42 protein-coding genes and 1 pseudogene (2 of these 43 cut by a window edge) are annotated in these 57,671 nt (G+C 55.5%); 35 read left to right on the plus strand and 8 right to left on the minus strand.

What is annotated here, in order from left to right; genetic code table 11:
* A protein-coding gene (locus J4650_RS08745; RefSeq protein ID WP_023993586.1) for a DUF1007 family protein crosses the window boundary here: on the plus strand, positions 1 to 373 show its 3' portion. Its footprint begins 266 nt before the window's first position; 373 of the gene's 639 nt are visible here — the last part of the coding sequence; the start codon falls outside the window, past its left edge; the stop codon is at positions 371 to 373.
* Entirely contained in the window at positions 364 to 1,350 is a 987-nt protein-coding gene (locus J4650_RS08750) for a nickel/cobalt transporter (protein ID WP_023993587.1), read from the plus strand. Before J4650_RS08745 ends, J4650_RS08750 begins: the two co-directional genes overlap by 10 nt.
* On the opposite strand, the gene asrC is transcribed toward J4650_RS08750, so the two are convergent.
* From asrC to suhB, 5 genes are all read right to left on the minus strand, one after another.
* Positions 1,351 to 2,364: a sulfite reductase subunit C gene (gene asrC, locus J4650_RS08755; protein WP_023993588.1), complete on the minus strand. Its 1,014-nt coding sequence runs from the start codon at positions 2,362 to 2,364 to the stop codon at positions 1,351 to 1,353.
* A 10-nt stretch (positions 2,365 to 2,374) separates the two neighbouring features.
* Positions 2,375 to 3,193 (minus strand): anaerobic sulfite reductase subunit AsrB, encoded by an 819-nt coding sequence (gene asrB / locus J4650_RS08760; protein ID WP_000017587.1) that lies wholly within the window; start codon positions 3,191 to 3,193, stop codon positions 2,375 to 2,377.
* A 3-nt stretch (positions 3,194 to 3,196) separates the two neighbouring features.
* Entirely contained in the window at positions 3,197 to 4,240 is a 1,044-nt protein-coding gene (gene asrA, locus J4650_RS08765; protein ID WP_000985204.1) for an anaerobic sulfite reductase subunit AsrA, read from the minus strand.
* A gap of 181 nt (positions 4,241 to 4,421) precedes the next feature.
* Positions 4,422 to 5,300, minus strand: a complete 879-nt coding sequence (locus tag J4650_RS08770; protein ID WP_023993589.1) for an alpha/beta hydrolase — start codon at positions 5,298 to 5,300, stop codon at positions 4,422 to 4,424.
* Positions 5,301 to 5,444: 144 nt separating this feature from the next.
* The gene (suhB, locus tag J4650_RS08775) at positions 5,445 to 6,248 is read right to left on the minus strand and encodes an inositol-1-monophosphatase (RefSeq protein ID WP_000553473.1); all 804 of its coding nucleotides are present in this window, start codon (positions 6,246 to 6,248) and stop codon (positions 5,445 to 5,447) included.
* A gap of 118 nt (positions 6,249 to 6,366) precedes the next feature.
* On the opposite strand from suhB, the gene trmJ reads away from it, so the two are divergent.
* The 11 genes from trmJ (at position 6,367) to sseB (ending at position 15,259) form a co-directional block, all read left to right on the plus strand.
* Complete coding sequence (trmJ, locus tag J4650_RS08780; RefSeq protein ID WP_000940032.1) at positions 6,367 to 7,098, plus strand: tRNA (cytosine(32)/uridine(32)-2'-O)-methyltransferase TrmJ; 732 nt, start codon at positions 6,367 to 6,369, stop codon at positions 7,096 to 7,098.
* A 159-nt stretch (positions 7,099 to 7,257) separates the two neighbouring features.
* Positions 7,258 to 7,752 (plus strand): Fe-S cluster assembly transcriptional regulator IscR, encoded by a 495-nt coding sequence (iscR, locus tag J4650_RS08785; protein ID WP_001241346.1) that lies wholly within the window; start codon positions 7,258 to 7,260, stop codon positions 7,750 to 7,752.
* Positions 7,753 to 7,932: 180 nt separating this feature from the next.
* Entirely contained in the window at positions 7,933 to 9,147 is a 1,215-nt protein-coding gene (iscS, locus tag J4650_RS08790) for a cysteine desulfurase (protein WP_000775263.1), read from the plus strand.
* 27 nt (positions 9,148 to 9,174) lie between these two features.
* Positions 9,175 to 9,561, plus strand: coding sequence for a Fe-S cluster assembly scaffold IscU (gene iscU / locus J4650_RS08795; protein ID WP_000331704.1), 387 nt, complete (start codon positions 9,175 to 9,177; stop codon positions 9,559 to 9,561).
* Between the two features lie 28 nt (positions 9,562 to 9,589).
* Entirely contained in the window at positions 9,590 to 9,913 is a 324-nt protein-coding gene (gene iscA / locus J4650_RS08800) for an iron-sulfur cluster assembly protein IscA (RefSeq protein WP_000028952.1), read from the plus strand.
* Positions 9,914 to 10,108: 195 nt separating this feature from the next.
* A complete protein-coding gene (hscB, locus tag J4650_RS08805; RefSeq protein WP_000384398.1) occupies positions 10,109 to 10,624 on the plus strand; it encodes a co-chaperone HscB in 516 nt (171 codons plus the stop codon).
* Between the two features lie 12 nt (positions 10,625 to 10,636).
* Positions 10,637 to 12,487, plus strand: coding sequence for a Fe-S protein assembly chaperone HscA (gene hscA, locus J4650_RS08810; protein ID WP_001196653.1), 1,851 nt, complete (start codon positions 10,637 to 10,639; stop codon positions 12,485 to 12,487).
* A 1-nt stretch (position 12,488) separates the two neighbouring features.
* A complete protein-coding gene (gene fdx / locus J4650_RS08815; RefSeq protein ID WP_001124466.1) occupies positions 12,489 to 12,824 on the plus strand; it encodes an ISC system 2Fe-2S type ferredoxin in 336 nt (111 codons plus the stop codon).
* Positions 12,825 to 12,835: 11 nt separating this feature from the next.
* Positions 12,836 to 13,036 (plus strand): Fe-S cluster assembly protein IscX, encoded by a 201-nt coding sequence (gene iscX, locus J4650_RS08820; protein WP_000523621.1) that lies wholly within the window; start codon positions 12,836 to 12,838, stop codon positions 13,034 to 13,036.
* A 53-nt stretch (positions 13,037 to 13,089) separates the two neighbouring features.
* The gene (gene pepB / locus J4650_RS08825) at positions 13,090 to 14,373 is read left to right on the plus strand and encodes an aminopeptidase PepB (protein WP_023993590.1); all 1,284 of its coding nucleotides are present in this window, start codon (positions 13,090 to 13,092) and stop codon (positions 14,371 to 14,373) included.
* 109 nt (positions 14,374 to 14,482) lie between these two features.
* The gene (gene sseB / locus J4650_RS08830) at positions 14,483 to 15,259 is read left to right on the plus strand and encodes an enhanced serine sensitivity protein SseB (protein WP_023993591.1); all 777 of its coding nucleotides are present in this window, start codon (positions 14,483 to 14,485) and stop codon (positions 15,257 to 15,259) included.
* Positions 15,260 to 15,295: 36 nt separating this feature from the next.
* On the opposite strand, the gene timP is transcribed toward sseB, so the two are convergent.
* Entirely contained in the window at positions 15,296 to 15,412 is a 117-nt protein-coding gene (timP, locus tag J4650_RS22800) for a small toxic inner membrane protein TimP (protein WP_242617172.1), read from the minus strand.
* A gap of 415 nt (positions 15,413 to 15,827) precedes the next feature.
* Positions 15,828 to 16,496, minus strand: coding sequence for a DUF5066 family protein (locus J4650_RS08835; RefSeq protein WP_023993592.1), 669 nt, complete (start codon positions 16,494 to 16,496; stop codon positions 15,828 to 15,830).
* Between the two features lie 41 nt (positions 16,497 to 16,537).
* Between J4650_RS08835 and J4650_RS08840 the strand changes: the two genes are divergently transcribed.
* Positions 16,538 to 16,762, plus strand: a complete 225-nt coding sequence (locus J4650_RS08840; RefSeq protein WP_001535525.1) for a hypothetical protein — start codon at positions 16,538 to 16,540, stop codon at positions 16,760 to 16,762.
* Here J4650_RS08840 and sseA read toward each other — a convergent pair.
* Complete coding sequence (gene sseA, locus J4650_RS08845) at positions 16,742 to 17,584, minus strand: 3-mercaptopyruvate sulfurtransferase (RefSeq protein ID WP_000205241.1); 843 nt, start codon at positions 17,582 to 17,584, stop codon at positions 16,742 to 16,744. The two genes, J4650_RS08840 and sseA, sit on opposite strands and share 21 nt — an antisense overlap.
* Positions 17,585 to 17,792: 208 nt before the next feature.
* On the opposite strand from sseA, the gene J4650_RS08850 reads away from it, so the two are divergent.
* The 21 genes and pseudogenes from J4650_RS08850 to shdA all read left to right on the plus strand — a co-directional run.
* The gene (locus tag J4650_RS08850) at positions 17,793 to 22,733 is read left to right on the plus strand and encodes an alpha-2-macroglobulin (RefSeq protein WP_023993593.1); all 4,941 of its coding nucleotides are present in this window, start codon (positions 17,793 to 17,795) and stop codon (positions 22,731 to 22,733) included.
* Positions 22,734 to 25,049 carry a peptidoglycan glycosyltransferase PbpC gene (gene pbpC / locus J4650_RS08855; RefSeq protein ID WP_023993594.1) on the plus strand — a complete coding sequence of 772 codons (2,316 nt, stop codon included), beginning with the start codon at positions 22,734 to 22,736 and terminating at the stop codon, positions 25,047 to 25,049.
* A gap of 155 nt (positions 25,050 to 25,204) precedes the next feature.
* The gene (locus J4650_RS08860) at positions 25,205 to 27,583 is read left to right on the plus strand and encodes a DMSO/selenate family reductase complex A subunit (RefSeq protein ID WP_023993595.1); all 2,379 of its coding nucleotides are present in this window, start codon (positions 25,205 to 25,207) and stop codon (positions 27,581 to 27,583) included.
* On the plus strand, positions 27,580 to 28,209 hold the full coding sequence (locus J4650_RS08865; RefSeq protein ID WP_000077436.1) for a DMSO/selenate family reductase complex B subunit: 630 nt from the start codon (positions 27,580 to 27,582) through the stop codon (positions 28,207 to 28,209). The genes J4650_RS08860 and J4650_RS08865 overlap by 4 nt, the downstream gene beginning before the upstream one ends.
* Positions 28,202 to 29,011 (plus strand): dimethyl sulfoxide reductase anchor subunit family protein, encoded by an 810-nt coding sequence (locus tag J4650_RS08870; protein WP_000544875.1) that lies wholly within the window; start codon positions 28,202 to 28,204, stop codon positions 29,009 to 29,011. The genes J4650_RS08865 and J4650_RS08870 overlap by 8 nt, the downstream gene beginning before the upstream one ends.
* Positions 29,011 to 29,874, plus strand: coding sequence for a 4Fe-4S dicluster domain-containing protein (locus tag J4650_RS08875; protein ID WP_023994422.1), 864 nt, complete (start codon positions 29,011 to 29,013; stop codon positions 29,872 to 29,874). The genes J4650_RS08870 and J4650_RS08875 overlap by 1 nt, the downstream gene beginning before the upstream one ends.
* Positions 29,875 to 29,994: 120 nt before the next feature.
* Positions 29,995 to 30,426: a nucleoside-diphosphate kinase gene (ndk, locus tag J4650_RS08880; protein ID WP_000963846.1), complete on the plus strand. Its 432-nt coding sequence runs from the start codon at positions 29,995 to 29,997 to the stop codon at positions 30,424 to 30,426.
* Between the two features lie 206 nt (positions 30,427 to 30,632).
* The gene (locus J4650_RS08885) at positions 30,633 to 31,799 is read left to right on the plus strand and encodes a bifunctional tRNA (adenosine(37)-C2)-methyltransferase TrmG/ribosomal RNA large subunit methyltransferase RlmN (protein ID WP_000003206.1); all 1,167 of its coding nucleotides are present in this window, start codon (positions 30,633 to 30,635) and stop codon (positions 31,797 to 31,799) included.
* 291 nt (positions 31,800 to 32,090) lie between these two features.
* Positions 32,091 to 33,095, plus strand: a complete 1,005-nt coding sequence (gene rodZ, locus J4650_RS08890) for a cytoskeleton protein RodZ (protein ID WP_023993597.1) — start codon at positions 32,091 to 32,093, stop codon at positions 33,093 to 33,095.
* Positions 33,096 to 33,121: 26 nt separating this feature from the next.
* Entirely contained in the window at positions 33,122 to 34,240 is a 1,119-nt protein-coding gene (ispG, locus tag J4650_RS08895) for a flavodoxin-dependent (E)-4-hydroxy-3-methylbut-2-enyl-diphosphate synthase (RefSeq protein ID WP_000551804.1), read from the plus strand.
* A gap of 110 nt (positions 34,241 to 34,350) precedes the next feature.
* On the plus strand, positions 34,351 to 35,625 hold the full coding sequence (hisS, locus tag J4650_RS08900; RefSeq protein WP_001107139.1) for a histidine--tRNA ligase: 1,275 nt from the start codon (positions 34,351 to 34,353) through the stop codon (positions 35,623 to 35,625).
* 13 nt (positions 35,626 to 35,638) lie between these two features.
* Entirely contained in the window at positions 35,639 to 36,259 is a 621-nt protein-coding gene (locus tag J4650_RS08905) for a YfgM family protein (RefSeq protein WP_000409190.1), read from the plus strand.
* 10 nt (positions 36,260 to 36,269) lie between these two features.
* Entirely contained in the window at positions 36,270 to 37,448 is a 1,179-nt protein-coding gene (gene bamB / locus J4650_RS08910; protein ID WP_001177074.1) for an outer membrane protein assembly factor BamB, read from the plus strand.
* 118 nt (positions 37,449 to 37,566) lie between these two features.
* Positions 37,567 to 39,039 (plus strand): ribosome biogenesis GTPase Der, encoded by a 1,473-nt coding sequence (gene der, locus J4650_RS08915; RefSeq protein ID WP_000249411.1) that lies wholly within the window; start codon positions 37,567 to 37,569, stop codon positions 39,037 to 39,039.
* Between the two features lie 88 nt (positions 39,040 to 39,127).
* A complete protein-coding gene (locus J4650_RS08920; protein ID WP_000406466.1) occupies positions 39,128 to 39,349 on the plus strand; it encodes a zinc ribbon domain-containing protein in 222 nt (73 codons plus the stop codon).
* 345 nt (positions 39,350 to 39,694) lie between these two features.
* Positions 39,695 to 41,887 carry an intimin-like inverse autotransporter SinH gene (sinH, locus tag J4650_RS08925; RefSeq protein ID WP_023993598.1) on the plus strand — a complete coding sequence of 731 codons (2,193 nt, stop codon included), beginning with the start codon at positions 39,695 to 39,697 and terminating at the stop codon, positions 41,885 to 41,887.
* Positions 41,888 to 41,944: 57 nt separating this feature from the next.
* Entirely contained in the window at positions 41,945 to 42,901 is a 957-nt protein-coding gene (locus tag J4650_RS08930; protein ID WP_023993599.1) for a SinI family autotransporter-associated protein, read from the plus strand.
* Positions 42,902 to 43,020: 119 nt separating this feature from the next.
* Positions 43,021 to 48,624 carry a DUF823/DUF824 repeat adhesin RatA gene (gene ratA / locus J4650_RS08935; RefSeq protein WP_071827197.1) on the plus strand — a complete coding sequence of 1,868 codons (5,604 nt, stop codon included), beginning with the start codon at positions 43,021 to 43,023 and terminating at the stop codon, positions 48,622 to 48,624.
* A 165-nt stretch (positions 48,625 to 48,789) separates the two neighbouring features.
* On the plus strand, positions 48,790 to 56,097 hold the full coding sequence (gene ratB, locus J4650_RS08940) for a DUF823/DUF824 repeat adhesin RatB (protein WP_023993601.1): 7,308 nt from the start codon (positions 48,790 to 48,792) through the stop codon (positions 56,095 to 56,097).
* Positions 56,098 to 56,111: 14 nt separating this feature from the next.
* Positions 56,112 to 56,198 (plus strand): annotated as a pseudogene (locus J4650_RS08945) (IS1 family transposase); the annotation flags it as partial.
* Positions 56,199 to 56,755: 557 nt separating this feature from the next.
* Positions 56,756 to 57,671 carry the beginning of a fibronectin-binding autotransporter adhesin ShdA gene (gene shdA / locus J4650_RS08950; protein WP_071827196.1) on the plus strand. Its footprint extends 5,237 nt past the window's final position, so only the first 916 of its 6,153 coding nucleotides appear in the window; its start codon is at positions 56,756 to 56,758; its stop codon lies beyond the right edge, outside the window.

A 57,671-nucleotide genomic window follows, 5' to 3' on the forward strand; every position in this document is an offset into this window, starting at 1 on the left:
TACAGAAGTGTGGCGCAATGGCGCGAAAGTGAAGTTTAAAAACAGGCCGACAGAATACGGTATGACGCGTGACGCGCATCAGGCGGTATTGACCTTTACGCTACCGCTGGCTGAACCGCAGCCGTTAAGCGGACAGACTTATACCTTTTCAACGTTTGATCCCTCTTATTATGTCGATATGCATTATGACCAGGACAGCGATATCACGATGCCGGAACCGCTGCGCGAAAAGTGTCGGATTCAGGTTTATACTCCTGCGCCCGGCGAAGAGACGCTACGTTTCGCCCAGTCGCTGGATAAAGAGGACGCGCCGCCGGAGGATATGGATTTAGGTAAACAGTTTGCCCAAACGGTGACCTTGCAATGTCAGTAATTTTTTCTCAACGCACTCCGGGGCGACGCTGGCTCTCGCTGTGGCCATTGGCGTTATTCCTGCTGCTGATGCTGGTTGGCGGTCTGTGGATATGGCAGGCCTGGCCGCAGGTGATGTTGAAAAGCGCTCTTTGGCAGCGGGACGTAAATCAGCAGTTGAGCGCGCTGCTTAATGCGGTGGCGACGCATCCTGAGCGGGCGGGCGGATCGTTGCTTCTGCTGAGTTTTATGTATGGCGTGCTTCATGCGCTGGGGCCGGGACACGGCAAAGTGGTGATCGCGACATGGCTGGCGACGCATCCTTCGAAGCTGAAATCAAGTATCGTGTTAACCCTCGCCGCCGCGTTATTACAGGGGTTCGTGGCTATCGGGTTGGTGGTGGGCGTGCTGACCGTATTGCAACTTCCGGCCAGGCAGCTCCATCTGAGCGGTTTCTGGCTGGAAAAGGGGAGCTATGCGTTAGTTGGCGGGCTGGGCATCTTGCTGTGCTGGCGGGCCATAAAAAGGTTACGCGCGCTGCTACGTAAACCTGTCTTTATCGCTTTTACGCCGCGCCATGTTCACCATGAAAAATGCGGCTGCGGACATCAGCATCTACCGACGCAGGAACAATTGCATAGCGGCGATGACTGGCGCGCGCGACTCATGATCGTACTGTCTATGGGGATGCGGCCCTGTTCCGGCGCGATAATGGTGCTGTTATTCAGTAAAGTGATTGGCGTTTTTAGCTGGGGAATGGCGTCGGTACTGGCGATGGCGGCGGGAACCTCGCTAACGATTACCTCGCTGGCGTTGCTGGTACACACTTTTCGTGCTCTGGCGGTGAAGCTCAGTGGAAACAAAGCGCCAGCGTTATGGCGGCAGGTAGGCTGGTCAACGCTGGCGCTGGCCGGAGGGGTCATGCTGCTTGTCGCGGCGCTGGTCATGTGGTTTAGCGTGCCGCAGCCTGTGGGCGGGCTGCGGCCATGGCGTGGTTGATTAGTGTCCGGCGGGTTTGAGATGCATCCGCGCGACGGATTCGTCTTCGGCCCAGTAAATGCGTTCGGCGACCATCGCTTCCGGATTGAGCTGAACGCCGCGCAGTACCCGTTCTTTAAAACGCAGATAGCCGCCTTTGTCGATCAGATGGCCCATATGTAGATAGATTGGTTTTCCGCCGAGCATCTCTTTTTCAAATTCATACAGGTTAACGATCACCTGCTTTATCACATCTTCAGTCACCCAGTTGAGGAAGAGCTTGCCGACGCGCGGCGTCTTTTTACTGGTGCGTCCGCCCAGACGGACTTGCCAGAGCTGATCCGGCTTACGTTGCCAGGCCAGCGTCGGACAGGCCAGCACGCACTCGCCGCAGCCGATACAGGCGGACTCTTCTTTGACCGCTTTGCCGTTCTTCAGCGCCAGGCAGCCTACCGCGTGGTGACTACAGGCCTTCACGCAGGCGCCGCAACCGATACAGCGATCGGCAGTGAAGCGCATTTTCGCCACGCCAATAATTCCCAGATCGGCCATTGACGCCTTCGCGCAATCATTCGGGCAGCCAACAATGACCGTTTTGAGATGATAAGGGCTGGGATAGACCAGTTTTTCAAGACGACGGGACAGACCGGTCGTGTCAGTGTTGGCTTTCTGGCAAATGCGGTTCCCCTGACAGGCGACAATATTTCGCCCGCCAATAGCGAGATAGCCCGCTTTGGTATCCTCAACCTGGACGTCGCACAGTTCTATTTCAATCTCGCGAAGAAACGGCTCCAGCGCAGTGTTCACGTTGTCGATATCTTCGTAACGGATACCCGGCATCGCCAGCTTCTGGCGGGTAGTGAGGTGAATTTGTCCGTTGCCCCAGGTTTCGGCGATGTCACGTGCCACCGTTAGCAAATGCGCGGGCAAAATACCGCCGGGAATGCGGACGCTGATCATGGCTTCGCCGCGCACTTTTGACAGGCGATATTCGTTTTTCGCACGGGCTTTAATGATATCAATATCAATGCTCATGATGTTCTCCTTAATCGGCAAAACGTTGCGCGACGGCGTAGTTAAATATCGGGCCGTCGGTGCAGACATACACTTCGCCCATACGGCAGTGGCCGCACTTCCCGACGGAGCAGGCCATCCGGCGTTCGTAGTCCACCCAGATTTGCTCCGGCTTGAGCCCTTTTTGCAGCAGCATTTTTACGGTAAAGGTAATCATTATTGGCGGCCCAACGACGATGGCCTGCATAGTGTCGATATCGCTAAGCGTCATGTCGGCAAGCCGATCGGTCACCCGGCCAATCTGGTAACGGTCATCAGCCTCGCCTTCATCCAGCGTGAGCACCAGATTATGTTTGCCGCGCCACGTCGCCATTTCTTCTTTGTACAGCACGCAATCGCGATTTTTATAGCCGAGAATCATATCCAGTTGACCAATTTCCTGGGGATTCTCAACGAAATAGCGCATTAAGCCTTTCACCGGCGCGACGCCCGTGCCGCCTGCGACAACCAGTAAGGGTTTATGGCGCAGCGTATCGACCGGATAGCCATTGCCATAGCAGCCGCGTAGCCACACGTTGTCGCCTTCTTTCAGCGTAAAGAGGGCGCTGGTCACTTTTCCGACATTACGGATCAGCAGATCTATCCAGCCGTCGCCGTAGTCGGAAACGGAGATGGGCGCTTCGCCGACGCGCGGCAGCGACACCTCAACAAATTGCCCCCAGTGCGCGGGAAAATCGACGGCCACGCGGAAATTCCACTCCAGCGGCGTGTGGCGAGTAATACTGAGGATGCGGTACGCCGCAGGCAGCAAACTGTGCTGCGGTTTATCATGACAGGAACAATGTGACATGCGTTATGCCTCCTCTGCCAGTGCCTGCCGAACGGCAGCGGTCATTTTATTGATAATCAAAGAAAATTTGATGTATTGCGGGCAGCGATCGTCGCAGCGGCCGCAGCCGACGCACATATGTTCAATGCCGTTGCGCGCTTTGTAGTCATTGACCTTATGCAGGGCGCGGTAGCGCAGACGCTCGCCGGGTTTTTCGCGAAAACCATGACCGCCGGCCATGTCGCTAAAGCCCGGCACCATGCAGCTTGCCCACTGGCGACGGCGTTCGCCGCGCTGCGGATTTTCATCATAGGCGACGTCAAAGACGCTATAGCAGGTACAGGTTGGGCACCCGGTAGTGCAGCGGCCACAACTGATGCAGCGGCTGTCGTAGGCGTCCCATAGCGGATGGTGGGTGAGAATGTCGCGAATTTTTTGCGGATCGTGGCAAACGCTGTCCGGCGTGACGACGGTTTCCCGGTTTTCGCTGACGAAAGAGGGGGTATAGTCAGCCTCCTGCCCCAGCCCTTGTATCGCCGCCTCGATAAAGGGATCGCGGATGCTGACAAGCGCGCCCTCATCGCTAAAACGCATGGCGGCGCTATAACAGTCAGTTTTATTGGTACCCATTGAGACGCAGAAACAATTTTCGAAGCTTTCTTCACACTCAATAAGGACGAAACGAATATGCTCCCGTAGCAGTTGATAACTGTAATCGGAATTATTCCCATTTGATAAATACATATAATCCAGCCGCGACATGGCGTTAATGTCGCAGGCGCGGGCAAAGATGATTATCGGGGAGGTGTCTGTCTCGGCAATTTGAATGGTGTCTTTATCGAAATAAAAGAGCGTTTCGGTGATAGGGGCGATAATGGTATTCGGCGACATGTGCGATTTCTCGTGCCAGATGAGATCGCGCCAGCCGCTAATCCGTTGATAAATAATGTTGTCAGTGTCGGAAAAACGCCCGCCGCGAAACTCTGCGGACGGGGCAAACACGCGCCATTTTTTGTTTAATCGCTGGATAAGCAAACTAAACTCGTCAGGCGTAATTTTGATAGCCATCACATACTCCACAGTAATATTCAGGAAAAACAAATGAAAATAAATTGTTATAAAAATCAGTTGAATATTACTGTTACGCTAGCGCTAATCCACCGCCTTCGCTAACGGGAAAAAATGGTTTTTACTATCGGTATAATAAATATATTCTTAATCATAAAATATGCATATATACAGCGTCGCGCTATTTAGCGGATAGCGCGGTCTGAATAAATTTAATCATTGCATCACGGTAAAGGTTTGCATAACGTCCGGAAAAAGCATCAATGTGATCGCCGTCAGGAATGAAGATTTTTTGTTTGGGCTCCCGGGCGAGGGCATACAATTTCTCACTGTCCTGCCAGGGAATAACATGGTCTGCCGTGCCATGAAGAATCAATACCGGAATGGGGCTGACGCTGGCAATATTGCGATCCGCGCTATAGCGGTCATCAAGCAAATAGCCGCAGCCCGGGATCATCTGGTTGGCGATGGAGGAATAGGATAAAAACGTTGAGTCGAGGATAATCGCACGTATGCCCGCCTGGTCGGCGTAGCGCATATTTGCGCAGCCTACGCAGTGGCCTACGGCGGCCAGTACATTATTGCCGCCCAGGCTCTGTCCCAGCAGTACCAGGCGCTCGGGGTTAACGTCGGCGCGATGCCGCACATAATCTATCGCGCTTTTCGTATCGTCCAGTAGCCCCTCTTGTGATGGGGTACCCTCAGATTCGCCAAAACCACGGTAATCAAACATAAACAGGTTTACGTTGCGTTCTGGCAGCCAACTGACTAACGGCCAGTGCGCCGACATATTTCCGGCGTTGCCATGGACATGAATCACCGTCGCGACGGCGTTTTCCGGCCTGCCGAAAGCAGTGGGAATAAACCAGCCGTGCAGATGCGTGCCATCTTTGGCGGTAAAGGTAATGGATTCAGCTTCGGCAGGGGTTGGCCCATAGACTTTATTGTCCGGGTAATAAAAGGCATTGATCGCTACGCGGGGTAGCAGATAAATACAGACCACAATGATAAACAGAATAAAAAGGGATTTGACGATGCGTCGGGTATGTTGAAGGGTCATGTTCGCTTCCTTGCCGCTTTATGCCAATAGCGGAGCAGGGAGCGATCGTACAAAAACATGCAGGCAAGTAAAGCGATGAGGCTGTGTTTAGGAAAAACGCCTGAAAAGGCACGGCGGATGAGTGGCCCCATCCGCCGAAGAGACTTAGCGCTTCAGCGCATCGCTCAGTTCGTCGCGCATATTCGCCAGCATGGCTTTAACGACGCGCGGATTCCCCGCCACGATATTACCGGTCATCATGTAGTTATGGCCGCCGGTGAAATCGCTGACGATACCGCCCGCTTCACGAACCAGCAGTTCGCCTGCGGCGAAATCCCACGGACGAAGGCCAATTTCAAAGAAACCATCGACACGACCTGCAGCCACATAAGCCAGATCCAGCGCGGCGGAACCGGTGCGGCGGAAATCGGCGCATTCGGTGAACAGCTTGCCGATAATATTAATGTAGGTGGTCGCGTATTGTTTGGCTTTGAACGGGAAGCCGGTAGCGAGAATAGTGCCGTCCAGATCGCGAGCGGTACTGCCGCGCAGACGATAGCCGTTGAGCTGTGCGCCCTGACCGCGGGTGGCGGTGAACAGTTCGTTACGCATCGGATCGTAAACGACAGCCACTTCAGTACGGCCTTTAATGCGTACGGCAATGGAAACGGAGAAGTGTGGCAGACGTTTGATGAAGTTGGTGGTGCCATCCAGCGGATCGATAACCCATTGAACATCCTGATCTGTGCCAACGTGCTCACCGCTTTCTTCGGTGATAATAGTGTGTTGCGGGTAAGATTTGCGAATGGTGTCGATAATTACCGCTTCAGCGGCCTTATCTACATTGGTCACAAAATCGTTACTGCCTTTTTGGCTCGCTTCTACAGCGTCCGGAGTTTCATAGTTTTTGGCAATTACATTACCCGCCTTGCGCGCTGCGCGCACGGCGATGGTCAGCATCGGATGCATCGGTCTCTCTCACTGGATGTTAAAGAACGGGAAAACGGCGCAGAGTATAGCAGCGAGATCGGAATCTGTCTTGGTTTTATGGTAAGATGTCAGAATAATCTTTAGCTGAAGAAAGACAATGCTGCAAAACATTCGAATTGTGCTGGTGGAAACCTCCCACACCGGCAATATGGGCTCTGTGGCTCGCGCTATGAAAACCATGGGCTTAACTAACCTGTGGCTGGTAAACCCGTTGGTGAAACCGGACTCCCAGGCCATCGCCCTGGCGGCAGGCGCCAGCGATGTGATCGGTAATGCGCAGATCGTCGATACGCTGGACGAAGCGTTGGCTGGCTGTAGCCTGGTGGTCGGCACCAGCGCCCGCTCCCGCACTCTGCCGTGGCCGATGCTTGATCCGCGCGAGTGCGGCTTAAAAAGCGTGGCGGAAGCGGCAAATACGCCGGTTGCGCTGGTTTTTGGTCGTGAGCGTGTCGGGCTGACTAACGATGAGTTGCAAAAATGCCATTATCACGTCGCGATTGCCGCTAACCCGGAGTACAGCTCGTTGAATCTGGCGATGGCGGTACAGGTCATCGCGTATGAAGTCCGCATGGCCTGGCTGGCGACGCAGGAAAACGGCGACGCGGCAGATCATGAAGAGACGCCGTATCCGCTGGTGGACGATCTTGAACGTTTCTACGGCCATCTGGAGCAGACGTTGCTCTCCACTGGCTTTATTCGCGAAAACCATCCGGGGCAGGTGATGAATAAATTGCGCCGTCTGTTTACCCGCGCCCGCCCGGAAAGCCAGGAGTTGAATATTCTGCGTGGGATTCTGGCGTCTATTGAGCAGCAGAATAAAGGCAAGTAACCGCGTTAATGCCGCACGGAACGCTAAATACCTGACTAATTTACTCAAGTAAATAGTTGACCAAATTACTCGGGAATGTCAGACTTGTCCCTGCTATGCAATACCCCCATTTTACAATAAAAAACCCCGGGCAGGGGCGAGTTTGAGGTTAAGTAAGACATGAGACTGACATCTAAAGGGCGTTATGCCGTGACCGCAATGTTAGACGTTGCGCTCAACTCCGAAGCGGGCCCGGTACCGTTGGCTGATATTTCTGAACGTCAGGGGATTTCCCTTTCTTATCTGGAACAGCTATTTTCCCGTTTACGTAAAAACGGTCTGGTTTCCAGCGTACGCGGGCCGGGCGGCGGTTATCTGCTGGGTAAAGATGCTGGCAGTATCGCGGTCGGCGAAGTGATCAGCGCGGTTGATGAATCCGTTGACGCGACCCGTTGCCAGGGCAAAGGCGGCTGCCAGGGCGGCGATAAATGCCTGACCCATGCGCTGTGGCGTGATTTAAGCGATCGCCTGACCGGTTTTCTCAACAATATTACCTTAGGCGAGCTGGTGAATAACCAGGAAGTTCTGGATGTGTCTGGTCGCCAGCACACGCATGACGCGCCGCGCGCCAGCGGTCGTGCGCAGGACGCTATCGACGTTAAATTACGCGCTTAATTAAAATATTACGCCATCTCTTCTGGCGGCCTCATGCGGTGAATGCCGCGGTCGTCTGAAGGATGAAGCGTAAAAAAGAATTCAGAATCAGGCCGGGACGCGGACGTCCCGTCAACACGGTCGTACATCCAGCCGGTTGCCTGATTCCTTGCATTGAGTGATGTACGGAGTTTAAGAGCAATGAAATTACCGATTTATCTCGACTACTCCGCAACCACGCCGGTGGACCCGCGTGTTGCCGAGAAAATGATGCAGTTTCTGACCCTGGACGGAACCTTTGGGAACCCGGCGTCTCGTTCACACCGTTTCGGCTGGCAGGCTGAAGAAGCCGTCGATATCGCCCGCAACCAGATTGCTGAACTGGTCGGCGCCGACCCGCGTGAAATCGTCTTTACCTCAGGGGCGACGGAGTCCGATAACCTGGCGATTAAAGGCGCTGCCAACTTTTATCAGAAAAAAGGCAAGCACATCATCACCAGCAAGACCGAGCACAAAGCGGTGCTGGACACCTGCCGTCAGCTTGAGCGCGAAGGGTTTGAAGTGACCTACCTGGCGCCGCAGCGCAACGGCATCATCGATCTCAACGAGCTCGAAGCAGCGATGCGTGACGACACCATTCTGGTTTCCATCATGCACGTGAACAACGAAATCGGCGTGGTGCAGGATATCGCGACCATCGGCGAAATGTGCCGCGCGCGCGGTATCATCTACCACGTTGACGCCACCCAGAGCGTGGGCAAACTGCCTATCGACCTGAGCCAACTGAAAGTGGATCTGATGTCCTTCTCCGGTCATAAAATTTATGGCCCGAAAGGCATTGGCGCGCTGTATGTGCGTCGTAAGCCGCGTATTCGCATTGAAGCGCAGATGCATGGCGGCGGGCACGAACGCGGTATGCGCTCTGGTACTCTGCCTGTCCACCAGATCGTCGGCATGGGCGAAGCTTACCGTATCGCGAAAGAAGAGATGGAGACCGAAATGGCCCGTCTGCGCGGTCTGCGTAACCGTCTGTGGAACGGCATCAAAGATATTGAAGAAGTTTACCTGAACGGCGACCTTGAGCAGGGCGCGCCAAACATTCTCAACGTGAGCTTTAACTACGTTGAAGGCGAGTCGCTGATCATGGCGCTGAAAGACCTGGCGGTCTCTTCCGGTTCCGCCTGCACCTCCGCCAGTCTGGAACCGTCCTACGTGCTGCGCGCGTTGGGCATGAATGACGAGCTGGCGCATAGCTCTATCCGTTTCTCTTTAGGTCGTTTTACCACTGAAGAAGAGATCGACTACACCATTGATCTGGTTCGTAAATCCATTGGCCGTCTGCGTGACCTTTCTCCACTGTGGGAAATGTACAAGCAGGGTGTGGATCTGAACAGCATCGAATGGGCACATCATTAATCGGTATCGGAATCAGGAGAATTTATAATGGCTTACAGCGAAAAAGTAATCGATCACTATGAGAACCCGCGTAATGTAGGGTCGTTTGACAACAACGACGATAACGTGGGAAGCGGCATGGTTGGCGCTCCGGCCTGCGGCGACGTCATGAAGTTGCAGATTAAAGTTAACGATGAAGGTATCATTGAAGACGCGCGCTTCAAGACTTACGGCTGCGGTTCCGCTATCGCCTCCAGTTCTCTGGTAACGGAGTGGGTGAAAGGAAAATCCCTGGACGAAGCGCAGGCGATTAAAAACACCGACATTGCAGACGAACTGGAGCTGCCGCCGGTGAAAATTCACTGCTCTATTCTGGCGGAAGACGCGATTAAAGCCGCTATTGCGGATTACAAAAGCAAACGCGAAGCGAAATAAAATAGAACGTTAACATTGAGGTTTTGTTATGTCGATTACACTTAGCGACAGTGCAGCAGCGCGAGTTAATACCTTCCTGGCCAACCGTGGTAAAGGGTTTGGTCTGCGTCTGGGCGTGAGAACCTCCGGCTGCTCAGGTATGGCTTATGTACTGGAATTTGTTGACGAGCCAACGGCGGAAGACACCGTGTTTGAAGACAAAGGCGTTAAGGTAGTGGTTGACGGCAAGAGCCTGCAATTTCTGGACGGTACACAGCTGGACTTCGTAAAAGAAGGTCTGAACGAAGGGTTTAAATTCTCCAACCCGAATGTGAAAGATGAGTGTGGTTGCGGCGAAAGCTTCCACGTGTAACCGTGTTCCGCTGTTATACCGAGCATTCGTGCTGTAGAAAAGCGGCAAGCGAGTGAATCCCCAGGCGCTTACTTGAGTAAATGACTGGGGGAACCCGCGCAGACAACGCATCTGCGGCGCGAAGTAAGAAGGTATAACCCCACCGTGGTCGCCTGCGTGTGGGGTTTGTTCTGACAGGCTATCCCTGAGAATGTTATGGATTACTTCACCCTCTTTGGCTTACCAGCCCGTTATCAGATTGACACCCAGGCGCTGAGCCTTCGTTTTCAGGATCTGCAACGCCAGTATCACCCTGACAAATTTGCCAACGGCACTCAGGCGCAGCAGCTTGCCGCCGTTCAGCAATCCGCCACGATCAACCAGGCCTGGCAAACGCTGCGTCACCCTTTGACGCGCGCGGAGTATCTGCTTTCCTTACACGGGTTCGATCTGGCCAGCGAGCAACATACGGTACGCGACACCGCGTTTCTGATGGAACAACTCACGCTTCGCGAAGAGCTGGACGATATCGAACAATCAAAAGACGACGTGCGGCTGGAAAGCTTCATCAAACGCGTACAAAAGATGTTTGATGCTCGTCTTCAGCAAATGGTGGAACAGTTGGACAACGCCGCGTGGGACGCGGCGGCGGATACGGTGCGCAAACTGCGGTTTCTCGATAAACTGCGAAGCAGCGCAGAACAACTCGAAGAAAAGCTGCTCGATTTTTAACTGGAATCTAACATGGCCTTATTACAAATTAGTGAGCCTGGTCTGAGCGCCGCGCCGCATCAGCGTCGTCTGGCGGCGGGCATCGACTTAGGCACTACCAACTCTCTGGTTGCGACGGTTCGCAGCGGCCAGGCGGAAACTCTGCCTGACCACGAAGGGCGCCACCTGTTGCCTTCAGTGGTTCACTATCAGCAGCAGGGCCATACGGTCGGTTACGCTGCGCGTGACAATGCCGCGCAGGATACGGCCAACACTATCAGCTCTGTGAAACGCATGATGGGACGCTCGCTGGCGGATATCCAGGCGCGCTATCCGCATCTGCCTTACCGGTTTAAGGCAAGCGTTAATGGGCTGCCGATGATTGACACGGCGGCTGGATTGCTCAATCCGGTACGCGTATCGGCTGATATTCTCAAAGCGCTGGCCGCGCGGGCTAGCGAATCGCTCTCCGGCGAGCTGGATGGCGTGGTGATTACCGTTCCCGCCTATTTCGATGATGCCCAACGTCAGGGGACGAAAGACGCCGCGCGGCTGGCAGGCCTGCATGTACTGCGCCTGCTCAACGAACCGACGGCGGCGGCGATTGCCTACGGTCTGGACTCAGGCAAAGAAGGCGTTATTGCTGTTTACGATCTCGGCGGCGGTACCTTCGATATCTCTATTTTACGCCTGAGCCGCGGGGTGTTTGAAGTGCTGGCGACGGGCGGTGATTCTGCGCTCGGGGGCGACGACTTTGACCATCTGCTGGCGGACTATATTCGCGAGCAGGCGGGAATTGCCGATCGTAGCGACAATCGCGTTCAGCGCGAACTGCTGGATGCCGCGATTGCGGCGAAAATCGCCTTAAGCGATGCCGATACCGTTCGCGTTAATGTTGCGGGCTGGCAGGGGGAGATCACTCGCGAGCAGTTTAACGATCTCATTTCCGCGCTGGTTAAGCGCACGCTATTGGCCTGCCGTCGCGCATTGAAAGATGCCGGCGTTGAGCCCCAGGATGTTCTGGAAGTGGTCATGGTCGGCGGTTCGACCCGTGTACCGCTGGTGCGTGAGCGGGTGGGCGAATTTTTTGGCCGCACGCCGTTAACCGCTATCGACCCGGATAAAGTGGTCGCTATTGGCGCAGCGATTCAGGCCGATATTCTGGTCGGCAACAAGCCGGACAGCGAAATGCTGCTGTTGGACGTGATTCCACTCTCTCTTGGGCTGGAAACGATGGGCGGCCTGGTGGAAAAAGTCATTCCGCGCAACACCACTATCCCGGTGGCGCGCGCGCAGGATTTCACCACCTTCAAAGACGGCCAGACCGCGATGTCTATCCATGTGATGCAGGGCGAACGCGAACTGGTGCAGGACTGCCGCTCGCTGGCGCGCTTTGCGCTGCGCGGGATTCCGCCGCTGCCGGCGGGCGGGGCGCATATTCGCGTGACCTTCCAGGTAGACGCTGATGGCCTGTTGAGCGTCACCGCAATGGAAAAATCCACCGGCGTCGAGGCCTCCATTCAGGTCAAACCTTCCTATGGCCTGACCGATGGCGAAATCGCCTCGATGATCAAGGATTCCATGAGTTTTGCCGAGCAGGACGTGAAAGCGCGTATGCTGGCGGAGCAAAAAGTCGAAGCCGCGCGCGTGCTGGAAAGTTTGACCGGCGCGCTAACTGCCGACGCCGCGCTGTTAAGCGCCGCAGAACGTCAATGCATTGATGATGCCGCCGCACATTTAAGCGCGGTCGCACAAGGCGATGATGTTGACGCCATAGAACAAGCCATTAAAAACGTAGATAAACAAACCCAGGAATTTGCCGCTCGCCGCATGGACCAGTCGGTTCGTCGCGCGTTGAAAGGCCATTCCGTAGACGAGGTTTAACATGCCGAAGATTGTTATTCTGCCTCATCAGGATCTTTGTCCGGATGGCGCAGTTCTGGAAGCTGAGACCGGTGAAACCATTCTTGACGTTGCGCTGCGCAACGGCATCGAGATTGAACACGCCTGTGAGAAATCGTGCGCCTGCACCACCTGTCACTGTATTGTACGTGAAGGCTTCGACTCCTTGCCGGAAAGTTCGGAAGAAGAAGACGATATGCTGGATAAAGCGTGGGGGCTGGAGCCGGAAAGTCGACTGAGCTGCCAGGCCCGCGTTACCGACGACGATCTGGTTATCGAAATTCCACGTTACACAATCAACCATGCGCGTGAGCATTAACAGAGGGTAGTATGGGACTCAAGTGGACCGATAGCCGTGAGATCGGCGAAGCGTTATACGACGCATATCCTGATGTCGATCCTAAAACCGTTCGTTTCACCGATCTGCATCAGTGGATCTGCGAACTGGACGATTTTGACGACGACCCTAACGCATCCAATGAAAAAATTCTGGAGGCGATTCTGCTAGTCTGGTTGGATGAAGCAGAGTAAGTCAAATAACGGGCTGCCCTACGGCGGCCCGTTTGCTAATAAGGAAAATAACAATGACAGAAGCCATGAAAATTACGCTTTCCACGCAGCCTGCCGATGCGCGCTGGGGCGATAAAGCCACTTACAGTATTAATAACGACGGTATTACCTTGCATCTTAACGGTAAAGACGATCTGGGATTGATCCAGCGTGCGGCGCGTAAAATCGACGGCCTGGGAATAAAACAGGTCGCGCTGACAGGCGAAGGATGGGATATCGAGCGTTGTTGGGCATTCTGGGCGGGTTACAAAGGACCAAAAGGCGTCCGTACCGTAATGTGGCCGGATTTAGACGATGCCCAACGTCAGGAACTGGATAACCGCCTGACCATTATTGACTGGGTGCGTGACACCATTAATGCTCCGGCGGAAGAGCTTGGGCCGGAGCAACTGGCGCAGCGCGCAGTGGATCTGCTGTGCAGCGTCGCGTGCGATAGCGTCACTTACCGTATCACCAAAGGCGAAGATCTGCGCGAGCAGAACTATATGGGGTTGCATACCGTAGGCCGTGGTTCTGAGCGTCCGCCGGTGCTGCTGGCGCTGGATTACAACCCGACGGGAGACAAAGATGCGCCGGTTTATGCCTGCCTGGTCGGTAAAGGTATCACCTTTGACTCCGGCGGCTACAGTATCAAACAAAGCGCTTTTATGGACTCAATGAAATCCGATATGGGCGGCGCGGCGACAGTAACGGGCGCGCTGGCGTTCGCCATTACCCGTGGGTTGAATAAACGCGTAAAACTGTTCCTGTGCTGCGCCGATAATCTGATCAGCGGCAATGCGTTTAAACTGGGCGATATTATTCGCTACCGTAATGGTAAGAATGTCGAAGTCATGAATACCGATGCGGAAGGGCGACTGGTGCTGGCAGATGGTCTGATTGACGCCAGCGCGCAACACCCACAGCTAATCATTGATATGGCGACGTTAACCGGCGCGGCGAAAACGGCGCTGGGTAACGACTATCATGCGCTATTCAGTTTTGACGATACGCTGGTGGGGCGCTTGCTGACCAGCGCGGCGCAAGAGAATGAACCGTTCTGGCGTCTGCCGCTGGCGGAGTTCCACCGTAACCAGCTGCCGTCTAACTTTGCGGAACTGAACAACACCGGCAGCGCGGCGTATCCCGCCGGGGCAAGCACTGCCGCGGGTTTTCTGTCGCACTTTGTTGAAAATTACCGCGAAGGCTGGCTGCACATTGACTGTTCCGCCACTTATCGCAAAGCGCCGGTTGAGCAGTGGGCTGCCGGGGCAACCGGTCTGGGTGTGCGCACCATCGCGAATTTGCTGACCGCCTGAACGGTGTTTTTGTAGGCCGGGTAAGCGAAGCGCCACCCGGCATTTTGCCTGATGGCGACGCCGTGCGTCTTATCAGGCCTACAACCCATATACATAATTTGTGATTCCTATGTCCGAAACTAAAAATGAATTAGAAATCTTGCTGGAGAAAGCGGCGACTGAGCCCGCGCATCGTCCGGCATTTTTCCGTACCTTACTGGAGTCCACCGTCTGGGTGCCGGGCAGCGCTGCCGAAGGCGAGGCGATAGTGGAAGACAGCGCTCTGGATTTGCAGCACTGGGAAAAAGAAGACGGCACGACCGTCATTCCCTTCTTTACTTCTCTGGAGGCGCTGCAGCAGGCCGTGGAAGACGAACAGGCATTTGTGGTGATGCCGGCGCGCACGCTGTTTGAAATGACGCTTGGCGAAACGCTATTCCTCAACGCTAAATTGCCGACCGGCAAAGAGTTTATGCCGCGTGAAATCAGCCTGCTTCTCGCTGAGGAAGGCAGTCCGTTAAGTACGCAGGAAGTGCTGGAAGGCGGCGAGTCGCTTATTTTATCCGAAGTGGCCGAGCCGCCGTCGCAGATGATTGATTCCCTCACTACGCTGTTTAAAACCATCAAATCGGTGAAACGCGCGTTTCTCTGCGCGATTAAAGAACATGCGGACGCCCAGCCCAATCTGCTGATTGGCATTGAGGCTGACGGCGAGATTGAAGAGATCATTCACGCAGCGGGCAATGTGGCGACCGACACGTTACCGGGTGACGAACCGATCGATATTTGTCAGGTGAGGAAGGGCGAGCAGGGTATCAGCCACTTTATCACCGAGCATATCGCGCCGTTCTACGAGCGCCGCTGGGGCGGGTTCCTGCGCGATTTTAAACAGAACCGCATCATCTGAAGAAAAGAAAGCCGCCCAACAGGGCGGCCTCCTGGCTTACCTGCTCTGGACGTTGAGCGTTACGGGAACAGAATTACCTGGGTAGCTTCTGTCTGCGTGAAGACACAACGTGCCAGAAACAAGAAGCACGACACAAAAGCATCGTACCTTCATGTTGCGGTTCTTGCGAAGACCGCATCACGGCAGCACCGCTGGCGATAATGCCGTGATAGCAGGCACTACGGTGTGCCTGCGCTTACGGCCATGGGTTATCCTCTCCTGAAGCCAGCGCCCGTTTGCGAGACGGCGGAAAGGGCCGGGAAAGATAATACCTCAAATGTTGAATAGTTTCCTGATAAATTATATTGACATTTGCTCCCTTAAAAGGGAGTATTAATCCCCTACGGTGTGCCTGCGTTGCTATGGCAACAAAGCCTGCTGGAAAGGCCGCGAACCGGACCAGCACAAAAAAACCGCTCAATTGAGCGGTTTTTTTGTGGCCTGCTTAAACCGAATTTATGTAGATTCGTTTTAAATCAGCCTGAACGGTAGGCCGGATAAGCGTGAGCGCCACCCGACATCATGTCGATTAATCGACGAGCGCGTCCAGTTTTGCCCAAAACGCCTCATGATAATCCTCCAGGTCAAGTAAAGCGGCATCGCGTTTTTCATTCATTTTTTGCTGTGCCTTCCATTGCGAAAGATGTAAATCCTCTTCGGTAAAGCCAATGTCTTTAGCGCCCGAAATAATATTATAGAGATATTCCACCAAGGAAGACTCCGCCAGCCAGAACTCATTACGTTCCATGCGGGCAATAGGGTATTCGCCGTTGGCATCCCGTTCTGTGATATAGATAAAAATGGCCTGATCGCCGACATGATCGATACGAATTAATGCCGGAAGACGGGGATCGTTACTCCAGACAGGCATCAGATCTTCAATATCAATACCTGAGCTATCCATGCCAGCGCCGTAATACGCCTCTTCATCAGGAGAGTAAGAATGTATTACTCCCTCTTTATCAATAGATCTTTGTAATGTTTCAATCACAGGCATATTATAATTGCTAAGTAGATCGCGGTCGTAGGCCAGTAGCGCCTTCAGGCTTTCAGGTAACTCAGTGGTTTCCGTATTTTGCGGATCGCGATACTTACGCACTCGCAGACGACTTATTTCCTCGGCAGACATAGGAGTAGGTACCTTATTACGGTTAATCTTTTTAACCAACTCAATTAAATTAGCGAGTGAAATATCCATTTTCCATCCTTAAAAATTATATTTACAGGAGTTATTTTCCGGTGAAAACCAAAACAGCGGTGATGATACTCCTTATACCCGGCGTAAAGTATTTACCGATAAAAAATAGGATTTTATTAAGAGAAAATAATGCCCGTTTGCAGGACAGCGGAAAACAGCTGAATAAAAACAATGTCTGTAGATCGTTTTACATCAGCCTGAACGGTAGGCCGGATAAGCGTGAGCGCCATCCGGCATGGCGGATATTAAGCGGGTTCAACCGGTAAATCGGTACGCGCGCCCCATTCGCTCCACGCGCCGTCGTAAAGCGTGACGTCAGGCACATCCAGCGTGGCGAGCGCCAGCACCACGACCGCGGCCGTCACGCCGGAACCGCAGCTGGCGATAATCGGTCTGTCGAAACTCACGCCGTGGCTGAAAAAAACCTCATTCAGTTCGTCAGTGGTCTTTAATTCGCCCTCATACACCAGTTCCGTCCACGGGACGTTTAGCGCGCCAGGAATGTGTCCGCGCCTCAGTCCCGGACGCGGTTCATCAGCCTGAGCGTTAAAACGCGCCGCCGGACGCGCGTCAACGATTTGCGCGGTTTTTTCATGACTTGCCAGCAATACGTCGGTGAGACGCACCACGGCTTGCGGCGCGAATTTCGCCTCAAACTCGCCTCCTTCATGCGCTTCCTCGCCTTCGCGCAATAGCCATTCGTCGCGCTGCCAGCCCGCCAGTCCGCCCGCCAGAATGGACACTTTCTCGGCACCGAACGTGCGCAGCATCCACCATGCCCGCGGAGCGGAAAACAGATTGCCTTCATCGTATATGACCAGGTGTTTATCCTGACGAACACCCAGTTCACGCATGGCCACCGCAAACGCTTCCGGGCGCGGCATCATATGCGGCAACGGCGATGCGCGATCGGAAAGCGCTTCAATATCAAAAAACAGCGCGCCGGGAATATGTCCGGCGCGATATTCGCCCGCCATATCACGATGTTCCTGTCCTGGCGGCGCCATACGGGCGTCAAGAATCTGTATTTCCGGATCATCAATATGTTCGGCAAGCCAGTCGGCGGCGACAAAAAAGGCGGTGGTCATGGGCATCTCCATTGTTACCTGATTATGATCAAATTGTCGGACGTTTCCCGAAAAGGGACAAGTAGAAGAGGCTGTTTTGGCTGGCGAAACCACATTTCTGCGTAAAATTTTCGTATCATCACAGTAATACGGACTTACACAATAAAATTTCTCGCGCATAATATCTCATCAACCGTTGCTGACAGGCCGTTAAGGCCAGGGATGAAAGATGAAACATTTACGCGTGGTGGCCTGCATGATCATGCTGGCGCTGGCGGGATGCGATAACAACGATAAAACCGCCCCGACGACTAAAAGCGAAGCGCCAGCCGTAGCGCAGCCCTCGCCCGCGCAAGACCCGGCACAGCTACAAAAGCTGGCGCAGCAAAGCCAGGGCAAAGCGCTCACGCTATTAGACGCCTCCGAAGCGCAGCTCGACGGCGCGGCGACGCTGGTGCTGACGTTTTCAATTCCTTTAGATCCTGAACAGGATTTCTCCCGTGTGGTTCACGTGGTTGATAAGAAAAGCGGCAGCGTTGACGGCGCATGGGAGCTGGCGCCAAATTTAAAAGAGCTAAGGTTACGTCATCTGGAACCTGAGCGCGTGCTGGTGGTCACGGTTGATCCCGCCGTTAAGGCGCTGAATAACGCCACCTTCGGCAAGTCTTATGAAAAAACGATTACCACGCGTGATGTCCAGCCCAGCGTCGGCTTTGCCAGCCGGGGATCGCTGCTACCGGGGAAAATCGCGGAAGGACTGCCGGTCATGGCGCTTAACGTCAACCACGTTGATGTGAACTTTTTCCGCGTTAAGCCCGGATCGCTGGCGTCATTTGTCAGCCAGTGGGAGTACCGTAGTTCTCCCTCTAACTGGGAGTCCGACCATCTGCTGAAAATGGCGGATCTGGTTTATACCGGTCGTTTTGATCTTAATCCGGCGCGCAATACGCGTGAGAAACTGCTGCTGCCATTAAGCGATATTAAGCCGCTGCAACAGGCGGGCGTATATGTGGCGGTAATGAATCAGGCTGGACACTACAACTATAGTAATGCCGCTACGTTGTTTACCCTTAGCGATATCGGCGTGTCCGCGCACCGTTACCATAATCGGCTGGATATCTTTACGCAAAGCCTGGAAAACGGCGCGGCGCAGTCGGGAATTGAGATCGTTCTTCTGAATGATAAAGGTCAGACGCTGGCGCAGGCGACGAGCGACGCGCAGGGACATGTGCAACTGGAAGCTGATAAAGCGGCGGCGCTATTACTGGCGCGTAAAGAGGAGCAGACCACGCTGCTCGATCTCACGCTTCCGGCTCTGGATCTGTCGGAATTTAATGTCGCTGGCGCGCCCGGCTACAGCAAGCAGTTCTTTATGTTCGGCCCGCGCGATCTCTACCGACCGGGCGAAACGGTTATCCTCAACGGATTACTGCGCGATAGCGACGGTAAAACGCTGCCCGATCAACCCGTTAAGCTGGAAGTGGTAAAACCAGACGGACAGGTGATGCGTACCATCGTCAGCCAGCCGGAAAACGGGCTATACCGTTTGAATTATCCGCTGGATATCAACGCGCCGACCGGCTTGTGGCATGTCCGCGCCAACACCGGCGATAATTTGCTGCGGAGTTGGGATTTCCACGTGGAAGACTTTATGCCGGAGCGGATGGCGCTCAACCTGACGGCGCAAAAAACACCGCTGGCGCCTGCGGATGAGGTGAAATTCTCCGTTGTCGGCTATTACTTGTATGGCGCGCCTGCTAACGGCAATACCCTGCAAGGGCAACTTTTCCTGCGTCCGCTGCGCGACGCTGTCGCGGCCTTGCCTGGCTTCCAGTTCGGCAATATTGCTGAAGAGAATCTTTCGCGCAGCCTGGACGAAGTTCAACTGACGTTGGATAAAGGCGGACGTGGTGAAGTGAGTGCTGCCAGCCAGTGGCAAGAAGCGCATTCGCCGCTGCAGGTAATTCTACAGGCCAGCCTGCTGGAGTCTGGCGGTCGTCCGGTCACTCGTCGCGTAGAGCAGGCGATTTGGCCTGCCGATACGTTACCGGGAATTCGTCCACAGTTCGCCGCCAAAGCGGTATACGACTACCGTACGGATACCACCGTTAATCAACCGATTGTCGACGAAGACAGCAACGCCGCATTCGATATTGTTTACGCCAACGCGCAGGGCGAGAAAAAAGCGGTGTCTGGTTTACAGGTGCGGCTCATCCGCGAGCGTCGCGACTATTACTGGAACTGGTCGGAAAGCGAAGGCTGGCAGTCGCAGTTTGATCAAAAAGATCTGGTGGAGGGCGAGCAGACGCTGGATCTGAACGCGGATGAAACCGGAAAAGTCAGCTTCCCGGTGGAATGGGGCGCGTACCGTCTGGAGGTCAAAGCGCCGAATGAGACGGTCAGCAGCGTTCGTTTCTGGGCCGGCTATAGCTGGCAGGATAACAGCGACGGTAGCGGCGCGGCGCGTCCGGATCGCGTCACCCTCAAACTGGATAAAGCGAATTATCGTCCAGGCGACACCATGAAATTGCATATCGCCGCGCCGGTCGCCGGTAAAGGTTATGCCATGGTGGAGTCCAGCGACGGTCCGCTGTGGTGGCAGGCGATCGATGTGCCGGCACAAGGTCTGGAGCTCACGATTCCGGTGGATAAAACCTGGAATCGCCACGATCTCTATCTCAGTACGCTGGTGGTGCGTCCCGGCGATAAATCTCGTTCCGCGACGCCAAAACGCGCCGTGGGGTTACTACACCTACCGCTGGGGGATGAAAACCGCCGCCTCGATCTGGCGCTGGAAAGCCCGGCTAAAATGCGCCCGAATCAGCCGCTCACCGTCAGGGTGAAAGCCAGCGTTAAACACGGCGAAATGCCAAAACAGATCAACGTGCTGGTCTCCGCGGTCGATAGCGGCGTATTGAATATCACCGATTACGCGACGCCGGACCCGTGGCAGGCGTTCTTCGGTCAAAAACGCTACGGTGCGGATATCTACGATATTTACGGCCAGGTCATTGAAGGGCAGGGGCGGCTGGCGGCGTTGCGTTTTGGCGGCGATGGCGACGACCTTAAGCGCGGCGGAAAACCGCCGGTAAACCATGTCAATATCATCGCGCAGCAGGCGCAGCCGATCACGCTCAATGAGCAGGGCGAAGGGGTCGTAACGCTGCCGATTGGCGACTTTAACGGCGAACTGCGGGTTATGGCGCAGGCATGGACAGCGGACGATTTTGGTCGCGGCGAAAGCAAAGTCGTTGTCGCCGCGCCAGTGATTGCCGAGCTGAATATGCCGCGTTTTCTGGCGGGAGGGGATGTTTCGCGACTGGTGCTGGACGTCACCAATCTGACCGACCGCCCGCAGACGCTGAATATTGCGCTCGCCGCCAGTGGGTTACTGGAACTGCTTAGTCAACAGCCGCAACCGGTCAACCTGGCGCCGGGCGTGCGCACCACCTTATTCGTTCCGGTACGCGCGCTGGAAGGTTTTGGCGAAGGCGAAATCCAGGCGACCATTAGCGGTCTGAATCTGCCGGGAGAAACCCTCGGCGCGCAGCATAAGCAGTGGCAAATCGGCGTGCGTCCGGCCTGGCCTGCCCAAACGGTAAATAGCGGCATTGCGCTGGCGCCGGGAGAGAGCTGGCATGTACCAGAGCAGCATCTGGCAAACGTCTCGCCAGCCACGTTACAGGGACAACTGCTATTAAGCGGAAAACCGCCGCTCAATCTGGCGCGCTACATTCGCGAGCTGAAAGCATATCCGTACGGGTGCCTGGAACAAACCGCCAGCGGGTTATTCCCGGCGCTGTATACTAATGCCGCTCAATTGCAGTCGCTCGGTATTACCGGCGATAGCGATGAAAAACGGCGCGCCGCGGTGGATATCGGCATCTCCCGCATACTACAGATGCAGCGTGATAACGGCGGTTTTGCGCTATGGGATGAAAATGGGGCGGAAGAGCCCTGGCTAACGGCCTACGCGATGGATTTCCTCATTCGCGCGGGCGAGCAGGGATATAGCGTCCCGCCGGAGGCCATTAACCGGGGCAATGAGCGACTGCTGCGCTATCTGCAGGATCCCGGCACGATGCTGATGCTGATTCGTTATAGCGATAATACCCAGGCCAGTACTTTTGCCGCTCAGGCTTACGCCGCGCTGGTACTGGCGCGTCAGCAGAAAGCGCCGCTCGGCGCGCTGCGCGAAATCTGGGAGCGCCGTAGTCAGGCGGCTTCAGGACTGCCGCTGATGCAATTGGGCATCGCGTTAAACACGATGGGTGATGCCAGACGCGGCGAAGAGGCCATTACGCTGGCTCTGAATACGCCGCGTCAGGACGAACGGCAATGGATAGCGGATTACGGCAGTTCTCTGCGCGATAACGCTCTGATGTTGTCGTTACTGGAAGAGAACAACCTCAGACCGGACGCGCAAAACGCGCTATTAAGCTCGCTTTCTGAGCAGGCCTTCGGTCAGCGCTGGCTCTCTACCCAGGAGAACAATGCCTTGTTCCTCGCCGCGCATTCGCGACAGGCCAGTGCGGGCGCCTGGCAGGCGCAGACCTCGTTAGAGGCGCAGCCGCTGTCGGGCGACAAGGCGCTGACCCGTAATCTGGATGCTGACCAGCTAGCCGCCCTTGAGGTGACGAACACCGGTAGCCAGCCGCTATGGCTGCGTCTGGATAGCAGCGGCTATCCCTCATCTGCGCCTGAGCCTGCCAGCAACGTTTTGCAGATTGAACGACAAATACTGGGGACCGATGGTCAGCGCAAATCGCTTTCCTCGTTGCGTAGCGGCGAACTGGTGCTGGTCTGGTTAACGGTAGTGGCCGATCGCAATGTGCCGGATGCGCTGGTGGTGGACCTGCTCCCGGCCGGGCTGGAGCTGGAAAACCAGAATCTGGCTGACAGCAGCGCCAGCCTGCCGGAGAGCGGTAGCGAAGTGCAAAATCTGCTTAATCAGATGCAGCAGGCGGATATTCAGTATATGGAATTCCGCGACGATCGGTTTGTGGCTGCCGTCGTTGTCAATGAGGGCCAGCCCGTGACGCTGGTCTACCTGGCGCGCGCGGTAACGCCGGGGACGTACCAGCTTGCGCAACCGCAGGTGGAATCGATGTACGCGCCTCAGTGGCGGGCAACCGGCGCGAGCGAGGGGCTGCTGATTGTGACGCCTTAAATGAACGGTTGGCGTGGTAAACGTGGCCGCTGGCTGTGGCTGGCGGGCGCGCCGCTTTTTATTTTCCTGGCGTTATGGGCGGCGGATAAACTCTGGCCGCTGCCGCTCAATGAGGTCCATCCTGCGCGGGTCGTGGTAGCCCATGACGGTACGCCGCTGTGGCGCTTTGCCGACGCCGGGGGGATCTGGCGTTATCCGGTGACGATTGAAGAGGTCTCTCCCCGCTACCTGGAGGCCTTAATCAATTACGAAGATCGCTGGTTCTGGCGGCACCCTGGCGTTAACCCTTTCTCCGTCGCGCGCGCGGCATGGCAGAATCTTACCGCCGGGCGCGTTATTTCCGGCGGCAGTACGCTGACTATGCAGGTGGCGAGACTGCTGGACCCGCATTCGCGCACGTTCGGCGGTAAAATCCGCCAGCTTTGGCGCGCCCTCCAGCTTGAATGGCATTTGTCCAAGCGCGATATCCTGACGCTGTACCTGAACCGCGCGCCGTTCGGCGGCACGCTACAGGGTATTGGCGCTGCAAGCTGGGCCTACTTCGGCAAGCCGCCCGCGCGCCTGAGCTACGCTGACGCGGCGCTGCTGGCCGTATTGCCGCAGGCGCCGAGCCGGTTACGCCCCGACCGCTGGCCTGCGAGAGCCGAAGCGGCACGAAATAAAGTGCTGGATCGGATGGCGGCGCAGGGCGTCTGGCCTGCCGAAACGGTACGCGAGTCGCGTGAAGAACCGGTCTGGCTGGCGCCGCGTCAAATGCCGCAACTGGCGCCGCTTTTTGCCCGAATGATGTTGAGTAAAAGCCAGAACGACAAAATTGTGACCACGCTGGACGCCGGATTGCAGCGGCAACTGGAAGATCTGGCGCGGGCATGGAAAGGGCGGCTACCTGCACGCAGTTCGTTGGCGATGATCGTCGTCGATCATACCGATATGAGCGTGCGCGGCTGGGTAGGATCGGTAGACCTTAATGACGACAGCCGTTTTGGTCATGTCGACATGGTAACGGCGATCCGATCGCCGGGATCGGTACTCAAACCCTTTGTGTATGGTCTGGCGCTGGATGACGGCTTGATCCATCCCGCATCATTATTACAGGACGTTCCGCGCCGCACCGGAGATTACCGCCCGGGAAACTTCGACAGCGGATTTCACGGCCCGGTCAGCATGAGCGACGCGCTGGTACGCTCGCTGAATCTGCCTGCCGTTCAGGTGCTTGAAGCCTATGGGCCGAAACGATTTGCGGCAAAACTGCGTAACGTCGGCCTGCCGCTATATTTGCCTGCTGGCGCGGCGCCCAATCTTTCGCTGATTCTGGGCGGCGCGGGCGCGCGGCTTGACGAGATGGCGGCGGCATACAGCGCGTTCGCTCGTCATGGGAAAGCGGCGAAACTACGGTTACAGCCGGACGATCCGCTGTCGGAAAGACCATTAATGTCGCCGGGAGCGGCGTGGATCATTCGACGGATTATGGCGGATGAAGCGCAACCCTTGCCGGATAACGCGCTGCCGCGCATTGTGCCGTTGGCGTGGAAAACTGGCACCAGCTACGGCTATCGCGATGCGTGGGCTATTGGCGTTAACGCGCGCTATATCATCGGCATCTGGACAGGCAGACCCGACGGCACGCCTGTGGTGGGGCAATTTGGTTTTGCCAGCGCGGTGCCATTGCTTAATCAGGTCAATAATCTGTTACTGGCGCATACGGGACGCCTGCCGGAAGATCCGCGTCCGCAGGCGGTAAGCCGCGGCGTCATTTGCTGGCCGGGCGGACAGACTCTCCCTGCCGGAGACAGCAACTGTCGCCGCCGACTGGCGACATGGCTGCTCGATGACAGCCAGCCGCCCACGCTGCTGTTACCTGAGCAGGAAGACATCAACGGTATTCGTTTCCCGGTCTGGCTGGATGATACGGGGCGGCGTGTCGCTGCCGACTGTCCGCAGGCGCGTGCGCATACGTTTATCGTCTGGCCGCGGCCGCTGGAGCCGTGGCTGCCGCCTGCGGAAAGACGTAGCGCCCGCTTGCCCGCGGCGTCCGACCACTGTCCGCCGCTAAAGGGCAGTGATGCCGCGCCGTTAATGCTGTCAGGAGTGAGGGATGGCGCGGTGATCAGGCAATTGCCAGGCCAGGAAAACGTTACGCTGCCCGTCTCGACTACCGGCGGCAAAGGGCGTCGCTGGTGGTTTTTAAATGGTGAACCTGTTAATGGCGAAAATAATCGCCTTTCTTTATTACTCAATATCGCTGGACGTTATCAACTTGTCGTAATGGATGAGTCCGGTCAGGTTGCAGCGGTTAATTTTGAATTAATACGTTAACAACTCTTCAGAATAAATTATGAATTTCATTTAATTTAAAGTTAATGAGAATTATTAATTTTTCCGAAATTACCCTTAATGAGGGAGCTTGATAAATATCAAGAGATCTAACACTTAAAAACGTGAGAATGGGTTTTTATTTGACGAGTCGGATCATGAAAAATATAAAAAGCCAGGGAAATGGCGAACAGCCCGCTATTTCTCGCCGCCACTTTATCCAGGCCAGCTCCGCGCTTATTGCGTTACCCTTTGTCTCCTCGCCAGCTACCGCTCAGGCGCGCGCTGTGACAGCAACTGAAAACAGTCCTGCGGAAAAAGTCGTTCAGACATGCAGCACTTTTGACTGCGGGGGCAAATGCGATATTCGGGCGCATGTTAGTGACGGTATCGTGACGCGAATTTCAACGCGACCGGATAATGCGCTGGATGCGCAAATGCCGGTGATGCGTGCCTGTGTTCGTGGACGCGCATACCGTAAATTTGTTTATCATCCTGACAGACTTAAATATCCCATGAAGCGCGTAGGAAAACGCGGTGAAGGAAAGTTCGAGCGAATTTCCTGGGATGAAGCGACAACCTTAATCGCCGATAATTTAAAATCGATTACTGAAAAATATGGCCCGGCTTCGCGTTATGTTCATGTTGGTACCGCCGTTTCCGGCGGCACCTTTTCCGGCGATAAAATGGCGCGTCGCCTGCTGAATCTGACCGGCGGCTATCTCGAAAGCTACCATTCTGTGAGTATGGGCAACACGGCGGCCGCGACGCCTTATACTTACGGCATTGCCGCCAGCGGCAGTTCGCTGGATACGCTTTTGGAGACCAAACTGGTGATTCTGTGGGGCCATAACCCGACGGAGACCATTTTTGGTCATACCAACTATTTCTTGCAGAAGATGAAGCAGAACGGTACGCGGTTTATCGTGGTCGATCCGCGCTATTCCGACACCGTTTCGTCGCTGGCGGATCAGTGGATCCCGCTACTGCCCACCACCGACAATGCGCTGATGGACGCGATGATGTACGTCATCATCAGCGAGAATCTGCACGATCGCGCATTTATTGCGCGCTACGCTATCGGTTTTGACGAAGACTCAATGCCGGAAGGCGTACCGGCTAACGAATCGCTGGTGGCGTATCTGACCGGCGCCAAAGACGGTGTCGTTAAGTCCCCCGAGTGGGCGGAAAAGATCACCCATGTGCCGGCGCAAACCATACGCCAGTTAGCGCGTGATTACGCGAATACCAAACCCGCCGCGTTGATTCAGGGGTGGGGACCACAGCGCCACAACTGCGGCGAGCGCACCGCGCGCGGCTCGACTCTACTGGCGACCATTACCGGTAATGTCGGCATCAAAGGCGGTTGGGCTGCGGGTTACGGCGGCTGCGCTAACCGTAAATTTGCCGCGGGTCCGGAGATGCCGGATAACCCGGTAAAAGCCAAAATTTCGGTGATGAACTGGGTGCAGGCCGCAGACGACGCCAGCAAAGTGACGCCGGATATGGGGCTGAAAGATGCCGATAAGCTGGACAGTAACATCCGTATTCTGTTCTCGCTGGCCGGGAACTATCTGGCGAATCAGAACCCCGATCTGCACCAGGCGGTACGCGTACTGGAGGATGAATCAAAGATCCAGTTTATTGTCGCCAGCGATCTGTTTATGACGCCGAGCGCGAAATACGCTGATCTACTGCTGCCGGAAACCAGCTTTATGGAACGCTGGAACATCGGTGAAACCTGGGGCACGGCAAGCTACCTGATACTCTCTGAAAAACTGATCGAGCCTGAATTTGAGCGTCGCTCCGACTACGACTGGCTACGTGAGGTGGCGGCGAAATTAGGCATTGAGAATGAATTTAGCCAGGGGCGCGATGAGAAAGCGTGGATTGAACACATCTGGGAACAGACGCGCCTGGCGATGCCGGACGAAAATCTGCCGGATTTCGCCACGCTGCAAAAGACCCGTCAGCATCTGTTCAAAAGCGCGCCATTTATCGCCTTTGAAGACAATATTCGCGATCCGGAAAATCATCCGTTCCCGACGCCGTCAGGGAAAATAGAGATCTTCTCGAAGCGCCTGTACGACATGCAGCATCCGGAAATCCCGGCGTTATCGCACTACGTTCCCGCGCATGAAGGCCCGGAGGATGCGCTGGCGAAAGATTTTCCGCTCCAGTTAATTACGTGGAAAGGAAAAAACCGCGCCAACTCAACGCAATACGCTAACCCGTGGCTGATTGAAGTGCAGCAGCAGACATTGTGGATCAACCCGCAGGATGCGCAAAAGCGCGGCATTACGCATGGCGACATGGTGCGCATTCATAACTCACGCGGGATTTGCGAAATCCCGGCGGAAGTGACGCCGCGTATTATTCCTGGCGTTGTCGCGATGCAGGCCGGCGCCTGGTGGCAGCCGGATGAGAACGGTATTGATAAAGGCGGCTGTGCGAACGTCCTCAGCTCGGCCCGTATTACCGCGCTGGCGAAGGGAAATTCACATCAAACCATGCTGGTGGAGGTGGCTAAAGCATGAGTCAGTTTACACATTACCCGCCGGTGAGCGATAAACAACTGGGATTTTTCATCGACTCCTCACGCTGCTCCGGTTGTAAAGCCTGCCAGGTGGCCTGCAAAGACAAAAACAATCTGGAAGTAGGCCGTCGTTTCCGCCGCGTCTATGAAGTCAAGGGCGGAAGTTTCATCCCGACCGGGCAGGGCGGGGTCAGCAATAACGTATTTGCTTATACGCTTTCCATTTCCTGCAACCACTGTGCGGACCCTGTCTGCACCAAAAATTGCCCGACTACCGCTATGCATAAACGCCCGGGCGACGGCATCGTGCGTGTTGATACCGACAAATGCGTCGGCTGTGGCTATTGCGCCTGGTCCTGCCCTTACGGCGCGCCGCAGCTTAACGAGCAGACCGGCCAAATGTCCAAGTGCGACATGTGCGTTGATTTACTGGCGAAAGGTGAACCGCCCGTCTGTGTCGCGACCTGTCCGCTGGAGGCCATCAAGTTTGGCCCGATTGATGAACTGCGCGCGAAGTACGGTAGCGTATGCGACGTTAACGGGCTGCCAGATTCATCAATAACCAAACCTAATCTGGTTGTCAAAGCGCATCAGGGCGCAGAAAAAGAGGGTAAACGCCATGCATGAGTTACCGCTGCTGATTTTTACGCTCTGTTTGCAAGGGTCTGTGGGTGTGACTCTGTGGCTGGCGTTGGGCCGCCAGTACGCCGTAGAGGGACGGGTGCCTGCACACGGCGCGCTTCCCGCGATGGCGGGGGCGTTTGTACTGGCCTGCGTAGGGCTGCTTGCTTCAGCGCTACACATGGGCTATCCCCTGAATGCGCTAAATGCGTTACGTCATGTCGCCAGTTCGTGGCTGAGTCGCGAAATCGTCTTTGCCAGCCTTTATCTGGCGGCGCTGGGGCTAGGGGTTGTGCTGCTGTTTTTCCGAAAGCCAGGCTGGCAGCCGCTGCTGGCGCTGGCGGCAGCGTTCGGGCTGGTGGATGTATTCTGCATGGCGCAGGTTTATATCCATGCCTCGGTGGCGACCTGGCAGCATAGCAACACGCTGGCGCTGTTCTTTGGCACGTCAGGCATTATCGGCTCGGTAGTCATTGCGCTGGCTTATCTGCGCAACGCTGGCGCCGCAATGCGCTGCGCTGTGGTGGTGGTCGCACTGATGGTGCTGATTCGCCTGATCATGCAGCCGCTATGGCTGGCGGATATTAATGCGGTGGATACGACGGTCGTCACTTTCCCGCATCATCCGCTACAGGCGCTGGCGCAGTTGCGCGACGTCTATCTTCTCGGCTGGTGTGTCTCAGCGGCGGGAATGCTCTGCTTTGCCGCAGGCGGTCTGCGAAACGCCAGAGGGACGCTGGTGGCGGGCAGCGTATTGCTGCTTATCGGCGAGATTATGCTGCGCTACGTCTTCTTTAGTATTGGCTGATGGTTAACCTGACGATCGATCCGGCGGTAGACGTGACGCAGGCCTGCGTCCGTCGTCGCTTTCGTTTTTCTTCCTGCCGCGCTTGCGCCGATGTTTGTCCGGCGCAGGCGTTTTCACTGGCGCAGGGGCAGGTCAGCATAGATACGACGCGCTGCATAGCCTGTGGCGACTGTCTGTTTGTCTGTCCTGTTGACGCCATTACCGGTATCAAATCGGTTAAACGCTTTGTGCAGGGGGATACGTTGGTGGGGCCGTTTTCGCTACAGGCGCCAACGGTCGATGAACTGCTTCTCTGGCACAGCCAGTATGGTATTCGCTTTATTGATATTGCGGTGGAGCGATCGGCGCAGTGGCTGATGGCGCTGGCGGGGCTAAATTTAGCGCTGCGCCGCTACGGCGAGCCGGGCTGGTCTTTCAAACACGTTGTCGGCGCGGAGATTAACGCCTCGCGGCGCACTCTGTTTCATGTTCCGCGCGACGCCATTACTCCGTGCGCCGTCGAGCCGGGGAAACGGCGTCTCAGACAGGCGTTTTCCGCGTTCAGCGAATGCGTACCCGAAATCAGTCCGCAAGAGTGCAGGATGTGCGGTGCCTGCTGGCGAAGCTGCCCGGAGAACGTTATCCAGTTTGACGACAATACCCTGACGATAGCGGCGGTGCGTTGTACGGGATGCGGCGGCTGTGCGGCGGTATGTCCGCATCAGGCGCTGCGGCTGCGGTTTGACGTGGAACCCGCCTCAACGCGGCATAGTGCGGTGCATACGCTCATCTGCGAAAGCTGCAAACGTACTTTCCATGCTCTCACGCCTGAACACACGCACTGCGTGCTGTGTCAGTCCCCTGAGTTTGCTGTGCGCCTTTAACTTTTGTTGCTAATGCTCATTTTATTTTAAAAAAATGTTACCTGCATCCATAGGCAATTGATGGGATGCTCTTTATAATCCGCGCCTGACATAACAACAGAACATATTTCAGAGGTAAACATGGCTATTGAACGGACTTTTTCCATCATTAAACCCAACGCGGTGGCAAAAAACGTTATTGGCAGCATCTTTGCGCGCTTTGAAGCTGCAGGGTTCAAAATTGTTGGCACTAAAATGCTGCACCTGACCGTTGAGCAGGCGCGCGGCTTCTATGCTGAGCACGACGGCAAGCCGTTCTTTGACGGTCTGGTGGAGTTCATGACCTCTGGCCCTATCGTGGTATCCGTGCTGGAAAGCGAAAATGCGGTACAGCGTCACCGCGATCTGCTTGGCGCCACCAATCCGGCGAACGCGTTGGCGGGTACGCTGCGCGCCGACTACGCTGATAGCTTAACTGAAAACGGCACCCACGGTTCGGATTCGCTGGAATCCGCGCAGCGCGAAATCGCCTTTTTCTTCGGTGAAGGCGAAGTGTGCCCGCGCACCCGTTAATCTCCTTCGTCTTTCACGCTGCAAATGCGTTGGCGATAAATTATCGGTTCAAATATTATTTTTGCTAATGCCGCGTGCAGACGTGGCATCCTTACGCCAGAATTTGTACAATGCAGCGCCCCCGGACGAGCAGTAAGCTTACCGGGGCGTTTCTTTTTTCAACCCTCCAGGGGCCATAACGTGTAATAACGAGGCCGGAATAGCATATGTCTGAACAAATTGTCACACCTGAAAGCAGTACCCCGGTAGTTCTTAACAACGAAACAAAAATCAACCTGCTGGATCTCAACCGTCAGCAGATGCGCGAGTTTTTTAAAAACTTAGGTGAAAAGCCTTTCCGCGCCGATCAGGTGATGAAATGGATGTATCACTATTGCTGCGATAATTTTGATGAGATGACCGACATCAACAAAGTGTTGCGCGGCAAATTAAAAGAGGTCGCGGAAATCCGCGCGCCGGAGGTCGTTGAAGAGCAGCGTTCCTCAGACGGCACCATTAAGTGGGCGATTGCTGTCGGCGATCAGCGCGTTGAAACGGTCTACATCCCGGAGGACGACCGCGCTACGCTGTGCGTCTCTTCACAGGTAGGGTGCGCGCTGGAGTGCAAATTCTGTTCAACTGCGCAGCAGGGCTTTAACCGCAACCTGCGCGTATCGGAAATTATCGGTCAGGTCTGGCGTGCGGCGAAAATCGTCGGCGCGGCCAAAGTCACCGGCCAGCGTCCGATCACCAACGTGGTCATGATGGGGATGGGCGAGCCATTGCTTAACCTGACCAATGTCGTACCGGCAATGGAAATTATGCTCGATGACTTTGGTTTCGGCCTGTCCAAACGTCGTGTCACGCTCTCAACGTCCGGCGTGGTGCCTGCGCTGGATAAACTGGGCGATATGATAGATGTCGCGCTGGCTATCTCCTTACATGCGCCGAATGACACTATTCGCGACGAAATCGTCCCGATCAACAAAAAATACAATATCGAAACGTTCCTGGGCGCGGTTCGCCGCTATCTGGAGAAATCCAACGCCAATCAGGGGCGCGTGACGATTGAATACGTAATGCTTGACCACGTTAACGACGGCACTGAACACGCGCATCAACTGGCGGAGCTACTAAAAGAGACGCCTTGTAAGATTAATCTGATTCCGTGGAACCCGTTCCCTGGCGCGCCGTATGGCCGCAGCTCTAACAGCCGTATCGATCGCTTTTCTAAGGTTTTGATGAGTTATGGTTTCACGACCATCGTACGCAAGACGCGTGGCGATGACATTGATGCGGCATGCGGACAGTTGGCTGGCGATGTGATTGACCGTACCAAACGTACCCTGCGTAAGCGTATGCAGGGAGAGGTGATTGACATCAAGGCTATTTGATAGCAGTTGCGCCACGGGGCATTCATTATACCGTGGCGCAATGTCAGTTGAATAATGTCTGGCGTTGTACTTGTCTGGTCAATAATAACGGTGCGTTTTTGTCGACTTTAAGGCAGTATGTAATGGTGCAACAAGAGTTTAGCCTTGTGTCTTAGCGGTTTTGTCATCTGCGGCCTGACAGGCTTATACTGTCTGACTAAGGTTAACTAACCTGATGTTTCGCGGTGTGGGCGGGCATTACGGCTCGTCGGCGCCTGAATCCTAATTTACACGTACCTGTAGCTGTAGCGAATGAATACTGAAGCCACGCACGACCAAAATGAAGCACAAACCACCGGCGTTCGTCTGCGCAATGCCCGTGAACAACTCGGACTCAGCCAGCAGGCTGTCGCTGAGCGACTTTGCCTGAAGGTTTCTACGGTACGCGATATTGAAGAAGATAAGGCGCCGTCCGATCTTGCTTCAACCTTCCTGCGCGGATATATCCGCTCATATGCGCGTCTGGTGCATGTTCCAGAAGAGGAACTGTTGCCGGGGCTGGAAAAGCAGGCCCCGCTGCGCGCCGCCAAAGTCGCCCCGATGCAGAGTTTCTCATTAGGAAAGCGTCGTAAAAAACGCGACGGCTGGTTAATGTCTTTTACCTGGCTGGTACTGTTTGTGGTCGTAGGGCTGACCGGCGCCTGGTGGTGGCAGAACCATAAGGCGCAGCAGGAAGAGATCACGACAATGGCCGATCAAAGCACGGCTGAACTGAACGCAGATAAAGACAGCGGCCAAAGCGTACCGCTGGACACCCGTGACGCGACAAGCCAGGATACGACGCCAGCGCAAACGGCTCCGGCGCCTGCGACGCCGGTTGATTCGACGGCGGCGATGCAAACGCCAGCGCCAACGGCGGCGGCGACGCAAAATACGGTAGTCGCGCCTTCGCAGGCGAATGTCGATACGGCTGCGACATCTGCCGCGCCAGCGGCAACGGAGACGCCGTCCGCGCTGCCGACCAGTCAGGCTGGCGTAGCGGCGCCTGCTGCCGATCCGAATGCGCTGGTGATGAATTTTACCGCTGACTGCTGGCTCGAAGTCACTGACGCCACGGGTAAGAAGCTGTTTAGTGGTATGCAGCGTAAAGATGGTAATTTAAACCTAACCGGTCAGGCGCCTTATAAACTTAAAATTGGCGCGCCGGCCGCGGTGCAGATCCAGTATCAAGGAAAACCTGTCGATCTGAGCCGCTTTATCAGAACTAATCAGGTTGCGCGTCTGACCCTTAATGCCGAACCGACACCGGCGCAGTAACAGACGGGTAACGCGGGAGATTTTTCATGCATAACCAGGCTCCGATTCAACGTAGAAAATCGACACGTATTTACGTTGGGAATGTGCCGATTGGCGATGGTGCCCCTATCGCCGTCCAGTCGATGACTAACACGCGTACCACTGACGTGGAAGCGACGGTTAATCAGATCAAAGCGCTGGAACGCGTTGGCGCAGATATTGTTCGTGTTTCTGTACCGACCATGGACGCCGCCGAAGCGTTCAAGCTTATCAAACAGCAGGTTAACGTCCCGCTGGTTGCCGATATTCACTTCGACTACCGCATTGCGCTGAAAGTAGCGGAATACGGCGTTGACTGCTTGCGTATTAACCCCGGCAATATCGGTAACGAAGAACGTATTCGTATGGTGGTGGACTGCGCGCGAGACAAAAACATCCCTATTCGTATCGGCGTAAACGCCGGATCGCTGGAAAAAGATCTGCAGGAAAAATACGGTGAGCCGACGCCGCAGGCGCTGCTGGAATCAGCCATGCGCCATGTCGATCATCTCGATCGTCTCAACTTTGATCAGTTCAAAGTGAGCGTAAAAGCGTCCGATGTATTCCTTGCCGTTGAGTCTTATCGTTTGTTGGCTAAACAGATCGATCAGCCGCTGCATCTGGGGATCACCGAAGCGGGCGGCGCGCGTAGCGGGGCGGTTAAGTCGGCGATCGGTTTAGGTCTGCTGTTATCGGAAGGTATCGGCGACACGCTGCGCGTATCGTTGGCGGCCGACCCGGTGGAAGAGATCAAAGTCGGTTTCGATATTCTGAAGTCGCTGCGCATTCGCGCGCGCGGCATCAATTTCATCGCTTGCCCGACCTGTTCTCGCCAGGAGTTCGACGTTATCGGCACGGTGAACGCGCTGGAGCAGCGTCTGGAAGATATCATCACCCCGATGGACGTCTCGATCATCGGTTGCGTAGTGAACGGGCCGGGCGAAGCGCTGGTATCGACGCTGGGCGTGACGGGCGGCAATAAGAAAAGCGGCCTGTATGAAGACGGCGTGCGTAAGGACAGACTCGATAACGACGATATGATCGCGCAGCTTGAATCCCGTATTCGCGCGAAAGCAAGTCAACTTGATGAAGCGCGTCGGATTGACGTGCTGCAGGTTGAAAAATAAGAACGTGATGGGAAGCGGCGCGCTTCCCGTGTATGATTGAACCCGCATGGCTCCCGGTTCGTTCGGGGAAGCGCTGAGGGTTCATTTTTATATTCAGAAAGAGAATAAACGTGGCAAAAAACATTCAAGCCATTCGCGGCATGAACGATTATCTGCCTGGCGAAACCGCCATCTGGCAGCGCATTGAAGGCACACTCAAAAACGTGCTCGGCAGCTACGGTTACAGTGAAATCCGCTTGCCGATTGTAGAGCAGACCCCGTTATTCAAACGCGCGATCGGTGAAGTTACTGACGTAGTTGAAAAAGAGATGTACACCTTTGAGGATCGCAACGGCGATAGCCTGACATTGCGCCCTGAAGGTACGGCGGGCTGTGTACGCGCCGGCATCGAACATGGTCTCCTGTACAATCAGGAACAGCGTTTGTGGTATATCGGCCCGATGTTCCGTCATGAGCGTCCGCAAAAAGGCCGCTACCGTCAGTTCCATCAGCTAGGCGCCGAAGTCTTCGGCTTACAAGGCCCGGATATTGACGCGGAGCTGATTATGCTGACCGCACGCTGGTGGCGCGCGCTGGGCATCGCTGACCACGTTAGCCTGGAGCTGAACTCTATTGGTTCATTAGAGGCGCGTGCGAACTATCGCGATGCGCTGGTCGCGTTCCTCGAACAGCATCAAGAGACGCTGGACGAAGACTGCAAACGCCGTATGTATACCAATCCGCTGCGCGTGCTGGATTCAAAAAATCCGGACGTGCAGGCGCTGCTCAACGACGCGCCCGCTCTCGGCGACTATCTCGATGACGATTCACGCGAGCACTTTGCCGGCCTGTGTAAATTGCTGGACGCGGCGGGGATTGCCTACACCGTCAACCAGCGTCTGGTACGCGGTCTGGATTACTACAACCGCACCGTATTTGAATGGGTAACAAACAGTCTGGGGTCACAAGGCACCGTCTGTGCGGGCGGTCGTTATGACGGTCTGGTGGAACAACTGGGCGGTCGCGCTACCCCGGCAGTGGGCTTTGCGATGGGCCTGGAACGACTTGTTTTGTTAGTTCAGGCAGTTAATCCGGAATTTATTGCCTCTCCTGTTGTCGATATATACCTGGTAGCTGCCGGCGCACAAACGCAGTCTGCGGCAATGACGCTGGCGGAGCGGCTGCGCGATGAAATGCCTGGCGTGAAGCTAATGACAAACCACGGCGGCGGCAACTTTAAGAAACAGTTTGCCCGCGCCGATAAGTGGGGCGCCCGTATTGCACTGGTTCTTGGCGAATCTGAAGTCGCCGATGGGACTGTTGTAGTGAAGGATTTGCGCTCCGGTGAGCAAACGGCAGTGGCGCAGGACAGCGTCGCCGCGCATTTGCGCACTTTATTGGGCTAAGGAGAAGGACAGCGTGGAAATTTACGAGAACGAACACGACCAGGTGGATGCGATTAAACGCTTCTTTGCCGAAAACGGCAAAGCGCTGGCTGTCGGAGTGATTTTAGGGGTTGGCGCGCTGGTTGGCTGGCGTTACTGGAGCAGCCATCAGACGGAGTCCGCGCGTGCTGCTTCTCTGGCGTATCAAAATGCGGTGACGGCGGTAAGCGCCGATAAGCCGGATAGCATTCCCGCCGCTGAAAAATTTGCGGCTGAGAATAAAAATACCTATGGTGCGCTGGCGTCTATGGAACTGGCGCAGCAGTTTGTGGATAAGAATGAACTTAAAAAAGCCGAAGCCCAGTTGCAGCAGGGGTTGGCGGCCACCAGCGATGAAAATCTCAAAGCGGTGATTAATCTGCGTCTCGCTCGCGTTCAGTTACAGCTTAAGCAAGCTGACGCCGCGCTGAAAACTCTGGATGCCGTTAAAGGCGAAGGATGGACAGCCATTGTCGCTGATTTGCGCGGCGAAGCGTTGCTGAGTAAGGGTGATAAAAAAGGCGCGCGCAGCGCATGGGAAGCGGGCGTCAATAGCGATGCTTCTCCGGCGTTGAGCGAAATGATGCAGATGAAAATCAATAATTTGTCCATCTGAGAGGGACCCGATGCAATTGCGTAAATTACTTCTGCCAGGGTTGCTTTCCGTTACCCTGCTCAGCGGCTGTTCACTGTTTAGCGGCGAAGAAGATGTCGTCAAGATGTCTCCATTACCGCAGGTTGAAAACCAGTTTACCCCGACCACTGTCTGGAGCACCTCTGTCGGTAACGGAATTGGCGAATTTTATTCTAACCTTCATCCGGTAATGGTAGATAACGTGGTCTATGCAGCCGATCGCGCGGGCGTGGTAAAAGCGCTCAATGCGGATGATGGCAAAGAGATCTGGTCTGTGAATCTGGGCGAGAAAGACGGCTGGTTCTCTCGTTCGTCCGCGTTGTTGTCCGGCGGCGTCACTGTCGCGGGCGGTCACGTCTATATCGGCAGTGAAAAGGCCGAGGTTTATGCGCTGAATACCAGCGACGGTACCACAGCATGGCAGACGAAGGTCGCAGGCGAAGCGTTGTCTCGTCCGGTTGTCAGTGATGGAATCGTTCTTATCCATACCAGCAACGGTCAGTTGCAGGCGCTAAATCAGGCGGATGGCGCAATTAAATGGACGGTGAACCTGGATATGCCTTCGCTGTCGCTGCGCGGCGAATCTGCGCCGGCAACCGCGTTCGGCGCGGCTATCGTTGGTGGTGATAATGGCCGCGTCAGCGCCGTGCTGATGCAACAAGGGCAGATGATTTGGCAGCAGCGTATCTCCCAGGCCACTGGCCCAACGGAAATTGACCGTCTGAGCGACGTCGATACCACGCCGGTTGTGGTAAACGGCGTCGTTTACGCGTTGGCGTATAATGGTAACTTAACGGCGCTGGATCTGCGCAGTGGTCAGATTATGTGGAAACGCGAGCTGGGTTCGGTCAATGACTTTATCGTCGACGGAGACCGTATCTACCTGGTCGATCAGAACGATCGCGTGCTGGCGCTGACCACTGACGGCGGCGTAACGCTGTGGACGCAAAGCGATCTGCTGCACCGTTTGCTGACCTCCCCGGTGCTGTATAATGGTGATTTAGTCGTCGGCGATAGCGAAGGTTATCTGCACTGGATTAATGTCGATGACGGGCGTTTTGTGGCCCAACAAAAAGTAGACAGTTCCGGTTTCCTGACCGAACCGACGGTGGCGGATGGTAAACTGCTCATCCAGGCCAAAGACGGTACGGTCTACGCGATTACGCGTTAATCGTCACGGTTGTGTGTTTTAAAAAACGGCTCCTGGTGTAGGGGCCGTTTTCCTGTTTTTAACAACGGCGTAAAAATGACGCGCGTTGTCTGATGATTTTTTAAATGAGGCTTTAAACATGGTACCTGTGGTCGCGCTTGTCGGGCGCCCTAACGTCGGAAAATCCACGCTATTTAACCGTCTGACCCGCACCCGAGATGCGCTGGTTGCGGATTTCCCGGGTCTGACTCGTGACCGTAAGTACGGTCGTGCGGAAGTTGAAGGCCGCGAGTTTATCTGTATCGACACCGGCGGTATTGACGGCACCGAAGACGGCGTCGAAACGCGGATGGCGGAACAGTCGCTGCTGGCGATTGAAGAAGCGGATGTAGTGTTATTCATGGTAGATGCGCGCGCTGGCCTGATGCCGGCGGATGAAGCGATTGCCAAACATCTGCGTTCCCGTGAAAAACCGACCTTCCTGGTGGCGAATAAAACGGATGGTCTCGATCCCGATCAGGCGGTTGTCGATTTTTACTCGCTGGGATTAGGCGAAATTTACCCTATCGCCGCCTCACATGGTCGCGGCGTATTGAGCCTGCTGGAACATGTGCTTCTGCCGTGGATGGATGATGTCGCGCCGCAGGAAGAGGTGGATGAAGACGCGGAATACTGGGCGCAGTTCGAGGCGGAACAAAATGGCGAAGAAGCGCCGGAAGATGATTTTGACCCGCAAAGCCTGCCGATAAAGCTGGCGATTGTCGGTCGCCCGAACGTAGGTAAGTCCACACTCACTAACCGTATTCTCGGCGAAGAGCGCGTGGTGGTATACGACATGCCGGGCACCACTCGCGACAGCATTTATATCCCGATGGAACGCGACGAACGGGAATATGTGCTGATTGACACGGCAGGGGTGCGTAAGCGCGGAAAAATCACCGATGCGGTAGAAAAGTTCTCGGTGATTAAAACGTTGCAGGCGATTGAAGACGCTAACGTCGTACTGTTGGTTATCGATGCGCGCGAGGGGATCTCCGACCAGGATTTGTCTCTGCTGGGCTTTATCCTCAATAGTGGGCGCTCACTCGTTATCGTAGTCAACAAATGGGATGGCCTGAGCCAGGAAGTCAAAGAGCAGGTGAAAGAGACGCTGGATTTCCGTCTGGGCTTTATTGATTTTGCCCGCGTCCATTTTATCTCTGCGCTACACGGCAGCGGCGTCGGCAACCTGTTTGAGTCCGTACGCGAGGCTTACGACAGTTCCACTCGCCGGGTGAGCACTGCGATGCTGACCCGTATCATGACGATGGCGGTGGAAGATCATCAGCCGCCGCTGGTGCGCGGTCGCCGTGTGAAACTGAAATATGCCCACGCTGGCGGCTATAACCCGCCGATTGTGGTGATTCACGGCAACCAGGTAAAAGATCTGCCAGACTCCTATAAGCGCTATCTGATGAACTACTTCCGCAAGTCGTTGGAAGTGATGGGGACGCCGATTCGCATTCAGTTTAAAGAAGGGGAGAACCCGTATGCGAACAAGCGTAACACACTGACGCCAACGCAAATGCGCAAACGTAAGCGTCTGATGAAACATATCAAGAAAAGCAAGTAATGCTTTTTCAGTAATATTCCAGGCCTGACAAGCGCTGCGCTATCAGGCCTTTCAAGTAAAAGTGAGTCACGCGCCTGAGGAGAATGTTATGGAAATAACCTGCCCCGTTTGCCATCACGCGCTGGAGCGCAATGGCGATACAGCGCATTGCGAGACATGCGCTAAAGATTTCTCGTTACAGGCACTTTGTCCTGACTGCCGCCAGCCGTTACAGGTTTTGAAAGCCTGCGGCGCAGTGGACTATTTTTGCCAGAACGGTCATGGTTTAATTTCAAAAAAACGGGTTAATTTCGTCATTTCCGATCAATAAAACCGCTGTCGACGTTGCGCCGCAGAGCAGAGGCGCCGACGTCTTATCCGGCTAAGGGCAAAAGCGTTATTCGATACTCCCGTAATATCAGCATAGTATCCTGCCCGGCGGTTATTTTATTCTTTTTATTGATTCAACTATTTATAGGGAATATTATTCCCGAAAATTAATATTAGAAATAAATAACAGCTTTCTTTTTATTTATTATATCAATATTATAAATCTGTTTCATATTAAACTTTTCTTTTTAGGAATATATTTAGGCCTGTTAGTTATGATTCCATCTGAATCATCCATATAATATCTTTTCATAGAGGCGTGTTTATTTAACGACAGGGATATCATATGGTGCGAAGGATTCGCATTCTGGTTTTGCTATTAGTGTCTGGAGTCTCAGTTGCGGCTTCTGGCGCAGATAACTCTGCATCTGCAAATGATGAAAGCCACTCCTCCCTGCCTGATTTAGCCAGCGAATCCGCGAAAAAAGAAGAACAGGAAAATAAAGGAAAGTCCTTTAAAGAACAGGGCGCTGACTACTTTATTAATTCCGCCACCCAGGGCTTTGATAATCTCACCCCGGAAGCGCTGGAATCCCAGGCGCGTAGCTATTTGCAAAACCAAATCACTTCCTCAGCACAGTCATATCTTGAAGGTGTAATGTCACCTTATGGCAAGATCCGTACCAGCCTGTCCGTGGGCGAAGGCGGCGATCTGGACGGCAGTTCGCTGGATTATTTTATTCCCTGGTATGACAACCAGAGCACGCTTCTCTTTAGCCAGATTTCGGCTCAGCGTAAGGAAGACCGCACCATTGGTAACTTTGGGCTTGGCGTTCGCCAGAACGTCGGCAACTGGCTGCTTGGCGGCAACGCATTCTATGACTACGATTTTACGCGCGGTCACCGTCGATTAGGTCTGGGAACCGAAGCCTGGACGGATTACCTGAAATTCTCCGGCAACTATTACCATCCTCTTTCTGACTGGAAAGACTCCGAAGATTTCGACTTTTATGAAGAACGACCCGCGCGCGGCTGGGATATCCGCATGGAAAGCTGGCTGCCGTTTTATCCGCAGCTTGGCGCTAAATTAGTTTACGAACAGTACTACGGCGATGAAGTAGCGCTGTTTGGCACCGATAATCTGCAAAAAGATCCTCATGCCGTCACTTTGGGGCTGGAATATACGCCGGTACCGCTGGTCACGGTTGGTACGGATTACAAAGCCGGTACTGGCGATAGTAACGACTTTAGCGTTAACGCGACCGTGAACTACCAGATAGGCACGCCGCTGGCGGCGCAGCTCGATCCGGAAAACGTTAAAATTCAGCACTCCTTAATGGGCAGCCGCACCGATTTTGTCGATCGTAACAATTTCATCATTCTCGAATATCACGAGAAAGATCCGCTGGACGTCACGTTGTGGCTGAAGGCTGACGCCACCAATGAACACCCGGAATGCGTGATTGAAGATACGCCTGAGGCCGCTGTTGGTCTGGAAAAGTGCAAATGGACTGTCAACGCGCTGATTAACCACCATTACAAAATTATTTCTGCCTCCTGGCAGGCGAAAAACAACGCCGCCCGTACGCTGGTGATGCCGGTGGTAAAAGCTAATGTGTTAACCGAAGGCAACAATAACAGCTGGAATCTGGTGCTTCCTGCCTGGGTTAATGCCGATACCGAAGAGCAGCGCACCGCCCTGAACACCTGGAAAGTACGCATGACGCTGGAAGATGAAAAGGGCAATAAGCAGAACTCCGGCGTGGTGGAAATCACCGTCCAGCAGGATCGCAAAATTGAGCTGATCGTCGACAACATTGCCGATACCGATCGCAGCGATCACAGCCATGAAGCCAGCGCGCTGGCCGATGGCGAAGACGGCGTGGTGATGGATCTGCTGATCACCGATTCCTTTGGCGACTCCACGGATCGCAATGGTAACGAACTGGTGGACGATGCCATGACGCCCGTGTTGTACGACAGCAATGATAAAAAAGTCACCCTGGCCCAGACGCCCTGCACCACGGAAACCCCTTGCGTGTTTATTGCCAGTCGTGACAAAGAAGCGGGGACGGTGACGCTTTCCAGCACCCTGCCGGGGACTTTCCGCTGGAAGGCGAAAGCAGACGCCTATGGCGACAGTAACTACGTTGATGTCACTTTTATCGGCGACAACCTGAGCGCGCTGAATGCGGTGATTTATCAGGTCAAAGCCGCCAACCCTGTCAACCTTATCGGCAAAGAAGATAAGCACCCTACGGTCAATAATGCTTACCGTTTCCTGCTGTGGCGCGACAAAAATAAAGACGGCGTATTCCAGATGTCCGAGCAGCTCACGGAAGAAGAGATGGCGCTGTACGACTACCAGTGGGAGTTTACCGGGCAGAGTACAAACGGACATACCGGCGCGCTGGCCAACACCATGAATGAAGATCTTGTCCTGCCAGTAACCAATAAAGAGGCGGCGCAGAAGTTTGCCGCCAATGTGGAAGATGGCGTTCAGGGTTACGGCATACGCGTTACGTATAGTCAGAAATAGCGTCAGCGTTGTGGCTGACCAGCCAGCCGCTGAATTTTGAGAAAAAGGAGAGTCTGAATGCAAGCAACAGTAAAACGGCGGCTGACGAAGGTCGCTTTAGCATTAGTAGTTGCCGGGTATTGCGCCGCGCCAGCGGTGGCGGCAAACGGTAATCTGAAATCGGGGCAGTGGCAGATTGTCTCTGAACAGACGGGCACCATTCAGGGTACGGTGCCGTGGATTACCCGTGCGGCGGATAAAACTGCGGATACCGACAAAGATCACGTAACGGTAACTATCGATCGCGGCGATCGTAAAATTGTGACCGAAGGCGATAAGCAGTTCCACGTTGGCGATAAGGTCACGGTGAACTGGGCGATTGGCGATACGGAAGGCGACCTGGACACCGACAACACGGCAACTAAAGCCACCGTGAAATGGGTGAGCTTTAGCGATCAGAATGGCAGCGACCCCAAAGATCTTGGTACTGGTGACAGTTATGAAATCCAGGCCGCTGATGCGGATCGTTATATCGGTATCAAAATCACGCCAACCACTACCACCGGTGACCCTGCCGTGGCAACCGAACTGCTGTTGAAAGACCTGTCGACCGATGCGGGCGGTGGTTCGGATGATGACGAAATTCCGGAAGGTCCGGTGGTGGATGAAAACGTCCATGTGGTTATCTATGAGTCTGGCTCAACCACCAACCTGCTGGGTACCTCTACTCCGCTCAAAACCGACACTACCTATAAAGTGCTGCTGTGGAGCGATAAGAACAGCAACGGCACCTATGATACTGGTGAAGACGTTACCAGCCAGTATGACTACCGCTGGAAATTCGTCGGCACCAGTAAAATTGCAGGTACCGGTAGCGGCGGTATCGTCAACGAAAGCTGGAATGATAAAGACCTTGTCATCCCTCTCACCAACGCCGAAGCGAAAACGGCGTTCGAGGGAGCAGACGGCGGCGTTACCGTGGGTAGCGACGGTGTCCAGGGCTTTGGTCTGTCCATCGACTACAAACGCAAATAAGTTGTCCTCAACATACCACTCCCCGCGGGGAGTGGTATTTTCCGCGCACTTTGCTTAGCCGCGCGCTAAGCAAAGTGGGTTGAATTACGACAGAGAATGAAAACGGGTGGCTATCGCTCATGGACAGGAATCGGCAAGTGAATAAAGTTGTACATTTCTTACTGACATTACTGATCATGTTTGCAGTGTCGATCGCACCTGCGCAGGCGCTATTGAAGGGCGGAACCTGGCAAGAGCTGAACTCAGTCACCGGTGCGGTTAACGGCACCGCGCCGCTGGCCGACGGCGCTATTATCCCCCTTTACCAGGGAAGTACGCTGCTTGACCCGAGCAAAACCCACGATATTGAATTCAGCGCCATGCCGCGCGATTTTAGCGCGGATGCTACCTCAACCTCGATGCGGGCGGTCAATTCCACCGATACCGAAGGCGATCTCTTTAGCGATCCGCCCACCATCGCCTGGGAAAACCGCCAGCCGCCCGCCATGGGCTTGGTATGGGCCGATGCCGCCACGCCCGACACGCCGCTCTCGCCGCAGCCGGTTCCGAACCTGACCTTTTGCGCCCAAAACCTCGCCGGGCGACAGCTGGTGGCCTGGGCGCAGGTGGAAGATGAAACCAACGTTCCCGCGCTGTGGCTCTTTACGAATACCGGGGTGCCGAATTATGCGACCATTCCGCTGTTAAGCCCGAAAGTGGCGCTCAACATTAAACCGGCCACCGACACGCCGGTTACAGTCAGCGGCGATCACGTTGATTCGGCCTTTGAGGCATCAAAAGTGAAGGTGGGGGAAAGCATCACCCTCACCATCGCCACCAAAGCGTGCGACGGCACGCCCGAAGGCAACGCGCCGTTTGTCATCCGCCGTAAAGATGCGGAAAACCGCCAGGGTGTGGTCAATAACGCCAACCCGGTTCGCGTTGGCGATACCGAGCTCACGACCACCCAAACGGAATATCGCGGCGTCACTGACGCCAACGGCAACGCCACGGTGGTGGTCACCCAGAAGGAAGGCCCCGGCGTCAAAACGCCGCTGGTTGTCAGCTCGGTCAACTTTCCGGCGCTTACGGCTGAAACCGCCGTCATTTTCACCACCATCACCAGTCCAGACAGCGATAAGGCCAGTATGTACGGCCATATGGTGGAGAGCACCACCGCGACGCTGAACGGTATAACCTACACTTTTACCCGCCCGAAGCTGGCGGCGGAAGCGAGCGGCGCGGATAGCCGCGTCGACGATACCAACGAAACCTGGGCGCAGTTTACCTGGAACGGCGCCGATAACCATTGCAATATTCTGCCGGACGCCGAACAGCTGGTGGCGTTCAGGCATGAGCACAGCACACTGGCGACGTACACCGGCTGGCCGGCGACGGGCGATGCCGAATACTGGTCGTCGACCAAAGATCAGATGAGCGACTACCACGCTGCCGTACATATGAACAGCGCGTCGGTCGTCAGGGCCGCCAACAGCGACACGCTGCTGGTCAGCTGTGTGGATAAAGCCCAGCCTGCGGCGCACCCGCAGATTACCCTCTCACCGCAAGGGCCGTATAAAGCGCAGGTGGGGGACGAGATCAATCTGACGATGACCGTGGTTGACCGGGACACGCAAAAACCGCTGCCTTACCGCTACATGGAGCTGTTTATCGATCCGGCGAAAAACCGCAAAGGGGAGCATCAGGACGCGTGGGATAACCAGCGGGTCACCGTTGATTCTGAAGGTATGAGCGCCTCGTCGCCGGAGCACTATACCGGCGTGACTGACGTCAACGGCCAGGCGCACCTGACGTTAAAACATAACAGCGGCCTGGGGGTCGAAACGCCCATCCGCATCGTGATGCCGGATGACGAAGGCGGCAACGTCGAGCTGTCCTTTAGCGTAATTTTCACCGTGGTCACCAGCCCGGACGTGGATGGCGCCAACATGTGGGGCCATATGCGCGGCGTGGTGGACGCGGGCAACCTGTACAAACGTCCGCTGCTGGCGGTGGAGGCCAGCCATAAAGACGGCCAGTTCAGCGAAAATAACGAAGAGTGGGCGACGTTTAACTCCGTGGCGTCGGCCACCGCGCAGTGCGGTGTCGGCCAGGTGCCGGATCAGTCGTCGCTGGCGCATTTGTACAGCGAACATGCGGGCGGACAGATGGAAAGCGAGCACGGCTGGCCGACTGAAGATTATTTCATCGCCGCCGACAATGACGCCTCCGGGACGGTACACGTCAACCTCGAAAACGGCGATAGCGGCAAATTTACCGATACGCCGAACTACCTGACCTGCTCGGCCAACGAAATGGTGGCGGTACTGGACGTCTATTTCAACGATGACCCGGCGACTAAAAACGCCGATATGACTGCCAAAGTGGGTGAACAGGTTAAGCTCAACATCCATTCGCGCAACGCTCTTAACGACGTGGCAATCGCCAATACCAGCTTCACCATCACCATGGCGAACGGCAGACGGCGCGACGGGCTGACGACCGGTTTTACCGATACCAGCAACGGCGAGATGCAGTTTGACGGCGTCGGCTACGTTGCCGGGCAGGTTTATCAGGGGATCACCGACGCCAACGGCGATGCGACCATTATCCTCACCCAGGATAAGGGCGTGGGGCTGCTGACGCAGTTAAGCATCGTGCCCGTCAATTCATACATCAATACGCCGGTTTCCCGCAGCGTGAAGTTTACCGTCGCGACCAGCCCGGATACGGCAAAAGCCAAAATGTGGGGCCATATGGCCGACACGATTACCGTGGGCGACTGGACCTTTGAGCGGCCCAAACTGGCGGGTGAAGTGAGCAACCCGCTGCGTACCCAGGACGAAAGCAATGAGACCTGGACGCGTGTGGCCCACACCGACGCGGCGGGCAATCCGGATGCGGGCGGCTGCGCGGCGAACCGCCTGCCGCGTATCGACCAGCTTGAGGCGCTGTATAACGCCAACAGCGGCGGCAAAATTAACGGCATTCAGGGCTGGCCAGTCTATCTGAACTACTGGTCGTCCACCTTCCAGAGCGCCAGCACGTGGAAATGGATCGCGCTGAAGGATGGCAACGTCTCCGCGGGCAGCACCGACTCTATTTACGCCAGCTGTCTGGCCAGCGATAACCCGGTGCCAGCCGCTATCACCATTGAACCGGTCGACCCGTCGCTGTGGTACGACGGCAGCGACGTGCATGCGGTCAAAGTGAAAAAGGGCGACACCCTACAGCTCAAGGTGACGGTGAAGGACGCCAGCGGCAACCCGATCCCGGAATCGCCGTTTGTGCTCACCCGCGGCGACGGTTACGATCGCCGTGGCGAAAAGTATACCGCTCAGGACGACGACGATCTGCAAGGCATCGTGACGCCCGTGGTGATCGACGGCGAATCGCTGGCCTGGACCACCACCAAAATGGGGTCGCTGACCGGCCCTGACGGCACCCGCATTATTAGCGTCACCCGCCCGGACACCCACGGCACCCGCACCGCGATTAACGCGACGCTGTATGAAAATGCCGCCGTGAGCGCCAGCATCGACACCATTTTTACCGTCGTCACCAGCCCGGATGTCAGCGTTGCCCGCATGTGGGGGCATATGGCGCCATCGCTGACGGCGGCGGATGGCGCGGTGTACCAGCGCCCGCTGCTGTACGCTGAGCTGGCCAGTACGGACAATACTACGTCTAAGCAAGAAACCAACGAAACCTGGGCGGTTTTTCATGGGCCAGCCAGTGAAGGGGCAAATCCGGCCCGTTGCGCGGCGGGCTATTACCCTGCCGTTGAGGCGCTGGATTCGCTCTACAGCAAATACCCGAGCCGAACGATAAATACCGCCCAGGGCTGGCCGGTCTACTATTCTTACTGGAGCGGATCGAACTCGACGTCATTTTCCAGCGGGGCAAAACTTGACTTCTATTACGCAGTCGATTTGGCTGATGGTTCGCGTCGGTCAGAAAGCAGCTCGCCCAGCACTGCCTGGCAGTACCAAATTTGCGCCACGACGCCGCTGCCGCAGGCCACGCTGATTACCCTCACCTCCCCGCAGGCGATGGATGACGCTATTCAGGCGGTAAAGGCGAAAAATAGCGAGTCGATCCCGCTGCTCATTACCACTACCGATGCGATGGGCAACCCGGTGCCTTATGCGACTTTTTCGCTTAAACGCGACGCCGGGAAGGCGCGCAACCCTGACTATAATAAATTTGTAGCCACTAACGGCACCAACATGACGGTGACGCCGCTCACCGGTGCGCAGCAACAGTTTTACTATGCCACATCGGTTCTGACCGGTGCCACCGGCGCGGATGGTACGCTGGCCCTGACGCTTGCCGAACCCGGCGGCATAGGGTTGAAAAACCAGCTGACCGCGAGTCTGTACGATACGCCGACGGCGACCTCATCGCTGCCGGTGGTGTTCACCGTCCTCACCAGCCCGGACAGCGACAAGGCCAACATGTACGGCCATATGCCGGAGACCTTCACCGCCAGCAACGGTGCGGAGTTTAAGCGCCCGCTGGTGGCAGGCGAGCCCTCATCGGAGGCGCACACGGATACCTATTTCGAAACCAATGAAAACTGGATCATGGTGAATAGTTTTAATACCGGCAATTACGGCGGGTGTCCGATGAACCAGATGGCTGCGATAGATGATTTCACTGCGCTGTACAACGATCACCCAAGCGGCAAGGTGGCGACCGATATTGGATTGCCCGTCGGGAAGCGGTGGTGGGCGGGGGATAGCCTGCTGAAAGGCTCAACCCTTTACTGGCAGTATAAAGATCTCAAGACGGGGAAAAACTACAGCATGTCGGAAAACCCGGGTAACTACTACTTACAACTCTGCCTGACAACATCGCGCAGCGGGCTGAATATCGCGCTCTCTTCCGACGCATGGAACGCCGATAAATCAGCGGCTGTGGCGAAAAAAGGCGAAACGATACCGATGACGGTAACGGTGACTAACGACGCCGGGCAGCCGCAGGCCGGGGTGGCCGTACTGTTGACGCGTGAATACTCTTATTCGCGCGGTGCGGTGGATAAGCAATACATTGAACCAGGCGTGATTGGCGAGCCGGTTCCGTTTACAACTTCGCCGGCGAATATGATGCTGACGCCGGTTGCACCTGCGGGTACGGCAGTGGCGTTTAATAACCAGAATGGCCTCAGCACAAAATGGTCTGGCTTCACCGGCGATGACGGTAAGTTGCGGTTTACGTTAACTCAGGATAAATCGCTGGGGTTAAAAACGTCTGTCACGGCGGCGCTTGCGAATCAATTTGATGAGGCGGCGAGCGTAGATGCAATCTTTACGGTACAAACCAGCCCGGATACGCCGTATGCGTCATACTGGGGTCATATGCCGGATACCGTGCAGGTGAACGGCGTTACGCTGCGCCGCCCGTACCTGAAAGCCGAGCTCTCTGCCGCGCCCCGGGATACCTGGCCGTTTAATAATGAATTCTGGGGGACGAACTATTATTATCAGTCCGAACACGTGGAAACGTCGTTGACGCATCTTTGCGGATCGCAGGAAAATATAGCCTCGCTGGACGATCTGAAAGCGTTGCAGAGCGTTATCGGCACGTTGCAATGGCCGACGACATCATCCTGGGACTATGTGTCGCAAGATGAAGGTCAAAGCAATAAGTACTACTGTTCATTTAACGAAACGACCGGCCAGACAACCTGTACTCGTGAAAAAGCGACGACCTCGGGCTTAGGCTCGTGCCGGGTGCCGTAGTGAATGGGGAATGGGGCCGGGAGCTCGTTTGAATGTTGGGTGACGCTTTGCGGCGCCCAACTTGGGTATCCCTTGTAGCTGGCGCTGTTCCGGTAGCGATGTATTTTTACGTTTTTGTATTCATGGAATGAACTGCAACGAAATGGACTTTTCTCAGGTACGTCAGTGAAATCGAAAAAGTGTGTCGGTTTTTTACCCTGGCTGCTGCTATACGCCCTCAGTTTAACGCCTTTCTTCGCGCAGGCCGTGCGAAGCAGCGGCGCATGGCAGGAACTCACTGAGCAAACTGCGGCTATTAACGGCACTCCGCCGCAGGCCGACAGTGTAACGATCCCGGTATATCAGGGTAGCGTTCAGTTGCGCTCTGATGCGGCGAATCCCGTTGATTACTCCGCGAAGCCCAGCCAGTTCAGCACCAGTGATGCTGGCAGCGCGCTGATCTTAACCAATCCGCACGACACCGAAGGCGATATCTTCGCCGTGCCGCCGCTGGTCTGGCAGGCTGAACGCGCGCCTACCGTCACGCTGGTGTGGGCCGACGCCGCCACGCCGGACACGCCGCTTGATCCACAACCCGTCAGCAATATAAGTTTCTGCGCGCAGAATCTGGCGGGCCGCCATCTGGTGGTCTGGTCGCAACTGGATACCTCAACCGCCATACCGCCGCTGTGGTTGCTTACCCGCACCGGCGTGCCTTATAACACGGCGGTCGAAGTGCTTGATCAAAAGTTTGCCGTGGATATCGCGCCCGCCGTGGGCGACCCGGTAACGCTCGCCGCCGATCATCTGGATGAGTCGCTCAACGCCGCGAAGGTCAAAGCGGGCGAAAGCATCATGCTGACGGTAACGACCAAAGACTGCGGCGGCGAACCGGAGGGCAACGTTGATTTCGTGATTACCCGCGGCGACGCGCAAAACCGCCAGGGCGTGGTAAACAATGCCGCGCCGGTGCGCGTCGGCAACACCGAACTGACCACCACCGCCACGGAATATCACGGTACGACCAACGCCGAGGGCGTGGCGACCGTGGTCGTCACCCAGGCGAACGGCCCGGGCGTTAAAACGCCGCTGATAGCGCACCCGTCGAGCGCGCCAGCGCTGAAAGCCAGCGTGGACGTGATTTTTACCACCCTCACCAGCCCGGACAGCAGCAGCGCCAACATGTACGGTCATATGGCAGAGACGTCCACCGCTACGGTAGACGGCGCAAGCTACACCTTTTACCGCCCCAAACTGGCGGCGGAAACCGACGGTGAAGACCGCACCGCCAGCATCAACAATGAAACCTGGGCGCAGTTCAACTGGGGTCACGCCGACGCGCACTGCGATATTCTGCCGGATGCACGCCAACTGGAAGGGTTAAAAATTGCGCGCGGCGATCTGGCCACCACCCTCGGCTGGCCGGTAGGGCTGACATCCGGTGACGAAGAGTACTGGTCCTCCTCCCAGGGATCGATTGCCACTGACCATATCAGCATTGATATGCGCAGCCGCGCCCTTACGCAGATGCCGGACGCCACGCAATCGCTGGTGAGCTGCGTGGATAAAGCCCCGCCTGCGGTCACGCCGAAATTAGTGATTAGCGCCGATAATTTTGATTCAACGGTCAACGCGGCGAAAGTGAAGGTGGGCGAGGAGATCAACATGAAGATCACCGTCACCGACAGCGCCACCAATAAACCGCTGCCTTATCGCTACTTTAACGTCTACCTGGGCGACGAGCAAAATCGCCAGAATCAAAAGAACGCCGATATTGATAGCGGGCATCAGTGGACGGATGATCCGGTAATTATCACCAATCTGGCAGGCAGCGACGGCCACTATCATGGCGTCACCGACGCCAACGGTCAGTTCTCGCTGGTGTTGACTCAGGATAAGGGTGCGGGCGTATTAACCCCGGTGCGCGTGGTGCTGTTCGACGGCACGGAAGCGACGCAGAACGTGATTTTTACCGTCGTCACCAGCCCGGACGTGGCGCAGGCGCGCATGTGGGGCCATATGCAGGGCGTGGTGGAAGCGGGCAATATCTACAAACGCCCGCTGCTGGCAGAAGAGGCCGCGCAGGATACCAGTTCCGAATTTGAGAATAACGAATACTGGGCGACGTTTAACTCGGTAACGGCGGCAACGAACCAGTGCGGTACCGGACAGGTGCCGGGGCAACTGCTGCTGGATACGCTGTATCAGGCCCATTCCGGCAACGCGATGGAAACGACCTACGGCTGGCCGACGCAGAAACATAGCTATATCGCGGCTGATACCGAGGGTGCCACCACTGCGCACGTCAACCTGGCGACCGGCGCGGACAGCATGTTCAGCGGCGCCGAACCGAACTATCTCTCTTGTTCCGGCAATGAGTTGGTGACCAGCCTGGACGTTTACTTTAATGGCGATGAGTCGTTACGTAATGCGGTAGCCAAAGTGGGCGAAAAAATTACGATGAACGTCCATTCCGTTAATGCGCTGAACGGGTTAAGTGTGCCCAACGCCAGCTTTACCGTCACCATGGCGCACGGCAAAAATCGCGACAACGCCACCACGGGCTTTACCGATCCCAGCGACGGAACGCTGGTAATGGGCGGAACGCCTTTCGGCTCTTCCCGGGCGTCGATGACGTACCAGGGCATGACCGATGCCGAGGGCAACGCCACGCTGGTGATTGAACAGCCGCAGGGCGTGGGCTTGCTGACGCCGCTGAGCGTCCTGCCGGTCAACTCACTGATTACCTCGCCCATCAACCGCAGCGTGAAATTTACCGTTCCCACCAGCCCCGATACGCCGGAGGCGCAGATGTGGGGCCATATGGCGGACACGCTCACCGTGGGTGATATGGAATTCCAGCGGCCAAAGCTGGCGGCGGAAGCGACTGCCGCCACCCGTACCCAGGAGCAGGATAACGAAACCTGGGCGCGCGTCAGCCACGCCGACGCGCTGAATAACCCCGACGCCGGAGGCTGTGAGGCTGGCCATCTGCCGCGCGCCGATCAGCTTGCCGCGCTGTATGCCGCCAGCGACGGCAATAAAATCCACACCGTATCCGGCTGGCCGACGACGTATGACTACTGGTCTTCCACCTTCGCCAGCGCCGCTACATGGCAGGCGGTATCACTGGCTGCGGGCGGCTATACCGCCTCCGGCGACGCGTCGGACTACGTGAGCTGTCTGGTCAGCAAAAATCCGACGGCGGCGTCTATCACTATTGAGCCAGTGGATGCGGCATTGTGGTATAACGCAAACAGCGAACACGCGGTGAAGGTGAAAAAGGGCGATACGCTCCAGCTTAAAGTGACGGTAAAAGACGCCAGCGGCAATCCGCTGCCGCAAGCGCCGTTCATACTCAGCCGCGGCGACGGCTATACCCGCCAGGGGGAGAAACATATCGCCGGTAGCGGCGACGGCATCGTCTCGGCGGTAGTGATTGACGGCGATTCGCTCAACGACACCGCCACCAAAATCGGCGGCATGACCGGTGAAAACGGCAGCAAAATCATCAACGTCACCCGCCCGGATGCCCACGGGACGAAAGTCGCGATTACGGCGGCGCTGTACGATAACGCCAGCGCGATGGCCAGCATCGACACTATTTTCACCGTGGTCACCAGCCCGGACAGCGACAAAGCCAAAATGTGGGGCCATATGCCGGAAACGACGACGGCGGCCAACGGCGAGGTGTTTAAGCGCCCGCTGTTATCGGCTGAAATCGCCAGCGGCGTTACCCACGGCGACAATACGGAAAACAACGAAGCGTGGGGAATCGTCGATTTTGAAATGGCGAACGACGCCTGCGGCGCGGGATACGTGCCGACCCTTGCCGATATGCAATCGCTGTACGACGCCAGGCCCGGCGGCGCCATGAATACCCAGCAGGGCTGGCCGCTGGACGGTAAAAACTACCAGGACAGCACCGCCGATTTGAGCCGGAGTACGCAAAACCGCTACGTTAAGTCGATTAATCTGCGTGACGGCGGCGTCGGTTCGCTATTGTGGAATGAACAACTCTATTTCGTTTGCCTGCAAAACGCCCATCCGGCGGCGACGCAGATAACGCTCACTTCGCCTGTGTATAACGACAGCGACGGATTCGCCAAAGCGAAAGTCGGCGAGACCATCCCGGTCATCATCACCACGCGGGATGCCCAGGGCAACCCGGCCGCCGACACGCCGATTATCTTTACGCGCGGCGACAGCGTCGGGCGCGCGAATCAGGAGGTGAATAGCTCGGCGGCGGCGGATATACAGATAAACCACAGCGACGGGCGTAGCAGCGGCGCTAACTATTACACCGCCACGGGCGCCGACGGCACGCTGACGCTGAATATCAGCCAGGACAGCGGCGCGGGCTTTAAAACGCCGCTGACGGCGGCGATAGAACACAACGGCGTAACGAGCGCGCCGCTGCCGGTCATCTTTACCGTGGTCACCAGTCCGGACACGCCGAAGGCCAACTACTGGGGCCATATGGCGGAAACGCTGACCGACAGCAGCGGCGTGGCGTACAGGCGTCCGCTGCTGGCCAGCGAGTTTAGCGCTACGCCCGGCAAAACGCTGACCATCGCCAACGGCTACTACGACAAAGGCGAAACCTGGGGCATGATAACCGTCGATAAAGCCTGGAACGGCACCGGTGGCGGCTGTGGGCGCGACACGCTACCGACCGTAGCCAACCTCCAGACGCTGTACGGGACATACCCGGATAACGCCATGCGCAGCCGTAACGGCTGGCCGATGACCAGTTCAGGCAACAACAACGTCAGCCGCTACTGGTGGGCGGGGGATTACGTGATATCGTCAGACGGCACGAAGTCGCTCTACGCGGCGGTCAACCTGTTTAACGACGGCAATGATGTCAAAACGACGACCAGCACCTCGATGTACTACATGCAGACCTGTCTTGCCTCGCCGCGCAGCGCCGCCGCCAGCCTGACGCTGACGCTGGCAGGCCAGGATGAAACCACCGGAAGCGCAAAGGCGAAGAAGGGCGAGCAGATGGCCGCCACCATCGACGTGAAAGACGCCGCAGGTCAGCCGATGAAAAACGTGATGGTGAAAATCAGCCGCGGATCTTCGTACAATCGCGCCAACAGCGCCACATCGTCCTCAAGCATCACAGACGATATTACGCTGCGTAATGTGATGCCGTCCGGCCTGGCGACATACCTGCTGGATACGTCGGCGAAATATCTGTATGCGCAAACTGATGCCCAGGGACAGGTGACATTTACCCTTGCGCAGGACAGTACCGCCGGTTTAAAAACCACTATCAGCGCCGCCACGATGGACGGCAGCAACCTGACAGACAGCAAAGACGCAATCTTTACCGTAGTGACCAGCCCGGACAGCGATAAGGCCAAATACTGGGGCCATATGCCGGAAACCTTTACCAACAGTAAGGGGGTTGAATTTAAGCGACCGCTGCTGCGCGCTGAACTTTCTTCAACTGCGGACACGTCGGGTTATACGGAAAATAACGAGACCTGGTATACCTGGAGCCGTTATCCGAATATGTATCAGGACACCGCCAGCCCGTGCGATCGGCTGGGGTTGCCGACGGTAAATGATTTACAGACGCTATATACCGATTATCCCAATGGCGCACTCACGACAACGCTTGGCCTGCCGGTGGCATCAGGAAAATATTGGGGGGCGGGTAACTCAGTACCGGATGCCACGCACTCAGACAGTCAGTTTCAGTATGTCAGACTCAGCGATAATAATACGCTGACAACCAAAGCCAATACCGCCACGGCGCAGCTTTGTCTGGCAAAGCGCCGGGACTTGTCGATAGAACTCACCTCCAGCGACATGGATGCGGATAAAGGCGCTCCAGTGGCGAAGAAGGGCGAGAGCCTGCCGTTGACCGTCACTGTGAGGGATGGTTCCGGCACGCCGCAGCCCAATACCGCTATCCGTTTGGGACGAACGCTTTCGATAGACCGGGCGGGTGTCGTTGATGGCAGTTCCGGCGGAGGCATGGTACTCACATCGGTTGCGCCGTCTACGGGCTCAATGACGTTTAACTGCACGGTATCTTCGTGCACAAGTTATTGGTATGGCATTACGGATGAGGATGGTAAAGCGCAACTCGAAGTGACGCAGGATGATTCCCGTGGCCTGAGAACACCGCTACAGGCGATGCTTGTCGACGATCCGCTGACAGTTAGCGATATGGACGTCATTTTCACCGTCATTACCAGCCCGGACAGCGATAAAGCCAAATACTGGGGACACATGCCGGAAACCGTGACCAACAGCGCGGGCGTGAAGTTCCGGCGTCCGCTGCTGGCGGCGGAGATGACGTCGAATAGCGGTACTTACCTGGTTAACAATGAAACATGGCCCTTAGTCACCGCAGCGAACACTGAAAAAGCGGGCGCAACCGGCTGTGATGCGGAATACCAGCCGTTGTCGGGCGATCTGCAAACGTTGTATAGCGACAATCCTAACGGCGCAATCGGTACAAATTACGGCTGGCCGGTGGCGGGGAACAAATCCTGGTGGGCGGCGGATCGTGCGCCGAATACCGGATATTACCAATTTATAAACCTGAATAGCGGCGGTAAGGGCACCGCCAGTTCATCGACTGCCACCGGCGCTCAGGTGTGTCTGGTCGAGCCGCGTACTTCTACTCCTGCCAGTATTACGCTGACCTCGACGGCGATGGACAGCGCGAAAAATGCGGCGGTAGTGGCGAAGGGAAGCGCGATGCCGTTAACGGTGACGGTAAAAGATAGCAGCGGTAACCCGGTCGCCAACGTCGGTTTTACGTTGTCACGTGGCGATTCGAAAAATCGGGCAGGTATGGTTATAACGGATGGCGACGTGGCAGCGGATGCCGGAGCAGACGATCTCATGCTTAAAGAGCTGACTCCCGCAAGCGCCAGCCAAAGTATGACCACCACCGGGATTGTCTTTACCGGCACTACCGGCAGCGACGGTACGGCAACGTTTACGCTTAATCAGGATAAAAGCCTGGGGTTGAAAACGCCACTCACGGTGAAAGTGACGGACAATACGACTCTTCACGCATCGCTGGATGTGATTTTTATGGTACTTACCAGCCCGGATACGGATAAAGCGTTGTTCTGGGGAAATATGTCGGATACGACATCCGTCAACGGAAAAACGCTGCATCGTCCGTGGCTTCAGGCTGAGATGCTGTCAGGCGTGACGCCAGTATTTACCAACGGAGTGCATGCAAATAACGAGTACTGGGCGATGGCGCATACGGTGGACAACACGAAATGGGATATTGCCAAACAGTGCGGTAGCCTTAGCAAAGCACCGGATAATAACGACCTGTTGACGCTGTATCATTCAATTAGCTCGTTAGGCTGGCCGACTCTGGGCTATCCCTATTTATCTAAATCAACCTCGAGCGGCGGCATGTATTGCGGCGTAGATGAGAATACCAAGAGTCAAAACTGCGCCATTAAGCCGGCAGGCACAGCGGGTTATGCGACGTGCGTGGAGTAACGTATTATGCGTCTGGCACGAAAATAATCTGCTTTTCACGTTCAATTGAGCTTCATGAAAAAGTGAAAGTAGCATTCATTGAAAAGTATATGTTCTGCTAATTGGCGTCACCACCGTTTGCCACGCGTGTGTAAAAGCGCCGTCTCCCTTCTGCAAACCGGCATCTGGCGCTACGTATATACTCTAAATAATTCGAGTTGCAGGAAGGCGGCAAGCGAGCGAATCCCCAGGAGCTTACTAAAGTAAGTGACTGGGGTGAGGGAACGTAGCCGCAGCACATGCCACTTGAAGTATGACGAGTATATTTAAAATAACGCCAGGTGTCGCATGATAATTACCCCTTTTTGCTTCGCGCATCTATTTATCTCAATATATGAAATCATTAAATGATATTCACAATATAAATATATATAAAAGAGATGGATATATTTATATCAATTATAAATTAATCAAAAGTTGACCTGATATTGAAATAGGCCTTGAAAGTGGTTAATAATTTGGCTTTGATAATATATTGTTACAGGTGATTGCAATCATTCATAAAACCATATTTTTATCATTTATTATTTATCTCATTTATATACACCATTTAAAAGCTATTTACAGCCAATCAAAATCCAGTTTGCTTCGTGAACGTTATTAAAAGGAAATTTAAAAATTGAACAGGACCTACAGTATTGTCTGGAGCGCCGTGCGAAATATGTATGTTGTGGCTTCAGAACTGGCGCGAGGCCACAGCAAAGTTAAAGCGCAAGTATGCGTGAGTGAAACCCATTCCCCAAACAAAAAGTCCGAATATGGACAAATAATAAAAGCAACGCGCGCGGCGCTGGCTTGCGTCGTGGCTGCGGCGCTCGGATTTTTCAGCCCGCTGGCTATGGCCGATAATCAGGTGTCATATGCTGATGCGCAGCCCCACGTTCTGGATGAGTCAACGCCGGCGATGACCTATTCGGGAGTTGAGGATGGCGCGGCACTGTATGTCTCGGGTGTCGCCACCGTCGGCTGGCAATCCACCACGGTCAAAGGGACGGGGCTCGTCATTGAAACGACCGGAGGCGGGGCCAATGCTCCGGATGGCGGTAAGTATGTTTCCAAAGCCATTTCGATAGATCATTATGCCATCCTTGAGCTTACCGACACGGAGATAACCACTGATAGTATTTATTCGCTGGGTATTTCCGCAGCGGATGGCAGCACACTGACGTTAACGGACAGCACGCTGAATATTGGCGGCAATTACGGCGTAATGACGTTGTATACGGGTTCAGCAGCGACACTGAACAACACCACCGTTGAGGCAGCTAACAGCAGCAGCGCGCAGGTGCAACAAGGCAGTACGCTGAACGTGCTGGACGGTAGCACAATCACCCTGGCGCAAGGCCAGATAAACGTTGTTGCCGGAAACACCGCGACAGACGAGGGTTCCACCCTGAACCTGTCTGATAGCTCGGTCAGCTCTGCAGGTACGATGAGCACCATCCAGGGTACCAATAAGGCCGCTCTTAATCTCACCAACGCGACCATAACACATACCAATGCCAGCGGCGCGGCGGTACAGGCCAATAACGCCA

Source organism: Salmonella sp. 32120201201600049SM, assembly GCF_017572835.1.
In the GTDB taxonomy this organism is placed as follows: domain Bacteria; phylum Pseudomonadota; class Gammaproteobacteria; order Enterobacterales; family Enterobacteriaceae; genus Salmonella; species Salmonella enterica.

What these genes read in the sequence shown, in the direction of transcription:
- sseA (WP_000205241.1), bottom strand. Translation starts at nt 17,584, where the DNA reads ATGACCACCGCCTTTTTTGTCGCCGCCGACTGGCTTGCCGAACATATT.
- bamB (WP_001177074.1), top strand. Translation starts at nt 36,270, where the DNA reads ATGCAATTGCGTAAATTACTTCTGCCAGGGTTGCTTTCCGTTACCCTG.
- J4650_RS08865 (WP_000077436.1), top strand. Translation starts at nt 27,580, where the DNA reads ATGAGTCAGTTTACACATTACCCGCCGGTGAGCGATAAACAACTGGGA.
- J4650_RS08920 (WP_000406466.1), top strand. Translation starts at nt 39,128, where the DNA reads ATGGAAATAACCTGCCCCGTTTGCCATCACGCGCTGGAGCGCAATGGC.
- hscB (WP_000384398.1), top strand. Translation starts at nt 10,109, where the DNA reads ATGGATTACTTCACCCTCTTTGGCTTACCAGCCCGTTATCAGATTGAC.
- J4650_RS08885 (WP_000003206.1), top strand. Translation starts at nt 30,633, where the DNA reads ATGTCTGAACAAATTGTCACACCTGAAAGCAGTACCCCGGTAGTTCTT.
- trmJ (WP_000940032.1), top strand. Translation starts at nt 6,367, where the DNA reads ATGCTGCAAAACATTCGAATTGTGCTGGTGGAAACCTCCCACACCGGC.
- timP (WP_242617172.1), bottom strand. Translation starts at nt 15,412, where the DNA reads ATGAAGGTACGATGCTTTTGTGTCGTGCTTCTTGTTTCTGGCACGTTG.
- iscR (WP_001241346.1), top strand. Translation starts at nt 7,258, where the DNA reads ATGAGACTGACATCTAAAGGGCGTTATGCCGTGACCGCAATGTTAGAC.
- J4650_RS08850 (WP_023993593.1), top strand. Translation starts at nt 17,793, where the DNA reads ATGAAACATTTACGCGTGGTGGCCTGCATGATCATGCTGGCGCTGGCG.
- asrB (WP_000017587.1), bottom strand. Translation starts at nt 3,193, where the DNA reads ATGTCACATTGTTCCTGTCATGATAAACCGCAGCACAGTTTGCTGCCT.
- iscU (WP_000331704.1), top strand. Translation starts at nt 9,175, where the DNA reads ATGGCTTACAGCGAAAAAGTAATCGATCACTATGAGAACCCGCGTAAT.
- hscA (WP_001196653.1), top strand. Translation starts at nt 10,637, where the DNA reads ATGGCCTTATTACAAATTAGTGAGCCTGGTCTGAGCGCCGCGCCGCAT.
- J4650_RS08835 (WP_023993592.1), bottom strand. Translation starts at nt 16,496, where the DNA reads ATGGATATTTCACTCGCTAATTTAATTGAGTTGGTTAAAAAGATTAAC.
- iscX (WP_000523621.1), top strand. Translation starts at nt 12,836, where the DNA reads ATGGGACTCAAGTGGACCGATAGCCGTGAGATCGGCGAAGCGTTATAC.
- sinH (WP_023993598.1), top strand. Translation starts at nt 39,695, where the DNA reads ATGGTGCGAAGGATTCGCATTCTGGTTTTGCTATTAGTGTCTGGAGTC.
- ispG (WP_000551804.1), top strand. Translation starts at nt 33,122, where the DNA reads ATGCATAACCAGGCTCCGATTCAACGTAGAAAATCGACACGTATTTAC.
- iscA (WP_000028952.1), top strand. Translation starts at nt 9,590, where the DNA reads ATGTCGATTACACTTAGCGACAGTGCAGCAGCGCGAGTTAATACCTTC.
- pbpC (WP_023993594.1), top strand. Translation starts at nt 22,734, where the DNA reads ATGAACGGTTGGCGTGGTAAACGTGGCCGCTGGCTGTGGCTGGCGGGC.
- J4650_RS08750 (WP_023993587.1), top strand. Translation starts at nt 364, where the DNA reads ATGTCAGTAATTTTTTCTCAACGCACTCCGGGGCGACGCTGGCTCTCG.
- J4650_RS08930 (WP_023993599.1), top strand. Translation starts at nt 41,945, where the DNA reads ATGCAAGCAACAGTAAAACGGCGGCTGACGAAGGTCGCTTTAGCATTA.
- rodZ (WP_023993597.1), top strand. Translation starts at nt 32,091, where the DNA reads ATGAATACTGAAGCCACGCACGACCAAAATGAAGCACAAACCACCGGC.
- suhB (WP_000553473.1), bottom strand. Translation starts at nt 6,248, where the DNA reads ATGCATCCGATGCTGACCATCGCCGTGCGCGCAGCGCGCAAGGCGGGT.
- pepB (WP_023993590.1), top strand. Translation starts at nt 13,090, where the DNA reads ATGACAGAAGCCATGAAAATTACGCTTTCCACGCAGCCTGCCGATGCG.
- J4650_RS08875 (WP_023994422.1), top strand. Translation starts at nt 29,011, where the DNA reads ATGGTTAACCTGACGATCGATCCGGCGGTAGACGTGACGCAGGCCTGC.
- ndk (WP_000963846.1), top strand. Translation starts at nt 29,995, where the DNA reads ATGGCTATTGAACGGACTTTTTCCATCATTAAACCCAACGCGGTGGCA.
- fdx (WP_001124466.1), top strand. Translation starts at nt 12,489, where the DNA reads ATGCCGAAGATTGTTATTCTGCCTCATCAGGATCTTTGTCCGGATGGC.
- ratA (WP_071827197.1), top strand. Translation starts at nt 43,021, where the DNA reads ATGGACAGGAATCGGCAAGTGAATAAAGTTGTACATTTCTTACTGACA.
- asrA (WP_000985204.1), bottom strand. Translation starts at nt 4,240, where the DNA reads ATGGCTATCAAAATTACGCCTGACGAGTTTAGTTTGCTTATCCAGCGA.
- J4650_RS08770 (WP_023993589.1), bottom strand. Translation starts at nt 5,300, where the DNA reads ATGACCCTTCAACATACCCGACGCATCGTCAAATCCCTTTTTATTCTG.
- sseB (WP_023993591.1), top strand. Translation starts at nt 14,483, where the DNA reads ATGTCCGAAACTAAAAATGAATTAGAAATCTTGCTGGAGAAAGCGGCG.
- asrC (WP_023993588.1), bottom strand. Translation starts at nt 2,364, where the DNA reads ATGAGCATTGATATTGATATCATTAAAGCCCGTGCGAAAAACGAATAT.
- iscS (WP_000775263.1), top strand. Translation starts at nt 7,933, where the DNA reads ATGAAATTACCGATTTATCTCGACTACTCCGCAACCACGCCGGTGGAC.
- J4650_RS08870 (WP_000544875.1), top strand. Translation starts at nt 28,202, where the DNA reads ATGCATGAGTTACCGCTGCTGATTTTTACGCTCTGTTTGCAAGGGTCT.
- J4650_RS08860 (WP_023993595.1), top strand. Translation starts at nt 25,205, where the DNA reads ATGAAAAATATAAAAAGCCAGGGAAATGGCGAACAGCCCGCTATTTCT.
- der (WP_000249411.1), top strand. Translation starts at nt 37,567, where the DNA reads ATGGTACCTGTGGTCGCGCTTGTCGGGCGCCCTAACGTCGGAAAATCC.